Below are 45,847 nucleotides of genomic sequence, written 5' to 3'. Positions count from 1 at the left end.
CATGACGTGGCGCTGGCGCGCGGCGCGGCGGGCGCGCCCCTGGTGTTGTCCGCCAGCGATGCGCAGCCCCATGCCTTCGACCCGGCGGCCCTGCGCGCCGCCGCGGCGCGGCTGGTCCCCGGCGCCCGGCTCGCCCGTGTCGACACGCTGGATGCCTACGACTTCTATTACTACGCCCGCGACGAGCACGCGATGCTGGGCCACGTCGAAAAGCCGCTGCCCGCGTGGCGGCTGGTCTATGACGATCCGCAAGCGACCTGGGTCTATCTGGATCCGCGCACGGGACAGATCCTGAGCCGGCAGGATCGCGGCCCCCGCGCCAGCCGCTGGCTGTTCGCCTTCCTGCACAGCTGGGACTGGACCGGCCTGCTGTCGCGCCGCCCGCTGTGGGACGCCCTGCTCATCTTCCTGAGCCTGGGCGGCGCGGCGCTGAGCCTGACCGGCGCGGTGATCGGCTGGCGACGCCTGGGCAAAAAGCTGCGGGCCTGAAGCCCGCGGCCGGATGCACTATGCTCACTGCCTTGCATCGCGCCACACCGGAAAGAGGAGCCTCCATGTCCGACGTCACCATCTACCACAACCCCAAGTGCGGCACCTCCCGCAACACCCTGGCCATGATCCGCAACGCCGGCATCGAGCCCGAAGTGGTGCTGTACCTGGAGACGCCGCCCTCGCGCGCCACCCTGAAGGCCTTGTTCAAGAAGGCCGGCATCGGCGTGCGCGACGCGCTGCGCGAGAAAGGCACGCCCTATCAGGAACTGGGCCTGGATGACATCGCCCTGTCGGACGAGGCGCTGCTGGACGCCATCGAGCAGCACCCCATCCTCTTGAACCGCCCCTTTGTCTCGACGCCCCTGGGCGCGCGCCTGTGCCGCCCCTCGGAACTGGTGCTGGACATCCTGCCTGCCCCGCAGCAGGGCGCATTCACCAAGGAAGACGGCGAGGCCGTGATCGACGCGCAAGGCAAACGCATCCAGAAGTAAAAGGGGCGGAATACTCCCCCTTTTGTAAGCGGACTGACGGGAAACCCCATTACCATCGCGGCAATACGTTCATTGCACTTCGATGACCAGTCATGGATTTCCTGGAAAACTTCAACCAGTCCCTTTTTCTTCTGATCAATGCCGACCCGGCCACCCCGGTATGGCGGATCCACGCCGCCATGCTGGTGGCCAACCAGCTGATACTGCTGGTACCAGCGGTCCTCGCCGGCCTCTGGCTATGGGGCGGCCAAGCCCAACGCGACCTGGCGCTGAAAGCGCTGGCCAGCATCGGCGTGGCGCTGTTCCTCAGCTATGTGTGCGGCGCGCTGTGGCCGCACGCGCGGCCCTTCGTCATGGGGCTGGGGCATGCCTATTTCCCGCACAAGGCCACGTCCTCGTTCCCCAGCAACCACACCATCATCATCGCCAGCTTCGCGTTCGCGCTGATCTTCGACCGGCGCTGGGCCGGCTGGGGCTGGCTGGCGCTGGCCGCGGGCGCCATCGTCGGCACCTCGCGCGTGTACCTGGGCGTGCACTTCCCGCTGGACATCCTGGGCGGCCTGGCGCTGGCGCCCATCGCCGCCGCCCTGACCGCGCCGGCGTGGCGCCGCTATGGCGAGCCGCTGACCCTGGGGCTCCAGGGCCTGTACCGCAAGGCGCTGGCCCTGCCAATCGCGCGCGGCTGGATCCGCGCCTGAAATGAAAAACAGCGCCCGCAAAAGGGCGCTGTTTCGTTGGAGGCGCCGGGCGCGCCATCGGCGCCCGCCGCGATCAGCAGCGGCCCAGGTTCAGGCTGGAAATCATGTTGTTGAAATCCTGCCGCAGGCTGTTGCCGTCGGTCTCGATCGTGGGGCGCATCATCTTGAACGCACCGGTGCGCGCCGCGTCTTCCTTGTAGCGGCCGTTGTCCGTGTTCTCCAGGATCTTGCGGCCGCTGGCCAGGAAGCTGTTGACGTTCATCATCAGGCTGCTGCAACCCTTGGGATCCGCTTCGCGGGTCTTCTTGTCGAAGCCCAGCGCCATCTCATTCATCTTGTCCAGTTCCTGCTTGAACGCGCCCTGCTCGGCGCCCAGGCCCTTGCCTTCGAACACGCCCGACGCCAGGTTCATCGTGGACTTGCCGTAATAGACCAGGCCCGCGCGGTAATACGCGACCGAGTCCTTCTCGGCCTTCTCGAAGGCTTGCTTGGTATTGGCCGTATCCTTGATGGAAATGCCGCGATAGAAGCCGTTTTCCGCCTTCACGACCTCGGTCAGCGCGGCAACGTAGGCCGGGCTCTTCTCGCGCGCCAGCGCGCCCTGGTCCGACAGGAAGGTCTTGGCCGCCGAATAGTTCTGCAGTTCATTGCTCAGCGGCGCCAGCTTGCCCAGCGCGTCCGAGAATTCCTTGGCGGGCGCGTCGATCTCGGCGATGGGCGTCTGCATCGCCAGCGCCTTGTCGAGCTTGTCCTTGGTGCGCAGGATGGTGGAATCGTTGCTGATGACGAAATCCTTGAGCGGCTTGCCGTCCTTCAGCGCCGGCACGGCGTGGGTCTCGTAGCGGTCCAGCGCCTCGCCGAAGGTGGTGCTGATGCTGTTGGCGGTGTCGACGTACTGGTTGTACTTGATGATTTCAGCCTGAGCGGTGGTCGGCTCGGAGGCTTTCGCTTCCTTCTTGGCGCTATCGTCGCCGCACGCGGCAAGCGCCAGCGTGACGGCCAAAACTGCGGACATGCGCAAGGGGCGCGGCATAAACATCTTTGATTCCTGTTGCGGGTTGCTCTGAAGGGCACGGATGATATGCCTCTCAGATGCTGAACACGCTACAAAATCATTCTGTGCTGTCACAAGAGTTTTCAAGCCAGCGTTTTTCGTGATCGAGCAGCCAGCGCTTGCGGTGCAATCCGCCGCCATAGCCCGTGAGTGACGCATCGGCCCCCACCACGCGATGGCAAGGCACGACGATGCCTATCGGGTTGGCGCCGTTGGCCAGTCCCACCGCGCGCACCGCCGCGGGCCGCGCGATGCGCTGCGCCAAGCCGCCGTAGGTGAGCTGCTGGCCGCCGCCTATGTTGCGCAGCGCCTGCCAGACCTCGCGCTGGAAGTCGGTGCCGCCCGTGGCCACGGCCACCGCGTCGATGGCGCGCACGTCGCCGTCGAAGTAATCCAGCAAGGCGCGCCGCGCGGGCGAGGCCGCCGTTGCATCGCGCAGGTCGACGGCCTGGTTGCGATACTGCCTGCGCAGCAGCAGATGCATGCGAGACTCGTAGTCTTCCCAGTCGACCGCGCGCAGGCGCTGCTGCTCGTCGCTCAGGACCAGCATCAGGCCGATGGGCGTGGGAACGCGTTCAAGCCAGAACGTCTGGGTACGGGTGGACATGGGGCAGGCTCCTGCGGCTGTGGGCTACGTCCGCAATATAGGCCGGGCGCGAGTCCGGCGCTGGCGGTTTTCGGACAGGAATGCCGCATCCACAACACTGTCCGAAAAGCGCTAGATCCGATGCCCGCCGCGGCGTTAGCATCGTCGCATGGACCTGAACCACGACTCCTGCTACAGCGCCATCCAGGTGCGCGACGCCCGCTACGACGGCCGCTTCTTCACGGCCGTGAAGACCACGCGCATCTACTGCCGTCCGGTCTGCCCGGCGCGCACGCCGCTCTCGAAGAACGTGACGTTCTACGCCACCGCCGCCGCGGCGCAGGAGGCCGGCTACCACCCCTGCCTGCGCTGCCGCCCCGAAACCGCGCCGGAGCTGGGTCCGGGACACGAACTGCCCGAAGGCCTGGCCCGCGCGCTGCAGCTGATCGAGCTGGGCGCGCTGGACGAAGACGGCGTGGACGGGCTGGCGCAACGCCTGGGGCTGGGCGAACGGCAGCTGCGGCGCCAGTTCCGCCAGCACCTGGGCGCCTCGCCCGTGGCCGTCGCCCAGACGCGCCGCGTGCTGCTGGCCAAGCAGCTGATCCACGAAACCCGCATGCCGATGGCGGAGATCGCCTTCGCCTCGGGCTTTGGCAGCATCCGCCGCTTCAACGAGATATTCCACGACCTGTTCGCGCGCGCGCCCGGAGAATTGCGGCGTTCCGGCAAGCCGGAGGTATCGGCGGCGCAGGAAGGCGAGATCAAGCTGCTGCTGCGCTACCGGCCGCCCTATGACTGGACCGCCATGCTGGACTTCCTGCGGCTGCGCGCGATCCCGGGCATCGAACAGGTCACGGGCGACAGCTATGCGCGCACCGTTCTGCTGGATGGGCATCAGGGCACGGTGACCGTGCGTCCCGGCAAGGGCAATGCGCTGGAGGCGACGCTGCGGTTTCCGCGGCTGCAGGCGCTGCCGGCCATCATCGCGCGCCTGCGCCGCGTCTTCGACCTGGCCAGCGATCCGGTCGCGATCGCCGCGCAATTCGCCCGCGATCCCGTCATGACGGACCTGATCCAGGCTCGCCCCGGCCTGCGCGTGCCGGGCGCCTGGGACGGCTTCGAGCTGGCCATGCGCGCCGTGCTGGGACAGCAGATCACGGTGGCCGCTGCAATCCGCTTGGCCGGCAAGCTGGTGGCCGCGCACGGCGCGCCCATGGCGCGCCCCGAAGGCGCCCTGACTCATGTGTTTCCGCTACCCGAGGCCGTGGCGGCCGCGGAGCTGGCGCCATTGGGCATGCCGCGCAGCCGCGCGGCGACCTTGTCGGCGGTGGCCGCGGCGGCGGTGGCGGACAGGCATCTGTTCGACGCCGCCGGCGGCCTGGAGGACGCGGTGCGCCGCCTGCGCCAGATACGCGGCGTGGGGGAATGGACGGCGCAATACATCGCGTTGCGCCAGTTGCGCGAGCCGGACGCGTTTCCGTCGGCCGACATCGGCTTGATACGCGCGCTGGAACGGCTGGAATCGCGGGCCTATACGCCGGCGCAATTGCTGGCCCGCGCCGAAACGTGGCGGCCCTGGCGCGCCTATGCGGCGCAGCACCTGTGGACCGCCTGAACCCGGTCAGTCGCGGAAGTTCTCGAACTGCAGGGGCAGGTCGACGTCGGTCTTCTTCAGCAGCGCGATGGCGGTCTGCAGGTCATCGCGCTTCTTGCCGCTGATGCGCAGCTTGTCGCCGTTGATCTGCGATTCGACCTTGAGCTTGGCGTTCTTGATGGCGGCGATGAGCTTCTTGGCCACCGGCTGCTCGATGCCTTGCTTGATGGTGACCTTCTGGCGCGCGCCGCCCAGGTTTTCAAGAGGATCGGCCACGTCCAGGCAGCGCACGTCGATGCCGCGGGCCGACAAGCGGCCGCGCAGGATGTCCAGCATCTGCTTGAGCTGGAACGCGCTGGAGGCGACCTGGGTCACGACAAATTCGTCCAGTTCGAATTTGGCATCGCTGCCCTTGAAATCGAAGCGGGTGGCCAGTTCGCGGTTGGCCTGGTCGACGGCATTGGAGAGTTCGTGTTTGTCGACTTCGGAGACGACGTCAAAAGTAGGCATGACACGGGGTCCTGTACGGTAATGTTGAAAATGGCGGATACAAACTATCCGCCTATTCTACCGGCCCGGCCGCCCGCGTCATGCCGTCAGCACCAGCAGGCGCCCGGCTTGCAGGGGATGCGGGATCACCTGCGCGTCGATGCCATAGGCCAAGTACAGATTGGCTGGCGTCAGGACCTCCGCCGGCGTCCCCTGCGCGATGGCGCGCCCGCCGCTCAACAGCAGCAGGCGGTCGCACCAGCGCGCCGCCAGGTTCATATCGTGCAGGATCACCAGTACGCCCGTATTGCCGGCATGCGCCAAATCCCAGGCGCGCCGCAGCAGGTCGCCCTGATGCTTGGGGTCCAGGCTGGCGGTAGGCTCGTCCAGCAGCAGATAGCGCGCCTCGTCCTGCCCGCGGGCGGCCTGGCATTGCACCAGCACGCGGGCGAACTGCACGCGCTGCTGTTCGCCGCCTGACAGCTCGGGATAACGCCGGCCCGCAAGATGCGCGGCGTCGGCCTGTTCCAGCGCCTGCGCCGCCAGCGCATCCACCGCCCGCGGCGGCAGCTCCGGAAACGGGTAGGCGCCCATGGCGACCACCTCGCCCACGCTCAGGTCGAAGGTCAGGCCGGGCTTTTGCGGCAGCACGGCGCGGCGGCGCGCCTGCCGGCCTTGCGGCAGGCTGGCGAGCGCGGCATCGCTCAGGCTCAGTTGGCCCGAGTCAGGAAGCAGTTCCGAAGCCAACGCACTCAACAGCGTGGATTTGCCCGCGCCGTTGGCGCCCAGCAGGCCCACCACCTCTCCCGCGCGGATGTCGAGCGATACGTCGGTGAGGATGCGGGCGCTGCCGCGGTTCACGGTCAGGTTGCGTGCGCAGAGCGTCATCCGATTCTCCGTCCGCGCGCCAGCAGCCACAGGAAGAACGGGCCGCCCACCAGGCCGGTCACCAGGCCGATGGGCAGTTCCGCCGGCACCACCACCGTGCGCGCCAGCCAATCCGCGAGTATCAGCGCCAGGCCTCCGGCAAGAATGGTCGCGGGCAGCAGCCAGCGGTGATTGGCGCCCAGCGTCATGCGCACCAGATGCGGCACCACCAGCCCGACGAATACGATGGTGCCGGTGGCGGCGACCAGCGGGCCCACGATCAGCGCGCTGGCCAGCACCAGCCTGGCGCGCACGCGCTTTAGCGGGTAGCCCAGGTGCTGGGCCTCGCGCTCGCCCAGCAGCAAGGCGTTCATGACGCGCCATTGGCTCATCAGCCACAGGCTGACCAGCAGCACCCAGGGCCCCAGGAACGACAGCACTTTCCAGTTCGCGCCGCCCAGGCTGCCCATGTTCCAGAACGTCAGGTCGCGCAGCTGCGCGTCGGTGGCGACGAAGGTGAACAGGCCGATCAGGCTGAACGCCATGGCCGTGATGGCCACGCCCGCCAGCAGCAGGCCCGCCACGCCCGGCACCCGCCGCCCCACGGCATAGGCGCAGAGCGTGGCCAGCAGGCTGCCCGCGAAGGCCGCGGGCGCGGTGATCCAGAAGCCGCCCGAGGTCAGCACGATGGCGGCCACCGCGCCCAGCGCGCCGCCGGCCGAGATGCCGATCAGCCCCGGCTCGGCCAGGGGATTGCGGAACAGCGCCTGCATGGCGGCGCCGGCCACCGCCAGGCCGGCGCCCGTCACCAGGGCGAACAGCACCCGCGGCAGGCGGATGTCGATCAGCACATTGCGCCACAAGGCGTTTTCAGGCGTGGACGGCCCCCACAGCAGGGACGGCAGCTCGCGCAGGGGGATCGCCACCGCGCCGCTGGCCGTGGCCGCCAGCGCCGCCAGCGCCAGGGCCGCGGCCAACAGGCCCAATGCCAGCGGCGCGCTAACGCGCCATGACATGCGCGACCTCCTGCTTGAGCCGGGTCAGCGCCAGCGGCAGGCGCGGTCCCATGCCCAGGATGAGCAGGTCGTCCATCACGACGATCCGCCGTTTCGCGGCCGCCTCGGTGGACGCGATGCCCGGCATGCGCAGGAGCGCTTCCATGCCACCGCCCGCGTCCAGCGAGGCCTGCGTCACCACGATCAGGTCGGGCGCAAGCGCGCCCACCGCTTCAGCCGACAAGGGCTTGTAGCCCTGCTGGTCCTGCAGCACGTTCACCAGGCCCGCCAGGCGCATGACTTCGTTGGCCGCGGTGCCGCGGCCCGCGCCCTGCGGCGAGCCGGTGCGGTTGATCAGCAGCAGCGCGCGGGCCCGCGTCGCGGGCACCGCCTCGGCGCGCGCGAGTTCGCGCGTGACTTCCTCCACCATGCGCTCGCCGGCCGGCGCCGCGTCCAGCGCCTGGGCAACGCTGCGGATGCGCGACTTGAGCGAATCCACCGACGGTGCGTCCGACACCGTGACCACGCGCACGCCGACGTCGGCCATGCGCTTGAGCGCGTCGGGCGGCCCCGCCTGCTCCGAGGCCAGCACCAGATCCGGCTTGAGCGACAGCACCCCTTCGACCGGCACGGCCCGGTAGTAGCCGACGCGCGGCAGCTTCGTCGCCGCCTCGGGGTAGACGCTGGACAGATCGTCACCCACCAGCTTGTCGCCCTGCCCCAGCTGATACACGATTTCGGTCACGCTGCCGCCCAGCGTCACCACCCTTGCGGGCGGCGCCGCCTGCGCGGCGGCGGCCAGCGCCCATCCGACTGCCACTGCCAGCCATTTCTTCATCGCATCGTCCTCAGGCGGCCAGCGGCGCGCTGCACAGGCTGACCATCAGTTCGCGCCATTGCGGCAGCTCCGGCTTGCCGGGCTTGCGTTCGCCGAAGAACTGCGCGATCAGGTCGCCCGTGTCGGAATACAGCTCCAACGACGTGACCCAGCCGTCCGAGGTCGGCTTGTTCACCACCCAGGCCGAGGCGATGGCGGTGGTGTCCAGGTGCAGGTTGAACTTCGGGTCCAGCACGTTGTACCAGGGGCCGGTGCGGCGCAATTGCTGCACCGGGCCGGTATGGATCTGGATCATGCCGCGGTTGCCCACGAAGCACATGATGGACAGGCCGGACTGCGCGGCCGACTCCAGCATGCGTTCGACGGCGTCCGCCGGCACCGGCTGCGCCAGGTCTTCGCCAGCGGCGGCCAGCGCGGCCAGGCGCGATACCTTGAACTTGCGCAGCAGCGGGAAGAACTCGTGGGTGTCCTGCATGCCCAGCCAGGCCTGGCGCCATTGCGCGCTGTCCTCAATCTGGTCCGCGTCGGCGGCGGGGGCATAGGGCAGGGTCTCGGGCCATTGCGCCTCGCCCGCGAACTTCGCGACCAGCGCGTCGTAGGCGGCCGCGTCGGTGGCCTCGGTGCGATAGACCTTGTGCACCGCGACGCCGGCGCCGTCGAAGAACTGCAGGCTGTGGCGGCCGTCCTGCTCGACCGCCCAGGCCGATTTCCAGGCGGTGAAGAACACGCGCAGGTCGATGTCCGGCCCCAGCACCAGGCCTACCGGACCATCGGCCTGGATGTCTTCATACACGCCGTGGCGCTCGTGCACACACCAGTCGTTGCGCGTCAGCGCCATGACCGGGCCCAGCGTGCCCAGTTCGCGGAAGATCTCCTGCGGCGCGCCGTGCAGGGCGGTGGCCTTCAGCCCGCCGCATTCCGCCGCGACCCATTCGGCTTCGGACACTTCCAGCGCCTGGGCCAGGTTGCGGGCGCGCAGCTTGGGCTGCGACGCGGCCAGGGCGTCGTTGCGGGCGCGCAGTTCCTGGGCGCGGGTGGTGAAATCGGTATTGCTCATCGTAGGCCCTCCGGCCGTTGCCATGGTTTGCATAGACCGCCGCCGATCCGGCATAGCCCGGACGGGCGGCGGATCGAGATCAATACTGGTATGTCAGTGAGACGCGCAGGCTGCGTCCCGGTTCCGTGTACCAATCGACCGCGCGCGGAATCACGATGGCGCCCGCGGTCGGCACGTTGATGGCCTCCCAGTACTTCTTGTCGAACACGTTGAAAACGCCTGCCTGCACCTGCAGCCCCTTCACTGCGGCGGGACGCCAGTAGCCCATCAGGTCCAGCACGCCGTAGCCCGGCGCCTGGAAATCGGGACTGGGAGCCGTGGCCGTGGCCTCGGGGTACTCGACCTTGTCGCGCTTCAGGGCGGTGGTCAGCATCGCGTCCACGCCCCACACGTCGCGGCTGTAGCCCACGCCCAGCACCGCCTTCAGGGGCGCCACCGAGTTCAGGTACTGCCCGGTGCCTTCGTCCTTGCCCACGGCCCAGGCCAGCGAGCCCCAGGTGCGCCAGCCCGGCGAGAATTTCCAGTGGGCGCTGGCTTCGGCGCCATAGATGCGCACCTTGGCGCGGTTGACGTTGCCCGTCACGCCAAGCGGGTACTGGCCGGTCCAGCCCGGCTGCCACTGCGGCGACGATGCGTTCAGCGGCACGTCGCCGTCGATGAAGTTCTGATAGCGGTTGTCGAACAACGATAGCGCGCCGCCCAGGGAATCGGAACCGATCTTCGCGCCCAGTTCCCAGCCCTTGCTGGTCTCGGGCTTCAGATAGGGGTTGCCCACGCGTAGGTAGGTGCCCGGGCCGCCGTAGTTGGTGTAGAGCTGCGTGGGGCTGGGCGCCTTGAAGCCGTAGGCGTACTGCGCGTAGACGCTCAGCTCTTCCGCGGCCTTCCAGGTGGCCAGCAGCTTGGGCGAGAAGCGGCTGCCGCTGTTGGACGGCGGCAGCGCGCCCGCGTTCGGGTTGCTTTCGTAGCTGGGCGTGGACTGCGGCTTCTGCTCGTAGCGGTCGTAGCGCAGCGCCGGCATGATGGTGTAGCGGCCGTCGGCGAAACTGAATTCGTCCTGCACCCACAGGGCCCACTGATTGCCCTTGGACTGCGGCACGTCGGCCTGGTTGGTGTGCAGCATGTCGCAGGCGCGCGGGCCGAAGGGCGCGCGCAGGCCTGGCGGGATCGTCGGGCAATTGTCGTAGCCGCTGGAATATTGTTCGGTCTTGTTGCCGTACCACTCGCCGCCCACCGTCCACAGCTGCGACACCGTCGCGCCGGCCAGCCGCTTGGTCAGTTCGGCATTGGCCCCGAACATCGTCTGCCGGATGGAATTGCTGCGGCCGTAGGGACCGCTGGGGAAGCCATAGCGGTAGGGATCCCCGGGAATGATGTAGGCGCGGGAATCGACGCTGCGTATGCCGTTCAGCGAGCTGTCCAGTTGCAGGCGTTGCCAGTAGACGACGGCCGTGGCGGTGTCGATCAGGCTGCCGTCGCTGGGCACCTTGTACGAATAATCGAAGGACACGCGCTCGCGCTCGGTCTCCTTGCGCGTGCTGTTCTCGCCGTACAGATAGCTGGTGCCGGCGCCCTGCTCGAACATGCTGTCGATGTCGGCGTTGCGCTTGAAGTATTCGCCGGTCAGTCCGAAGCGGTGGCCGCCTTCGACGCGCTGCTGCAGCTTCAGCAGGAAGCTGCGCTGGTCGTAGTCCTCGGGGCTGGGCTCGCTGCGCTTTGCGCCGTAGCCGCCCACGTCGCCGCGGTTGTCCAGGGCATGGCCGTTGCGCACCCCGGCCTGCACCAGCCAAAACGTGTTGCTGTGGATCTGTCCCGCCAGCGCGGCGTTGGCGCCCCAGCTGCTGTCGGCGGTGTCGTAGTCGGTCTTGGCCAGCGCGCCGAAGGTCTTGCCGTCGGTCAGCAGATCTGACGGTTGCAGCGTGTGCAGGTCGGCGATGCCCGAGATCGCGCCGGAGCCGCCGCTGCTGGCATCAGCGCCGCGCACGATGTCCAGCCGCGACAGGCTGTTGAAGTCCACCGCCTCCAGCCCGCCCTTCAGGCCGCGCGCGCCGTCGTCCAGCCATGGCAGGCGGATGCCGTCCACGCGCGTCAGCACTCGGTCCTGGTCCAGCCCGCGGATGTTGATGCTGCTGTTCTGGCGGTTGAAGCTGACGCCGGGCTCGGCGCGCTTGCCGAGATCGCTCCAGTTCCTGATCTGCAGGTCGTCCAGGCGCTTGCGGTCGGTGCTGGTCTCCCAGGCCGGCGTGACCACCGCGCCCTCGCCTTCCACCTTGACCGGTTCCAGCTGCGCCACGTCGCCCGGCGTCTGCGCCAGCAGCACGTAGACCCGCGCGCCGCGCTCCTGCACGCCCAGGCCGCTGCCCGCCAGCAGGCGCGAGAAACCCTCACGCACGGAGTAGACCCCGTCGAGTCCCGCCGTGCGGCGCTGTCCCACCAGCGCGGCGTCGAACAGCACGGTCACGCCCGCGCTGTCGGCGAAGCGCGGCAGCGCGTCGGCCAGCGCGCCCGCAGGGATGCGGTAGCTGCGGGCCTGCGCCTGTTCCGCGGCCTGCGCCCGCGCGTTGCCGGCGGGCAGCATGGCGGCGGACAAGGCGGCCAGCGCCAGGGCGGCATGCATGGCGGCGGCCAGGCGGGTCATTCGGCATTGCAGGCCTCGGGCTGGTCGGGAGCCGCTAGCGCGGCCGGCGGGTAGATAAGCCATGGTCGTCCTTTCGATCCAACAGGTATCGGCAATCGTTTGCCTCTACAGACCATGACCCTCGTGAAATCGGAATCGGACAGCTTGCTCTCCGGTTTTTTGTAACAGCACGGATTCAGGCGTCGGCCGCCGCGCGCGGCGTGATCGTCACCCAGTACGGCGTGCGGTAGCGCACCTGCACCGGCAGGGTCGAAGGCAGCGCCGCCAGGACCGCATCGGTGTCTCGCAACTGGAACGCGCCCGAGATCCGCAGGTGCGCGGCCGCGGGGTCGCAGCGCAGGATGCCGGAGCGGTAGCGGCCCAGTTCCTGCGCGAATGCGTCCAGGCGCATGCCGCTGGCGTAAAGCACGCCGCGCTGCCAGTCGCCGGCATGCGGGTCGGCGGGCGACGGCGGCGACGCGCCCTCGTCCGTCAGGCTGCCCTGCTGGCCGGCCGGCAGATCGATCGCGCCGCCCTGGCGCGCGGCGCTGCTGACGCGCACCCTGCCTTCCTGCACGCTGACGCGGCACAGCCCGCCCTCCTGCCGCACGCAGAAGCGCGACGCCTGGGCCTCGATATCTCCCAGGCTGGTGCGCACCACGAAGGGCCGCGGCTGCGGCGCCGTGTCGGCCACCGCGTGCACCGCGATCTCGCCGGCGCGCAGGCGCAGCATGCGGGCCGTGGAGCTGAACATCACATCCACCGCGCTAGCCGTGTTCAGCAGCAGCGTGGAACCGTCGGCCAGCGCCACCTGGCGCTGCTCGCCCCGCGCGCTGCGATAGTCGGCGGTCCAGTCCTGGGGATCGGCGCGCCAGGCGGCCCAGCCGGCCGGCCCGGCCACCACCAGCGCGACCAGCGCCTTCAGCGCGGCGCGGCGGCTCTTGAGCTCGGGACGATTCAGCGTGGCCATGCCCAGCGCCGGCGGAATCAGGCCGAAGCGTTCGTTCACGCGCTGCGCTCGCTGCCAGGCATGCTCGTGTTCGGCCTTGCTGGCGCGCCATCGCTCACAGGCCTGCTGGTCGGCGTCCGTGGCCCGGCCCGAGCTCAGCCGCAGCAGCCAGCGCGCGGCCTCGCGCGCCACGCTGCGCTCGACGGCGGGCAATTCGGGCGCGGCCTCGGCCGCCGCGTTCAGATCGACGCCATGATGCATTGCTCGAACCCCTTGGCGATGTAGCGGTGCACGGTGCGCAGCGACACATTGAGCGCGGCGGCGATCTCGCCATGGCTCAGGCCTTCAAGCTGCGCCATCAGGAAAGCCTGGCGGGCCGGCAGGGACAGTCCCGCCAGCATCTCGTCGATTTCCTGCAGCGTTTCCAGGATGATCAGGCGCTGCTCGGCCGAAGGCGCCAGGGCCTCTGGCATCAGGGCCAGGGCTTCCAGGTAGGCCTGTTCCACCGAACGCCGCCGGTGGTGGTTGAGCAACAGGCGCTTGGCGATGGTGGTGAGATACGCGCGCGGTTCGCGCAGCGCATCGAGTTCATGGCGATGCCGCAGCACCCGCAAGAAGGTGTCCTGCGCCAGGTCGGCCGCGTCGAAGCTGTTGCCCAGCTTGGCGCGCAGCCAGCCATGCAGCCATCCATGATGAGCGCGGTACAACAGATGGACGTTGTCGCCGGCGGCGACCGCGGGATTCGGCACGGGTGGCTCCCTGAACTTTCAATCACAAATAGAAATCAATCTCATTCTAAATGGAAAACCATGATGCCGGTCAAGTCCGCGCGCCGCGCTTGACGGCGATATGATGGGGACAGACCCGGCCGCGCTTCCTGCGGCCCTACTCCCTACAGGCCTGCCCCCATGCTCTACAGCGCGCTCAAATTCATCCACGTGATGGCCGTGATCCTCTGGGTTGGAGGCATGCTGTTCGCCCACTGTTTCCTGCGGCCGGCGGCCGCGCAACTGGAACCGCCGCTGCGGCTGCGGCTGATGGCCTCGGTGCTGGGCCCGTTCCTGAACGCGGTGCTCGCGGCCATCGTGTTGATCCTGCTGTCCGGCGCGGTCATGATCAGCCAGGAAGCCAGCCAGGCCGCGCAGACGGGCGGCGCCTTCTTCATGCCGCGCAGCTGGACCTTCATGGTGTCCGGCGGCCTGGTGATGACGGCCATCTACGCCTACATCCGCTTCGTGCTCTATCCGCAGCTACGGGCGGCGGTCGCCGCATCCGATTGGCCCCAGGGCGGCAAGGCCATGGGCGCGATACGCCGCTGGGTCGGCATCAACCTGCTGCTGGGCATCGCCATCGTGGCCATCGTCTTCCTGGGCTAGGCGGATATCAGCCGGCCCCCGCCAGCTATCGGACATGCGGCGGCTGGTATCGGAATTCTTTTGCTTGGTGCAATACGCAGTACATCCGCGGCCACCACACTGCGGATGACCCTCGCGGGCCCACACAACAAAAGGAATCTCCATGATCAAGCGCGTCTTTCAACTGGCCGCCCTCGGCCTGTTCGCCTCCGCCTCGGCCGCGCACGCCGCGGCCCCCATCGACAACAGCTCCCTGGACAAGCCGGAATTCCGCGAGCACAAGGCCACCTACGGCGTGGTCTACCGCCTGCCCCAGGACGTCAACGCCGTGCTGGACGCCAAGATCAACGGCACGCTGAAGGCCGACCTGCTCAAGCTGGGCCTCAAGACCGAAGCCGAGACGCCCAACATGCCGCACGTGACGGTGGTGCACATCCATAGCGCCGACCCCGAAACGCCCGCCCGCATGCTGAAGGCCCTGCCCAAGCCGCCGGCCCCGCTGCAGATCACGCTGAAGAATTTCTATCCCACCGAAGCCGCCAAGGGCGCGGGCCATCCGTGGTGGCTGGACCTGGGCGTGGTCAAGAGCGGCCAGGGCTTCGAGGACATGATGCGCTACAACACCGTGGCCACCGCCGCCCTGGCGCCGCTGCGCGACGGCCCGCTGCCGCGCGTCACCGGCCCGGTCTACGCCAAGATGGGCGACGCTGGCAAGGACCTGGTCAAGACCATGGGCGTGAGCGGCGTGAACATCATGCAGGACGGCAAGGAAGTGCGCGCACACAACCCGCACACCACGCTGGTCTACAGCATGGCGCTGTACGACGCGCGCCTGCAGGACGCCATGAAGCAGGAGTCCGACAAGTTCAACGCCGTGCTGCCCGAAGGCATCAACACCACGTTCAAGGACGTGTCCATCGTCGAGATCGGCTTCGCCGGCAACGTGGTGCGCGAGATCTACCGCGTCAGCCTGGAAGACGGCTCGGCCATCGACGTGGCCAGCGGCAAGAAGGTCGGCTCCTAAGCCGCGCCGGCTGCGGGAGCGCCCACGCGGTCCCGCAGCACCTCGCGGATCTGCCCGCGCAGCCAGGCCTGCAATGGCGAGGTGTGCAGACGCCGCGGCCAGACCATCACCAGTTCGATCTTGCGCAGGCTGGCGGGCAGCTCCAGCGTGGCCAGCGGGAAATGCTGGCCATGCACCCGCGCCACGCTGGCCGGCATGGTGGTGGCGTAGTCGGTGTCCAGCAGCACATACGGCGTGATGCCGAATCCCGACAGATAGGCCGAGAACTCCAGCCGGCCGGCGTCCGGCTTCAGCGCGCGGTCGAAGTTGGTTTCGCGGCCGTACATGTGCGCGAAGGCGAACCACTTGATGGACGGCAGGTCCGCCAGTGACAGCGCGCCCTTCCCGGCCCAGGGATGCCGCGCCGACACCACGCACACGCGCCGGTCCTTAAGCAGCGTGTCGCGATGAAAGCGCGCCGGCACCTTGCCGAACAGGCCGATGGCCATGTCCAGGCGTTCCGCGTCCAGGTCGTCCGGCACGAAGTCCCCATGCACCGACTGGAAGCGCAGCGTGATGCCCGGCGCGGCGCGATGCAGCCGTTCGATCAGCGGCGCCGCCAGCAGGATCTCGCTGTGCGCGCCGGTGCCGATGTTGACCACGCCGCTGGCCTTGGCCGGATCGAAGGCCTCGGCCGGACGCAGCGCCGCTTCGATCTGCGCCAGCGCGTCATGCACCGCCGAATGCAGTTCCAGCGCGCGCTCCGTCGGAATGAAGCGGCCCTTCACCACTACCAGCAAGGGATCTTCCAGCCGGCGGCGCAGGCGCGCCAGGTCACGGCTGATGGCGGGCTGCGTTTTATGCAGCAGGGCTGAACTGGCGGTGGCGCTGCGCGTGCGCATCAGGACGTCGAAGGTCAGCAGCAGGTTCATGTCCAGCCGGCGCAGATAGGGCAAGGTTTGGGTGTCGCTCATGCCGCCCATACTATGCCTGAAAGACATGCATTGAGAACTCCATATCAATTCCGGCATATGCCTCTTGCGCCGCCGGCATTGGGCAATGCGCCCGGCCTTGGCTACAGTCCGCGGCAGATCGGGGCTTTCCGCACCCGACCCCGACTTTTCCGGAGACTGCCGCAATGTCCTCTTCAGGCCCCATCGCCGCGCGCTGGCGCGCCAACCCCCGCCGCTGGATGGCGGCCGCGCTGACCGGCGCGGCGCTGGTCCTGGGCGCCGCCCAGCCGGCCGCCGCGGCCGGCTTTCCCGAGCGTCCGGTGACGCTGGTGGTGCCCTTCCCCGCCGGCGGCACGCCCGATATCCTGGCCCGCATCCTCAGCGACAGCCTGGCCAAGCGCCTGGGCCAGCCCCTGATCGTGGAAAACCGCGCCGGCGCGGGCGGCAACATCGGCGCGCAGGCCGTGGCCCGCGCCGCGCCCGACGGCTACACGCTGCTGATGTGCGCCTTCGGCTGCACGGTCGCGCCCTCGCTCTACCAACCCGCGCCCTACGACATCGTCAAGGACTTCGCCCCCGTCGCCATGGTCGGCACGGTGCCCAGCGTGCTGGTGGTCAACCCCAAGGTGCCGGCCAAGACCGTGCCCGAACTGCTGGCCTACGCCCGCGCCAATCCGGGCAAGCTGAACTCGGCCTCGTCCGGCGTGGGCGGCTCGGCCCACCTGGCCACGGAGCTGCTCAAGCTGCGCACCGGCATCGACGTGGCGCACATCCCCTACAAGGGCGCGGGACAGGTCGCGGCCGACCTGCTGGGCGGCCAGGTCGACATGTACTTCGACAATCTGCCCGCGTCGCTGGCGAACATCCGCGCCGGCAAGCTGCGGGCGCTGGCCGTGGCCAGCGCGCAGCGCGCGCCGGCCATCCCGGACGTGCCCACCTTCGCGGAGGCCGGCGTGGCCGACTTCCTGATCACGCCCTGGTTCGGCATCATGGCGCCGGCGCGCACCCCGGACGCCACGCTAGCCACGCTGCACGACGCCTTCAACGAGGCGCTGCAGGCGCCCGAGGTCGCCGCCAAGATGCGCGAGCTGGGCGTGGAAACCGCCGCCGGCCCGCGCCAGGCGCTGGGCGATTTCGTGGCCGCCGAGACCGCGCGCTGGAAGGACGTGATCCAGGCCAACCACATCCGCGCCGAATGATGGCGGACGACAAAGAGCACGCGGCGTCCGATGCGCGCGCGCCGATCCAGCTGCGCGACATGGGCGCCTTCCACGTGGGCGGGCGCGAGGTCAGCCTGTCCGGGCTGCCGCGGCGCGAGGTGGTCATGGCCGAAGGCGGCCAGCCCGTCGCGCTGGACCCCAACGGCACCTACCGTGTCGAGCAGATGTACGCGCAGTACTTCCTGGCCGAACCCGCCAGCGGCCGCCCGCCGCTGGCCTTCTGGCACGGCGGCGGCATGACCGGCGCGGCCTGGGAGACCACGCCCGACGGCCGCCAGGGCTGGCTGCACGCCTTCCTGCGCCGCGGCTGGGACGCCTATCTGTGCGATGCCGTGGAACGCGGCCGTTCGGGCTTCGCGCCCACGCCCGAGGTCTGGCCCGAAGGCCCCATCGTGCAGGCGCAGGAAGACTGCTACACGCGCTTTCGCATCGGCCGTCCGGGCACCCGCCCCGGCCCCGGCAGCGCCTATGAAGGCACGCAATTCCCGGTGGCCGAGTTCGGCGAGCTGGCCGCCCAGATGGTGCCGCGCTGGGTGCACACCGATGCCGCCATCCTGCGCGGCTATCTGGCCCTGCTGGAGCGGGTCGGCCGCATGATCGTCATCTGCCATTCGCAGGCGGGCGTGTTCGGCATCCGCGCCGCCGCCGCCCGGCCGGATCTGGTGCGCGCCGTGGTGGCGCTGGAGCCGGCCAGCATTCCCGAGCTGGAGGCGGACGCCGGCTACCGCACGCCCACGCTGATCGTCATGGGCGACAACATGGACACGGACCCGCGCTGGCCCCGCATGCGCGAGCGTGTGCGGGAATTCGCGCAACGCCATGCCTGCGTCACCCTGCTGTCGCTGCCGGAGCTGGGCATCGGCGGCAATTCGCACATGCTGATGATGGACCGCAACAGCCTGGACCTGGCGGCCCGCGTGCACGACTGGCTGATGGCCTTGCCGCCCGCCTGAAATCGCCCGCGGGGCCGCTCCCCAATGCTGCCATTTCGTGGCAGCATTGGGGATTCGCCATCCGCCCGCCCCACCCCATGTCCCGCACCGAACGCCTCCTGGGCCTGATGCAGACCTTGCGCTGCCATCGCCGCCCCGTCAGCGGCCGCCAGCTGGCCGCCGACCTCGGCGTCAGCATCCGCACCCTGTACCGCGACATCGCCACCCTGCAGGCGCAGGGCGCCGAGATCGAGGGCGAGCCGGGCCTGGGCTACGTGCTGCGGCCGGGCTTCATGCTGCCGCCGCTGATGTTCAGCACCGAGGAGATCGAAGCGCTGGTACTGGGCACCCGCTGGGTGGCGGACCGCGCTGACCCGCGCCTGGCGCAGGCCGCGAGCAACGCGCTGGCCAAGATCGGCGCGGTGCTGCCCGCGGAACTGCGCGAGGGCCTGGACGCGATTCCGCTCCTGGTCGGCCCCAGCGCGATGCAGGTGGTGGACCGCGTGGACCTGTCGCTGATCCGCCAGGCCATACGCTGCGAGCAGAAGATCGACATCACCTACCGCGACGACAAGGGCGCCGATTCCGCCCGGGTGATCTGGCCGTTCGCGCTGGGGTTCTTCGACAGCGTGCGCATCGTCATGGCCTGGTGCGAGCTGCGCCAGGACTTCCGCCATTTCCGCACCGACCGCATCGCCACGCTGACGCCCGGCCCGCGCTATCCCAAGCGCCGCCATGCGCTGCTCAAGGAGTGGCGCGCGATCGATCGCTCGCCCAAGGATTGCGGCTAGAAATCCGGCCAGAAACGCGGCTGAAGGCGCAGCTGAAAACGCGGCTGCAAGCTACTGCCAAAAACTGACAGTGCCCCTGTCTAAGATGAGCGCGTCAATCACCTGGAGCACATCATGTCAGACACCAATTTCGTGATTTTCTACGTCGAAAAGCCCGCCGCCAGCGCCGCGTTCTACAGCGCGCTGCTGCAGCGCCCGCCCGTCGAAAGCTCCCCCACCTTCGCGCTGTTCAGGCTGGATTCCGGCCTGATGCTGGGACTGTGGTCGCGCTATACGGTGGAGCCTGCCGCCGCCGGCCGCGGCGGTGCGACCGAGCTCGCCTTCACCGTGCCGGACGCGCAAGCGCTGGACCGCCGCCACCTGGACTGGAGCCTGCGCGGCCTGCCCATCCTGCAAGCGCCCACCGACATGGATTTCGGACGCACCTTCGTGGCGCTGGATCCCGACGGCCACCGCCTGCGCGTGTTCGCGCCGGCGCCCGAGGAAGCGGCAGTTGCGGAACAGCCGGCGCCCGCCATGGCCAACGCTTGAAACATGGGCTGAAGCATGGGCCCGAGGTTCCTTCTTCGGGCCCTTGCCCATGCCGAACGCGGCAGCCTCAGGAACGCTGATCCCGCGGGGTCAGCGCCACGCTTTCGCCGCGCCGACGGAACAGCAGCTGGTACAACAGCGCCAGCACCAGCAGGAACGGCACGCCGAACACCAGCGTCATCTTGAACACGCTGGTGAAGTAGGTGGTGGCCAGGATGGCCAGCATCGCGCCCGCGCCCAACAGCGTCAGCAGCGGAAAGCCCGGCATCCTGAACGACAGCTGCCCGCCGCCTTCGCGCGCCCAGCGGCGGCGAAAGCAATAGTGGGTGACGAAGATCATCATCCACGTGAACAGCGCGCCGAACATCGAGATCGCCATCATCAGCGTGAACGAGGTCTCGGGGTACAGCACGTTCAGCACCGCCGCAATGGCGATGCCGCTGGTCGACAGCAGCAGCGCATTCAGCGGCGTGCCGCCGCGCGTCAGCCGCCCGAATGCGGACGGCGCATGGCCTGCGCGCGACAGGCTGAACATCATGCGGGTGGTGATGTACAGCTGGCTGTTCATGGCGGACAGCGCGGCCACCAGCACGATGAAATTGATGACGCCCGCCGCGCCCGGAATCTCCAGCGCCTGCATCACCTTCACGAAGGGGCTGCCGCCCTTGCCGGCCTCGTCCCAGGGCACGATGGCCAGGATCAGCGCCAAGGTCAGCAGGTAGAACACCACCAGCCGGACGATGGTGGCGCGGAACGCCTTCTTGACCGCGCGCTCCGGGTCCTCGGCCTCGCCCGCCGCCACCGCGATCATCTCGACGCTGAGGTAGCTGAAGATCGAGATCACCACCGCGATCCACATGCCCCAGACGCCGTTCGGGAAGAATCCGCCGTGCGAGGTGTACAGCGCCGCGCCGTATTGCGGATTGCCCCAGACCACGTAGGCGCCCAGGATGATGAAGGCCACGATGGCGGTGATCTTGATGGTGGAGAACCAGTATTCGACGGTGCCGAAAGTCTTGACGCTCATCGCGTTGATGAAGATCAGCGCCGCCGAGAACAGGCAGACCCACTGCCAGCCCGGCACGTCCGGGAACCAGAACTTCATGTATTCCGCCACGGCGGTGACTTCCGTGCCCACCGCCAGCACCACGCAGGACCAGTAGGCGTAGCGCACCAGAAAGCCCGCCAGCGGGCCGACATAGTGCTCGGCGTAGGCGCCGAAGGAACCCGAGGTGGAATGCGCCACCGTCATCTCCGCCAGGCAGCCCATCAGCAGCAGCGTGATCACGCCGCCGATGGCATAGCTGATGATCACGCTGGGCCCGGCAAAACCGATGGCGAACTTGCTGCCCAGGAACAGGCCCGTGCCGATGGCCCCTCCGATGGCGATCATGCTCATCTGTCCCGACGTCAGCCGCCGCTTCAGGCCCTGCTCGCGTTCGGCGATCTGGCCGAATCCTTTCTGTTGTTGCATTGTCTCCTCCAGTCCTGCGCTCTCTTTGTGGATGTAGGGCCGGCGAGGCCCGCGCAATACGGTTGCGTCGCGGCGCTCAGGTCACGGCGGCGCGATGCTTGAATTCCGGCTTGTCCCAGCCGCGCGTGTCCAGCACGTCCTTCAGGATGTCGACGGCGTCCCACACGTCGGCGTAGCCGAAGTACAGCGGCGTCAGGCCAAAGCGCAGCACTTCGGGCTCGCGGTAATCGCCGATCACGCCGCGCGCGATCAGCGCCTGCATCACCTCGAAGCCGTGGGGGTGGCGGAAGCTGACATGGCTGCCGCGGTCGGCATGCTTGCGCGGCGTGACCAGGGTCAGGGGGTGGCCGGCGCAGCGCTCTTCGACCAGCGCGATGAACAGGTCGCCCAGCGCCAGCGACTTCTTGCGCACCTCGGCCATGTCGGCGGCGTGCGCCGCGTCCAGGCCGCACTCGACCAGCGACAGCGACACGATGGGCTGGGTGCCGCACAGGTAGCGGCGCACGCCGCCGGCCGGTTCGTAGGCCACGGCCATGTCGAACGGCCGCGTGTGGCCCCACCAGCCGGACAGCGGCTGCCAGAAGTCCTTGGTGTGGCGCGGCGCCACCCAGATGAAGGCGGGCGAACCCGGGCCGCCGTTCAGGTACTTATAGGTGCAACCCACGGCGAAATCGGCATTGGCGCCGTTCAGGTCCACCGGCACCGCGCCCGCGGCGTGCGCCAGGTCCCAGATGGCCAGCGCGCCGCGCTCGTGCGCCAGCGCCGTCACGGCGGCCATGTCGTGCATCTGGCCGCTGCGGTAGTTCACGTGCGACAGCAGCATCACCGCCACGGACTCGTCCAGCGCCTTTTCCAGCGGCAGCTCGTCGTCGATCAGGCGCATTTCGTAGCCCTGCTGCAGCAGGTCGATCATGCCCTGAATCATGTAGAGATCGGTCGGGAAGTTGTCGCGGTCGGACAGGATGACGCGACGCTTCGGGTGCTGGTGCTGCTGGATGCGCAAAGCCGCGGCCAGCGCCTTGAAGATGTTCAGCGAGGTCGTGTCGGTGACCACCAGTTCGCCTTCGCGCGCGCCCAGCAGGCGGCCCAGCTTGTCGCCCAGGCGGGCGGGCAATTCGAACCAGCCCGCGGTGTTCCAGCTGCGGATCAGGCCCGTGCCCCATTCCTGGCCGATCACGGCGGCGGCGCGGGCGGCGGCGTCCTTGGGCATCACGCCCAGGGAATTGCCGTCCATGTAGAGGACGCCGGGCGGCAGGTCGAAACGGTCTTTGAGGGGCGCCAGGGGATCCTGGCGATCGGCGTTCACGCAGGCTTCGCGGGTGTTCATTTTCGGCTCCATGAGGCAATATTCTGGATACATACTATCAGCGCGATCGGGCTGATAAATTGCAAATTCAGGCGCGGATTACCCTAGATTTCCGCATTGGATTGCACGTAATCCGATTTTTTGGAATTTGATTGCATCATGCAGATAGACGCGATAGACCAGCGCATTCTTTACCGGCTGCAGGAAGACGGCCACCTCAGCAACCAGGACCTGGCCGAGCAGGTGGCCCTCTCCCCGTCGGCCTGCCTGAGACGCGTGCGGGCGCTGGAGGAAAGCGGGCTGATCCGCAGCTACCGCGCCGTGCTGGACGCCGAGAAACTGGGCTTCGAGCTGGAAGCCATCGTCCACGTGTCGCTGGACCAGTCGCGCCCGGACTGGCACGAGGAGTTCCTGGCCGGCATCGCGCTGCATGACGAAATCACCGAGGCCAGCATCGTGACCGGCGCGTCCAACTACATCCTGACGGTGCGCACGCGCAATCTGAAGGCGTTCTCGCGGTTCGTCGAGGACAAGCTCAGCAAGATCCCGGGCGTGCGGAACCTGTCCTCGCATATCGTCATGCGCAAAGTGAAGGACCGGGGCGGCATGCTGCCGCTGGCAAACTGGCGCTAGGGCCGGCCGGCGCCGCCTGGCGCAGGCCGGAGCGCATCGTCCCCGCGCCGGGGCTGGCGATCCCTGGAAGCGGCCCCGCTCAGGCCGGACTCAACCTGAGGAAGCCGAACACCGTCACAAAGTGGCAGGCCGTGCCGCCCATGACGAACAGATGCCAGATGCCGTGCGCGTGCGGCCAGCGCTTGTCATTGACGTAGAACAGCGTGCCGGCCGTGTAGACGGCGGCGCCCGCCAGCAGCCAGGCCAGCCCGGTCGAGGACAGCGCGCCCGCGATCGGCGCGGCGAACATCACGCCCAGCCAGCCCATGGCCAGATACAGCGGCAGGGCCGGCGCCGCGCCGCGCGCCCACCACAGCTCGCGGCCGACGCCGAAGGCCGCCAGCAGCCAGATCGCCACGCCCATGGCCGCGCCCCAGCCGTGCTCCACCGGCCCGAAGGCCAGCGGCGTATAGGTTCCCGCGATCAGCAGGTAGATCGCGCAGTGGTCGGCCTTGGCCCACAGCGCCTTGCGGCGGCCGCGGGAACAATGGAACAGGACCGACGAGGCGTAGACGGCGATCATCGACGCCGCGAACACGGCGCAGGCGATGACCTGGCGGGTGTCGGCCTTCAATTCGGCGGCGCGGGCGATCAGGGCGCCCGACGCGGCCACGGCCAGCGCCAGGCCGGCCAGGTGCGTCGCGCCGTTGAATCGTTCGCCCTTGTACATGCACGCCCTCCGCCAGCCGGCCACGCGCCGGCGCCACCCATGATGGCGCCGTTGTGTGACAGCCCGAGGTCAGGGCGCGTGGTCGTCAGGCGACGAAGTCCACCGCCGCGGGATAGCCTTCCAGCGCGCGCGCCGACAGGATGGCGCGCTGCACCGCGATCGCCATGGCCTCGGCCGCCATGACGCCCAGCAGCATCACGTTGCCCGGCTTGCCGGAGGTTCCCGTGCCCAGCGCGAAGATGGTATCGCCGTCCAGCATGGTGTGAATGGGATTGATCGTGCGGGCCAGGCCGTCGTGCGCCATGCCGGCGATCTTCTGCGCCTGCGCCTTGGTCAGCTTGGCGTCGGTGGCGACCACTCCGATGGTGGTGGCGGTGCCTGCGCGCATCGACTTGGGCAGGTCGCCGGCCAGGATGGCGGCGCGGGTGTCCAGCAGCATCTTGCCGTCGGCGGTGCGCGCGCCGGCCAGGATGCGGCCGGTGGCCGGGTCCACCACGTCGCCCACCGCGTTGACCGCGACGATGGCGCCCACCGTCACGCCCGCCACCGTCAGCGAGGCGCTGCCGAGGCCGCCCTTCATCGCGCGCTTGGGTCCGTACAGCTTGCCCACCGTCGCGCCCGCTCCCGCGCCCACGTTGCCCTCTTGCGGCGCGGCGTCCGTGGCCGACTTGCAGGCCTGGTAGCCCGCGGCCGCGTCCGGCCGGATCGACGCGTCGCCCACCCCCAGGTCGAACAGGATGGCCGAGGGCACGATAGGCACGTGCGCCACGCCCACGTCGAAGCCGATCTTCTTTTCTTCCAGATAGCGCATGACGCCCGAGGCGACGTCCAGGCCGAAGGCGCTGCCGCCGGACAGCACGATGGCATGCACTTTTTCCACCATGTTGACGGGGTTGAGCAGGTCCGTCTCGCGCGTGCCCGGCGCCGCGCCGCGCACGTCGACCCCGGCGGTCGCGCCAGCTTCAGCGATGATGACGGTACAGCCCGTCGGGCGGCGAGTATCGGTGTAATGCCCCACCCGCAGGCCCTCCACCTGGGTGATGCTGCCGCCGCCCGGCATCAGCCGCGGGCCGTCCGCGGCCTGGGCCGGCATCGCGCCCGCCGCCGCCGCGCCCGCGGCCGCCATCATGAAAGCCCGCCTGTTCCATTGCTGTTCCACACCGATCTCCATCAAAGTCCCGCCTGGATGAACCCCGGCGGCATCGCGCCGGGGCATGGGTATCGCCATATGACTTGCCGCTATATTTTTACTATTCCTTATGCTTTGTGGAAAAATAGACCCGTTGTTAGAGTGCGGCTACGCCGGAGGGCATTGCAGGCACGGATGCTCTCCACAGTGATACCTGCCATCCCTGGAGCACCGCCATGAAACTCTTCCGTACGCTGTTCGTCGCCGGCCTCGTCCAGGTCGCCGCATTGTCCGCCGCCCACGCCCAGTCGGGCCTGGACCAGATCAAGTCCGCCGGCGTGTTCAAGATCGGCACCGAAGGCACCTACGCCCCCTTCACTTTCCACGACGCATCCGGCCAGCTTACCGGGTTTGACGTGGACATCGGCCGCGCCATCGCCGAACGCCTGGGCGTCAAGGCGCAATTCGTCGAAGGCAAATGGGACGGGCTGATCGCCGGCCTCGACGCCAAGCGCTACGACGCCGTGATCAACCAGGTCGGCATCACCGACGCGCGCCGCGCCAAGTACGACTTCTCCGATCCCTACATCTCGTCGGCCGCCGTGCTGATCGTGCGCGACGACAACACCAGCATCAAGTCCTTCGACGACCTGAAGGGCAAGAAGTCCGCCAACACGCTCACCAGCAACTTCGGCAAGCTAGCGCAGAGCCATGGCGCGGAAGTGGTCGCGGTGCAAGGCTTCAACGAAGCCATCGACCTGCTGACCTCGGGCCGCGTGGAAGCCACGGTCAACGACAACCTGTCGTTCCTGGACTTCAAGAAGCAGAAGCCCAATGCCAAGGTGAAGATCGCCGCCACCGACAAGACCGCCGAGTTCAGCAATTCGGGCGTGCTGATCCGCAAGGGCAACCCCGAGCTGCAGGCCGCCATCAACAAGGCGCTGGCCGACATCAAGGCGGACGGCACCTACAAGACCATCTCGGTCAAGTATTTCGGCACGGACCTGTCGGCGCAATAAGCGAGCGGAGCGCACATGACGCTACCCCCCTGGCTGCAATCCGTCCTGCCCGACTGGCTGCTGGCGCAAATAGGCAACTGGGCGGTGCCGGCCTGGGTGCAGCTGATGGCGGACTCGTTCTGGCCGCTGCTGCACGCGGGGCTGATGTTCACGGTTCCGCTCACGCTGATGTCCTTCGCGCTAGGGCTGGCGCTGGCCTTCGTGGTGGCGCTGATCCGGCTGTTCGGCCCGGCGCCGCTGGTGGCCGTGGTGCGCTTCTACGTCTGGCTGATCCGCGGCACGCCGCTGCTGGTGCAGCTGTTCGTGATCTTCTACGGGCTGCCCAGCGCCGGCATCGTGCTGGACCCGCTGCCCGCCGCGCTGATCGGCTTCACCCTCAACGTCGGCGCCTACAACTCCGAAGTGATACGCGGCGCCATCGAGTCCATCACCAAGGGCCAGTGGGAAGCCGCCTATTCGCTCAGCATGACGCGCGCACAGGCGCTGCGCCGTACCATCCTGCCGCAGGCGGCGCGGGTGGCGGTGCCACCGCTGTCCAATTCCTTCATCGCGCTGGTCAAGGACACCTCGCTGGCGGCGGTGCTGACCGTGCCCGAGATCTTCCAGGCGGCGCAGCGCATCGCCGCCGTCACCTATGAACCGCTGATCCTGTACACCGAGGCCGCGCTGATCTACCTGGTATTCAGCTCCGTCCTGTCCGCCGCGCAGGTGCGCCTGGAACGGCGCTTCGGCCAGCACGCGGTCTTTAACGAGAAGAACCGATGATCCGCCTGGAAAAGATAGAAAAGGCGTTCGGCGGCAATCCCGTGCTCAAGCAGGTCGACGTGAGCATCGCCGAAGGCAGCGTCACCGCCCTGATCGGCCCGTCCGGCAGCGGCAAGAGCACCCTGCTGCGCTGCGTGAACCTGCTGGAAGTGCCCGATCGGGGCACGCTGGAGATCGGCCCGGAAACGGTGCATTTCGAACCCGGCCGCAAGCTCTCGCGCGACCAGGTCCAGCGCGTGCGCAAGCAGACCGGCATGGTGTTCCAGAACTTTCAGCTGTTCCCGCACCAGACCGTCATCGGCAATGTCATGGAAGGCCTGCTGACCGTGCAGAAATGGCCCCTGGACCGCGCCCGCGCGCGCGCCGAGGAACTGCTGCGCAAGGTCGGCATGCTGGAAAAGGCCGACGCCTGGCCCGCCAACCTGTCAGGCGGCCAGCAACAGCGCGTGGCCATCGCCCGCGCGCTGGCGCCCGCGCCGCGCGTGCTGCTATGCGACGAGCCGACCTCGGCGCTGGACCCCGGCCTGGCGGCGGAAGTGGTGGACGTGCTGCGCCAGCTTGCGGCGGAAGGCATGACCATGCTGATGGCCACTCACGACCTGCGCCTGGCGGCCAGCGTATCGCGCGAAGTGGTGTTCCTGCTGGATGGGACCGTGGTCGAATCCGGCGATTCGCGGACCCTGTTCAGCCAACCCAGGGATCCGCGCACGGCGGCGTTCATTTCCACCTTGACGCAGGAAGCGGCGCTGTAGCGTCCATGCCGGCAGCGCCGTTGCGGCAATCGCCTACCTGGGCGGCAAGGATCCCGCCGGGTCCACCGCCTGCCCGTCGTAGCGCAGCTCGAAGTACAAGCCGACCTGCTTGCTGTCGCTGTTGCCCATTTCGGCGATCTTCTGCCCCTGGCTGACGCGCTGCCCTTCCTTGACCAGCAGCTTGCTGTTGTGCGCGTAGATGCTGAGGAAGCTGGCGTTGTGCTTGACGATGACCAGGTGGCCGTAGCCGCGCAGGCCGCTGCCCGAATAGGCCACCGTGCCTTGCGCCGCCGCGACGACCGGCGTGCCGGACGAATTGCTGATGACGATGCCGTTGGAGCCCGATCCGTCGTAGCCGCGGGTGACCTTGCCCTGGGCGGGCCACACCAGCGAGATCGCGCCCGGCGGGGCGGTGCGCCGCTTGGCGGTGGACGTGGATGACTTCGGCGCGGGCGCCGGCTTGCCGCGCGCCTTGCTGGGCGCGGACGACGTGCGCGCCTGTCCGGCGGGCGGCTCGACCCGCAGCATCTGCCCGACCTCGATGGAATTGGAATTCGACAGATTGTTCCAGCGCACCAGGTCGTTCACGCTGGTGCCCTGCTTGCGCGCGATCTGGGTCAGGGTGTCGCCCGACTGCACCCGGTAATAGCCGGGCTGGACCTTGGTGGTGCCGCAGGCGGTCAACAGCGCCAGCAGCGACACCGCCAGGACGCACAGCCAGCGGCGGACGATCGGACTGGTCTGGCTTATGACAGGCGGAACGGAAACGGGCGAGGCCGTGGCGGACAAGGAAAGCACTGAAACCTGGGGCACTGAGTGAGGTGGCGGGATTTGCGTGCGTTCAAGGGTACCAAGATTTTGACGCCCAGGTGTGGCGCGGGAGCTTCGCATGCACGCCCCGGGCGTGTATAACGCGCAGATTGCGGCGCAAGTCTTGCGCCCGGCCATCATGCCCCTGCAAGGACCCCCATGGGAATGAAAGACACATCCGGAAGAAATCCGCTCTGCCTGCTGTGGGCCATCCCGTATCTGCTTTGCGGCTGGTTCTCGCATCTGCTCAACGACCCGGTGAGCCAGGCGTCGTTCGTGTGGCTGCCGCCGGGCGTGGCGGTGGGCGCCTACCTGCTGTCGCGACGCCGCAACTGGCCGCTGCTGCTGGCCGGTTTCTTCTGCGCCCAGCTGGTGCTGACCCTGGCCTGGCGCGGCCAGCCGGCGACGGCGATCGTGTTCGCGGTCGCCGGCAGCCTGTCTTCCATGCTGGCCGCCTGGACCGTGCAGCGGCTGTCGCCGCGCGCGCACGGGCCGGGCTTCGTGGCCGCGCTGCTGGCGGGCGCGGTGGCCGGCGCGGCCGCCAGCGCGCTGCTGGGCGGAGGCTGGCTGTGGCTGACGCACGAGGCCGGCGCCCTGCTTCGGCTGCGCACCTGGGTGGTGGCCTACCTGGCCGGCGTGCTGATCCTGGCGCCGGCGCTGACGGGGTGGGCGCAGTTCCGCCCGCGCCGCTCGGGCGGCCCGCGCACGCGCGATTTCATGCTGGGCGCCGCGGCCTACGCGCTGATGATCGTGTCGACCTTCATGACCTTCGATGGCGACATGATCCGCAATCTGCCCTATGTCGTGTCGTTCGAGCTGACCTACCTGCCCCTGGTGTTCGCCGTGCTGATCGCGCTGGTCTGGGGGCCGCAGGGCGGCACGCTGGCGATGGTCACCCTGATGACGATGGCGCTGTACCAGAGCGCCCAGGGCGAAGGCCCCTTCGTCGAAGTGAACGATCCCGGGCACGTGCTGCTGGCCACCCAGGTCTATCTGGTAGTCACCGCGCTGCTGCTCCTGCTGGTCAACACCCTGCGCAGCGCCCGCGCGCAGGCGCAGGCGGATGCCGAACAATGGCGCAGCCGCTTCGACCTGGCGCTGGCTGGCAGCCATCAGCTCATGTACCGCTACGACCCGCATGACGGCGCGCTGGAACTGGCCGGCGACCTGCAGGAAGCGTTCGGCCTGCCCGCCGGCGCCATCCAGAACCTGGACGCGCTGCTGGCGCTGGCGCACCCGGACGACCGCGCCCGCCTGTCGATGCACTGGGCGGCGCGGCGCGCGGGCGCGCAGGACCGCACGCCGCTGCCGTTCCGGCTGGCACACGCGGACGGCGGCTGGCGCGTCGTCAGCGACCGCGGCTCGCCGCTGGCCGACTTCGACGGCAGCGTCGCGGTCGTGGCGGGCATGTGGCGTCTCGGAGAAATCGAGCGCGAGCCGGCAGATGTCCGTTAGTACACATAGTCCCGCCACGGGCGCCCTGCTGATCCACGGCCTGGGCGGGACCCAGTACGACCTGGGATCCATGCACAAGGTGCTCAAGCGCGTCGGCATCGAAACGCACAGTCTGACCCTGCCCGGGCACGGCACCACGCCGGAAGACCTGGTGCCCGTGCGCGCGGAAGCCTGGCTGGAAGCCGTGACCGCCAAGTACCACGAGATCGCCGGCCGCTACGACACGCTGCACGTGGTCGGCATGTGCCTGGGCGCGCTGCTGGCGGTCGAGCTCTGCAAGCGGGTGGACCACAGGAAGGGCAGCCTGGTGTCGCTTGCCGCGCCGGTGTTCATCGACGGCTGGAGCACGCCGTGGTATCGCGGCCTGCGCAAGCTGGTCTATCGCATTCCCGGCCTGGCCGCGCGCATGCGCGTCGAAGAGGAAGAGCCCTACGGCATCAAGAACGAACTGGTCAGGTCCATCGTCAAGGCCAAGTTCGAGCGTGGCGAGAACTTCCATTACCGCTGGGTGCCGCTGGCCTGCGTGCGCGAAGTCGACCGGCTGCGCGGCTTCGTGCGGCGGGGGCTGGACCGCATCGCCTGCCCCACCCTGATCGTGCACGCCCACGAAGACGAGCTCACCTCGGTGCGCTCGGCGCATCTGCTGCACGAACAGATCGCGGGCAGCCGGATGGTGCTGCTGGACAACAGCTATCACATGATCTGCGTGGACAATGACCGCGACCGGGTCGCCGCCAACGTGCTCGAATTCATGGGCCGCGATCCCGCCGCCGCGCAATCCGCGCGCGCCGCCGGACGCCCCGCCCCCATGGGCGCCGAGGACGTCGAGCGCATCCTGGAGACGTACCGCAGTTCGCTGCAGGCCGGAAAGTTCGAGCTGCTGTTCCCGCTGTTCGCCGAAGACGTGGTCTGGAACGAAGCCGGCGACAACCCCGTCAGCGGCGTCTACCAAGGCCGGGGCGCGCTGATCGACCTGTTCTCGCGCCTGATGGATTATTCGCGCAACACCTTCGCCATCAGCGGCGTGGGCCAGCCCGCCGCGGCGGGCCGCGCCGTCACCCTGCCGCTGAGCTACCAGGTGCAGGACGGCGCGCAGCTGCACCAGGGCACGGCCACGCACACGCTGCGCCTGCGCAACAACGCCATCGCCAAGGTCGACGCCCGCGCCGACGACCCCGGACGCGAGGACGCGCTGTGGCGCAGACTGGCCGCCGCCAGCGGCCGGGAACCCGTGGGCGACAGCATCGACGCGGACACCCTGGCCCTTTCCGCCGGCGAACTGGCCGATGCCTTCGAAGCCGCGCTCATCGAGCGGCGGGCCCTGGCCCAGCAGCCTTCGGCCGCCGTCGCCATCCGGCTGCACGCCTACGAGCAGCAGGCGCGCCACGGCGATGCGCCGGTCGCACCCGAGCCTGGCGCGGCGCCGCTGGACCTGGTGCGGCACGCGGCCTGGCGCCTGCTGGCGGGCCTGCCCGCCGACCAGGCGCAGCGCCGTTACATCGCGCTGGTGCGGCGCTTGGACGCAGCCTGAGCCCGTGTCCGCGCACTAAAATGCCGCCATGTTCCGCCTGACCCGCCTCCAGCACCCCGGCAGCGCCGCGCGCGTCCGGGCCGTGCTGTGGCTGGCGCTCGTGGCCCTGGCGCTGCGCGCGCTGGTGCCCGCGGGCTACATGCCCGACACCCGGGCGCTGCATGACGGCCGCCTGGAAGTCACCTTCTGCTCCGCCTCCGGCGATCTGTCGGCGCTGACGCTGGCGCTGTCGCCCGGCGACCAGGGCAAGTCCGGGCACGACACGGCCGACTCCGGCGCGCTCTGCCCCTTCGGCCTGCTGGCGCATCTGGCGCCCGCGCCCGCCCCTGCGATCTCCCCCTTGCTGCTGGCCGCCGGCCGGCACGCGCAGCCCGCGCCCTTGCGCGAAACCCTGCCCGCGCAAGCCGCGGCCGGGCCGCCGCTGGGCTCCCGCGCCCCGCCATTCCTCGCCTGACTCCGCCTGACCGCGCGGCCCCGCCGCGCCCTTGGACGATACGTCAACCAACGAGGTTTTCATGCACTTCCCCATTCTGCGCGCGCCCGCTGGCGCCGCGCGCTCCCACGCGCCCGATCCGCGGCGCCGCCTGCTGCTGTCCTCCCTCGCCCTGCTGGCCCTGACGGGCTGCGGGCCCGACGCCCCGAAACTGCACGGCATGGATCTTTCCAGCATGCCCGCGGGCGACTTCCAGCTGCAGGACACCGACGGCCGCGTACGCCGGCTGGCCGACTACGCGGGCCAGCCGGTCATGCTGTTCTTCGGCTTCACGCAATGCCCGGACATCTGCCCCACGGCATTGACCCGCGCCGTTGAAATCAAGAGCCTGCTGGGCGCGGACGCGGGCAAGCTGCGCGTCCTGTTCATTACCGTCGACCCCGAGCGCGATACGCCCGAGATCCTGCGCGCCTACACCCAGGCCTTCGATCCGGACTTCGTGGGCCTGCGCGGCAACGCCGAGCAGACGCGCGCCGCCGCCCAGTCGTTCAAGGTCTTCTACCAGAAGGTCGCGACCGGCTCGTCCTACACCATGGATCACACCGCGCTGACCTACGTCATCGACGCCCAGGGCAAGCTGCGCATCGCCCTGCGCCACCAGCAGAGCGCGCAGGAATGCGTGGACGACCTGCGCACCGTGCTCTGAACCGAACCATCGAAGAGGAAACCGACATGAAGAAAACCACGATCAAATCCCTGGCGGCCGCCGCCTTCGCCTTCTGCGCCCTGGCCGGCGCCAGCCCCGCCGCGCTGGCCCAGGACGCCGGCCTGAAGGTCGACGAGGCCTGGGTGCGTTCGACCGTGCCCAACCAGCACGCCACCGGCGTTTTCATGCGCCTGACCTCCGCCGCCGCGGGCCGCCTGGTCGGTGTGGAATCGCAGGCCGCCAAGCACGTGGAAATCCACGAGATGGCCATGCAGGACAACGTCATGAAGATGCGCCAGGTGCCGGGCATCGCCCTGCCCGCCGGCCAGGCGGTGGAACTCAAGCCCGGCGGTTACCACGTCATGCTGATCGACCTGGCCCGCCAGATCGCCCCGGGCGACCACGTGGCCCTGACGCTGATCGTCGAGGACGCCGCGCAGCAGCAGCGCCGGGTCGCGGTCGAGGCGGTGGCGCGTCCGCTGAACGCGGGCGCGGCTCCCGCCGCCGGCCACGGCCACTGAAGCGGGGGCTGGAACCGGCCCCTGAGGCTGGAACTAGCCCCTGATGCTGGAACCGCCCCCCGACAGCGGACTGACAGCTGTGCTGCACCGCTGAAACAGCTTCCTTGCAACAAGCGCGTTTCGGATGCAACGCCGCGCCGCGCGCCGGGTCGAATTGAAAAGACCTGGTGCGCCCTCGCGGCGCGCCTGGTCAGGCATTGCCGCATCCAGGAATCGTCCGCAGGCAGCAGCGCGAACGAAGGCGCGGCCCGCAACGGCCGCAAGCTTTGATTGCCAGGAGCGTTTCATGAAGACCCTTAGCAGGACCTTATTGCTATGCGCCGGCTTGGCCGCCGCCGGGGCCGTCCAGGCCCAAACCACGCAGTACTCGCGCGATCTCTACGGTGATTGGCAGGTCTCCCGCACCGCCCCCGCCGCCAAGACTTCGGCCCAGGTCAGTTCCGAGCTGGCTCAGTCCAAGGCCGACGGCCAGTACTCGTTCGGCCAGGAAGACTATCCTCCCCCCATCGTGTCCCACCAGAGCGAAACGCGCGCCCAGGTGCAGCAGGAGCTGCAGCAGGCGGAGATCCAGGGGCAGATGGCGTCCGACCAGGAAGACTATCCTCCTCCCGCGATGGCCCATAGCGGCACCTCCGATATCCATTGATACAGAGGCCCGGGCGGCGTCAGGCCGAGCCTGCTGGCGAATTTATCAGGGACACATAAAGCGCCGCCCATCCGGCGCGTGCTCCTGATTCGCCATACAATGCCAGCACATCCACCGCCAGCCCCCCTCGGGCGTGGCGGCAGCCGGCCCCCGCCGCCGCGCCCCGGATGCCAGCGTTCCGCGCAGCCGGGCGCCCGTAGCCGCCGGCAGCCTGCCGGCACCTCTGTATCTGGATATGCCCGGTAGTTCCGCCTTTTCATTCCTGCGTACCCTCTGCAGCCTGCGCTGGCTCGCCATCGCGGGCCAGGCCGCCACCATCCTGCTGGCCAGCAGCGTCCTGGGCCTGGCCCTGCCGCTCGAGCCGCTGTGGATCGGCGTCGGCGCGCTGATCGGCTTCAACGTCTACGCCAGCCTGCGCCTGCGCCACCGGCGCGACCTGTCCCACGCCACGGCCTTCGGCCATCTGTTCGTGGACATGGCGGTGCTGGCCTGGATGGTGGGCTGGAGCGGCGGCATCAGCAATCCGTTCGGGATGATGTTCCTGATCCTGACCGCGCTGGCGGCGCTGGCGCTGCCGCGCAACTGGGCGCTGGCCGCGGCCGTGGCGGGCATCTCGGGCTACGCGGCGGCCGCGATCTTCGGCCAGCCCCTGCGCGGCAACGTCGACACCCACACCCTGCTGCTGTGGGGCATGGGCGCCAACTTCCTCATTTCCGTGGTGGTGGTGCTGGTGTTTTCCACCCGCCTGGCCTCGGACCTGCGCGACCGCGAGCGCGAACTGGCGCGGCTGCGCGAACGCTTCACCCGCAACGAAGGCATCGTGGCCCTGGCCACCCACGCGGCGGCGATGGCGCACGAACTGAATACCCCGCTGGCCACCATGACCCTGCTGGCCGACGAGATCGCCGCCGAGGTCAAGGACGAGGACCTGCGCGCCGACGTCTCCACGCTGAGCCAATTGCTGGCCCTGTGCCGGGAACGCATCCGCAATCTGGCTGTCCCAACCGCGGTGGACCTGGTCCGCGTGGTGGGGCAATGGCGACTGATCCGGCCGACCATCGATCTGCAGCGTTCGGGCGCCCTGCCCAGCAGCCTGCGGGTCGATCCGGCCATCGCCCACCTGCTGCAGGCCCTGCTGAACAATGCGGCGGACGCCGGCGAAGCCGCCGACGCGCCCCGCGTGGACCTGCATCTGGAGTACGGTTATGGCGCCTTGCGTGGCGAAGTCAGGGATTACGGACGGGGCTTCGACCCCGACCAGACCCTGCTGCCCGCGACCAGCCTGTTCAATAGCGGCAAGCCCGGAGGGCTGGGCGTGGGCCTGGCGCTGTCCCATGCCACGGTGGAACAGATGGGCGGTGAAATGACCATGACCGCCGCCGAAGAGGGCGGCACGCGCATCCGCTTTTACTTGCCGCTAGGCAACCCCGGAACTTGAGTGCAATGAACCCAACCGATCTTGGCCTGCTGATCGACGACGACGAACTGTATGTGCGCACCCTGCAGCGCAGCCTGTCGCGCCGCGGCCTGGAAACCCGTACCGCCACCGGCATCGCCGAGGCGCTGCGCGTGGCCGAGGAAATCCGCCCCGCCTTCGCCCTGGTGGACCTGCGCCTGGGCGAGGACTCCGGCCTGACCCTGATCCGTCCCCTGCGCGCCCTGCGCGCCGACATGCGCATCCTGCTGGTCACCGGCTACGCCAGCGTGGCCACCGCCGTCGAGGCCATCAAGCGCGGCGCCGACGACTACCTCCCCAAGCCCGCCACCGCGCCGATGATCCTGCGCACCCTGGGGCTGGTGAAGCCGGAAAACGTTACGATCGAAACCACCATGACACCGTTGCACCGCCTAGAATGGGAGCACATTCACCAGGCCCTGCACGAAACCGGCGGCAACGTTTCGGCGGCGGCCCGCCTCCTGGGCATGCACCGGCGCTCCCTGCAGCGCAAACTGGCCAAGAAACCGGGGCCGGAACGCGAAGTGCTCATCGACTGATTTGTGCGGATGCGACAAATCGTCGCAGGGTCCCCGTGTGCGGGTGCGACATATCGTCGCACCCAGGAACCTTGCAGCAAGCCCCTGCTCCCCTAGGAAAACCCTGAATCTGCCCTCCTTGGGGCAGAATCCTCCCAGGCAATGCGACCATTCGTCGCATGCTTGACCCATATCAAGCCGATAGGATGGACGTTGCTGCCTAGCAGCATTCCAGTCTGCTGCTATGCAGCATTTTCCACCTTCCATCCAAGGCTGTACGTGAAACACCCCCTCCTTGCGACCCTTACGCGCATTATTGGCGTCGGCGCGGTCATGCTGCTTGGCGGCTGCAACATGGAAATCCTCTCCCCCAAGGGAGATATTGGCGCCCAGGAAAAGACTTTGCTGTTCACGGCGACCGGGCTGATGCTCATCGTCGTGATTCCGGTCATTGTCATGATCCTGGCTTTCGCCTGGAAATACCGCGCATCCAACACCAAGGCTGACTACCAGCCCAAGTGGGCCCACTCCACCGCGATCGAAGTCGTGGTCTGGACCGTCCCTTGTATCATCGTGGCGATTCTCGCCGTGATCACCTGGCGCTCGACGCACGCGCTGGATCCCTACAAGCCGCTCGTATCCGAACACAAGCCGGTCACCATCGAGGTGGTTTCGCTGGATTGGAAGTGGCTGTTCATCTACCCCGAGTACGACATCGCCACGGTCAACGAGATCGCCTTCCCCGTCGATGTTCCGGTCAACTTCCGGATCACCTCGGCCACGGTCATGAACTCGTTCTTCATCCCCCAGCTGGGTAGCCAGATCTACTCGATGGCCGGCATGGAGACCAAGCTGCACCTGAATGCGACCGAAGCCGGCACCTACGCGGGCATCTCGGCCAACTACAGCGGCGCCGGCTTCTCCGGCATGCGCTTCAAGGCCATCGCCATGTCGCAGGAAGGTTTCGACAACTGGGTCAAGGAAGCCAAGGCTGCCCCCGTGGCGCTGACCCCCGAGGTCTACGCGGAGCTGAGCAAGCGCAGCGAGCGCAACCCGGTCGTCAAGTACTCCTCGGCGCCCCCCGCCATGTTTGATTTCATTCTTGGCAGCACCATGACCAAGATGGCCGGCGTGGACTCCGCCACGTGCACCCCCACGTCGAACAATCTGATCGCAGGAATTAACTAACAATGCTCGGGAAACTCACCCTCGAGGCCATTCCGTACCATGAACCCATCGTCATGGTTACGCTGGCCGCCGTGTGCCTGGGAGGCCTAGCGGTCTTCGGCGCCATCACCTACTTCCAGAAGTGGAAGTACCTCTGGACGGAGTGGCTGACCACGGTCGACCACAAGCGTATCGGCGTGATGTACATCATCGTCGCCCTGATCATGCTGCTGCGCGGCTTCGCCGACGCCATCATGATGCGTACCCAGCTGGCGGTCGCTTCCGCCGACTCGGCCGGCTTCCTGCCGCCGCACCACTACGACCAGATCTTCACCGCCCACGGCGTCATCATGATTTTCTTCATGGCGATGCCCTTCATCACCGGGCTGATGAACCTCGTGGTGCCGCTGCAGATCGGCGCCCGCGACGTGGCCTACCCGTTCCTGAACTCGCTGAGCTTCTGGCTGTTCGGCGCCGGCGTCGCGCTGATGATGATCTCGCTGTTCGTGGGCGAATTCGCCGCGACCGGCTGGCTCGCCTATCCGCCGCTGTCCGGACTGGACTACAGCCCGAGCGTAGGGGTGGACTACTACATCTGGGCGCTGCAGATATCCGGGCTGGGCACCACGCTTAGCGGCATCAACTTCATCGTGACCATCCTGCGCATGCGCGCGCCGGGCATGAGCCTGATGAAGATGCCGATCTTCACCTGGACCTCGCTGGTCACCAACGTCCTGATCGTCGCCGCCTTCCCCGTGCTGGCCGCAACGCTCGCGCTGCTGACGATGGACCGCTACCTGGGCACGCACTTCTTCACGAACGACATGGGCGGCAACGTCATGATGTACGTGAACCTGATCTGGATCTGGGGCCACCCCGAGGTCTACATCCTGGTGCTGCCGGCGTTCGGCGTGTATTCGGAAATCGTCGCCACCTTCGCCCGCAAGACCCTGTTCGGCTACAAGTCCATGGTCTACGCCACGGCCGCCATCGGCGTGCTGTCGTTCCTGGTCTGGCTGCACCACTTCTTCACCATGGGCGCGGGAGCCAACGTCAATGCCTTCTTCGGCATAGCGACAATGATCATCTCGATCCCGACGGGCGCGAAGATCTTCAACTGGCTGTTCACCATCTACCGCGGCCGCCTGCGCATCACGACGCCGGTGCTGTGGACGCTGGGCTTCATGATCGTGTTCGTCATCGGCGGCATGACCGGCGTGATGCTGGCCATCCCCGGCGTGTCCTTCGTGCTGCACAACAGCCTGTTCCTGATCGCCCACTTCCACAACACCATCATCGGTGGCGTGGTGTTCGGCTGCATCGCCGGCATGACCTACTGGTTCCCCAAGGCGTTCGGCTTCACGCTGAACGAGCGCCTGGGCCGCTACTCGTTCTACTGCTGGTTCGTCGGCTTCTTCCTGGCCTTCATGCCCCTGTACATCCTGGGCTTCAAGGGCATGACGCGCCGCCTGAACCACTACGACAACCCCGAATGGCAGCCCTACCTGCTGGTCGCCCTGGCCGGCGCCGCGCTGATCATGCTGGGCATCTGGTTCCTGCTGCAGCAAGTGTTCGTCTCGGTCCGCCAGCGCAAGCAGAACCAGGACGTCACCGGCGATCCCTGGGATGGCCGCACCCTGGAATGGTCGATCTCTTCGCCCGCTCCTTTCTACAACTTCGCCCACGTGCCGAAGGTTGACGAGCTGGACCAGTTCTGGGAAGACAAGCAGAACGGCAAGGCCTACAAGCGCCCGGCCAAGTACGAAGACATCCACATGCCGAAGAACACCGCCGCCGGCGTATTCATCGGCGCCTTTGGCCTGGTCATGTGCTTTGCGCTGATCTGGCACATCTGGTGGCTGTCCATCGTCGGTTTCGTCGGCATGATCGGTTCGTTCATCGTCCGCGCCTATGACCGCGACGTCGACTACTGGGTCCCGGCCGCGGAAGTCGAACGCATCGAAAACGCTCACTTTGACAAAATGCAGAAGGCCGCCTGAGCCATGATTCAAGCCGTAGCCACTCACCCCCACGCGGGTCACGACGATCACGCGCATCACGACGATGGATCCAAGACCGTTTTCGGTTTCTGGGTCTATCTGATGAGCGACTTGCTGATCTTCTCGGTGCTGTTCGCCACGTTCGCGGTGTTGTCCAACGCCACCGCGGGCGGCCCGACGGGCAAGGAACTGTTCGATCTGAAGTTCGTGCTGGTCGAAACGCTGTTGCTGCTGTTCTCCAGCTTCACCTTCGGCATGGCCAACCTGAACGTGCACGCCAACAACAAGAGCCGCGCCATGGGCTGGTTGATGGTGACGTTCCTGTTCGGCGCGGGCTTCATCGCGATGGAAGTCTATGAATTCCATCACCTGATCGCGGAAGGCGCCGGCCCGGGCCGCAGCGCGTACCTGTCGGCGTTCTTCACGCTGATCGGCACGCACGGCCTGCACGTCACGTTCGGCCTGATCTGGATCATCGTCCTGCTGGACATGATCCGCCGCCATGGCCTGGACTCGATCAACAAGCGTCGCCTGGCGTGCCTGAGCCTGTTCTGGCACTTCCTGGACATCGTCTGGATCTGCGTCTTCACCTTCGTCTATCTCATGGGAGCCATCTGATGTCGCACTCCGCTGCGGCCGCACACGGCCACGACGATCACGCCGCCGACCACGGCAGCCTGAAGTCCTACATCATCGGTTTCGTGCTTTCGCTGCTTCTCACCTTCGGCTCCTTCGGCCTGGTGATGAACGGCGGACTGTCCCACGCCATCACCATCGCCGGCGTGGTTGCGCTGTGCGTGCTCCAGCTGCTGGTGCAGCTGGTGTACTTCCTGCACATGGGCGCATCGAAGTCGGCCCGCGACAACCTTGCCACGTTTGTCTTCACCGTGATGATCATCGCCATCATCGTCGGCGGTTCGGCATGGGTGCTGTACAACATGAACGTCAACATGGGCCACGCCATGTAATGGCAGCCCGCCGTTGAAGCAGAAAACAGGCGTCCCCCGGGGCGCCTGTTTTTTTTGGCTAACAACCCCGTCCGTCACATCATCTGGAGTCGCCTCATGCAAACCGTTGTCGCCGCCCTCACCTGCGCCGTGTTCGCCATCCTGTCCTTGTGGCATGCCTATTGGGCCTGCGGCGGCCAGCTGGCACACGGGGCCGCCCTGCCTCGCAAGGACGGCAAGCCGCTGTTCCAGCCTTCGGCCGCCGGCACGCTGGCGGTGGCGCTGATCCTGATGGCCTTCGCCGCGCTGGCGGCCGCCAATGGCGGCCTGCTGGGCCTGGACGCATCGCCCGCCTGGCTGCGCTGGGCCGGCAGCGCCGTGGCGCTGGCGCTGCTGGGCCGCGCCATTGGCGACTTCCGCTACGTGGGATTCTTCAAGCGCCTGGGCGAAGACCCGTTCGCGCGCCTGGACACGCGGGTGTATTCGCCGTTGTGCCTGCTGCTGGCGGCCGGCATGCTGACCGCGGCCTGGGGCGGCTGACGCGGCCATGCGTTCGGGCAAGGACCCGCCGCGGCTTTCGTTATATATTCAGCGTTATAACGATTTCCTTAACACTTTAATCATTCTGCCAGCGCCGCCCCCAGACCATGCACGCCGCCACGATCGCCCCTGCTGCCACCCCGGCCGACGACGCCGAATCCGCCCAGCGGTTTGCCGGCGCCTTGTTGCGCCATGCGCCCCCGGGACATCCCGACGCGGGCTTCTTCGCCACGGTCATCGGCAAGAGCCTGGCCTGCGGCGACCTGGGCCGCTGCGGCCTGTCGTCCCGGGAACTGGAAGAACTGGCCGCGCGCCTGTTCCCCGGCGCGCTGACCGGCCATGCCCCCGCGCTGGCGCCGCTGCGCGCGCAGGCCGCCATCTACCCGGTACGCGGCCCGGACGCGGCGCAAGCGGAGTTCATGCGCCTGCTGCGCGCGCTGCTGGACGCCTGGCGCGCCCCGGGCACGAGCACTACTCCCTGGGTCAGCAGCGTGCTGGCGCACGCCTGCCTGCGGCCCGACCATCTGTGGCGCGACCTGGGCCTGTCCGGGCGCGAAGACGTGACCTTCCTGCTGGCGCGCCACTATCCCGGCCTGGTGGTGCGCAATGTGCGCAACCTGCGGTGGAAGCAATTCCTGGCCTACTCCGCCTGTGAGCAGGCGGGCCTGCCGCCCGCCGCCGCGCCCGGCTGTCCGGCCTGCGAGGACTACGGCTTCTGCTATCCGGACATGCCGGACTGAGGCCACTGCTCAGAACCGGTAGGTCGCCCCGACGCCCAGCCCCACGCTGCGCCCCGCCGCCGGTTCGTAATAGCGTCCGTTGGTTTCGTTGACGATCACCGAACCCGCGTAGCGGCGGTCGAACAGGTTGTCCACACGCCCATAGGCGTTCAACTCCCAGGCCCCCGTCCTGAGCACATAGCCCGCGCTCAGCGCCGCCACGAAATAGGCGGGCGCGTCGCCGTCGTTGGCGTCGTTGACGTAGACCTTGCCGAGGTAGCGCCCTTCAAGCGTGACCTGCCAGCCTTCCGGCGGCGCCCAGGCCAGCGAGGCATAGGCCGCCTGGCGCGCGATGCCCGGGATCTTGTTGCCCGCGCGGATATCGCCCGGCCCGTCGTCCGCGTAGCGCGCGTTCAGCCAGGTATAGGCCAGCTGCGCGCGCCCATGCCGCGCGAAGTCGCCGGACCAGCCCAGCTCCACGCCGTCGCGCCGCGTGCGGCCGGCATTCTGGTAGGAGGTCCGTCCGCCCGAACTGCCCGCAGCCACGATCTCGTCATCGGTGCGGGTATGGAACACGGCGGCGGTCAGCAGGCCGCCCGCCACCCGCGCTTTCACGCCGGCCTCCAGATTGGCGCTGAGCGCGGGCGCCAGCCCGAAATTCAGGCCGGGCTGGCCACCGGGGCGGTAGGAAATCTCGTTGAGCGTCGGCGTCTCGAAGCCCCGGCCATACGACGCGTAGAGACTCAGGCCAGGATCCGGGGCGTAGCGGACCGCCGCCACCGGCAAGGCCTTGCGGTAGCGCGCCGCGCCGCTGTCGTCGCCATTGCCGGGCGCGATGTAATGGTCGTCGGAATCGAAGCTGACCGTGCTGTAGTGCAGGCCGGCATCCAGCGTCCAGCGCTCCGATACCTTCCAGGAAGCCTGCAGATAAGGGTCGGCGTTGTAGACGGTGTTGGTTTCGTCGCGTCGCAGCGCGCCCTGCACGCCCAGTTGGCGCCCGGCCCCCTCGCCGGTGTAGTTCTGGTAGCCCTTGCGGTCCTCGCGCATGGAATCGTAGGAAAAGCCGCCGATCAGGGTCAGCGGCCTGCCCGCCATCGCCAGCTCGGACGTCCAGCGCAGGTCCGCGCCGCCGTACTGGCGCTTCAAGTCGATGACGCCGCCGGCCTGGGTCGGGGCCATCTGCGCCGCCGGCGGAATCGCCTGGTATTGCGTGGTGTCGCGCTGGCCGTAATAGACCATCACCCGCAAGGTGTTGCGGCTGTCCACCATGCGCTCGTAAACCGCGCCGCCCTGGGTCTGCCTGACCCTCTTGCGGGTGTCGTACTGATCCGCCAGCGGCGCCGCGCGCGGATCATCCTGGAACTGTTGATAGGTCAGGCCCAGCGGATCCTGCGCCTTGAGGTCCACGCTGTTGGCCACGATGGTCAGGTGGCTGGCGTCATCCAGCTGCAGGCCCAGCTTGGCATTGCCGAGATTCTTGCGGGCGGCGCTGTGGTCGCGATAGCCATTGGTGGTGAAACGAGTCAGGTCCAGCACATAGTCCACGCCGCCCCCGGCGCTGGCGCCGTTGGCACGCAAGCCATAGCGCCAGGTGCCGTAGCTGCCGTTCCAGCCGCTGGCCGATAGCGAAGGCGGCGCCGTCCCGTCCTCGGTGTAGGCCTGGATCACGCCGCCCGAGGAATTGCCGTACAGCGCCGAAAACGGCCCGCGCAGCACCTCGACCCGGCCGAGCGAGCCTATATCGATGTTCGAGGTCTGCCCCTGCCCGTCCGGCATGGTGGCCGGTATTCCGTCCACGTACAGGCGCACCCCGCGCACGCCGAAGGTGGAACGCGCGCCGAAGCCGCGGCTGGATATCTGCAGGTCCTGGGCGTAGTTCTGGCGGTTCTGAATCTGCAGGCCAGGCACGCCGGCCAGGCCTTCGGAAAGATTGATGCCCGGCTGCCCCTGGCGCATGGCCGCGCCTTCCACCACGTCCACCGAGGCCGGCGTATCCAGCACCGAGGCGCCCAGCCGCGTGCCCGTCACCACCACCGCCGGCAGCAGTTCGCCGGACGGCTGCGCCCAGGCCGCGATCGCCGGAAACGAGGCCAGCAAGCCGTGCATGGCCCAGCGCCGCAAGCGCGAAAACCACCCATCCTGTTGCGCCAAGCGCGCCTCCTGTAGGGACCGGGGCGGGAATCGGTTCTAATACCCGCCATGGATAAATCGCAAGACATCGAACGCCGCCTGCTGGACCTGGAGGTCAAGGCCAGCTTCGCGGACGATCTGCTGGAACAGCTCAATCAGATCATCGTGCGCCAGCAACAGCAGATAGACCGGCTGATGCGCGAGGTCGCCGACCTGCGCCAGCAGGCGCCCGAGGGCGCCGCCCCCTTCCGCAGCCTGCGCGACGAACTGCCGCCGCACTACTGACCCCGGGCCGCGTCTGGCGCGCCCTCTCCCCCGATTACGCCCAGGAACGGCCTTTGCGCCGGCCGGCGCTCGCCTGCGCGTCGCCTTTGAATTCCATGAGTGGAAATATATCCAAAGAATTTACCTATCTTTCCACTGATGGGAATATCTTTTACCGATATACGGGTTTATCCCTAGTCCGATTCAGCGCAATATTGAGTCATCGGGAAACAGCAACGAACCAGACGGATAGGCCGCCGATTCGCTCCCAAGGCTCTTGAAATCGGAGATTTACCATGAAGACCCTCGCTACCGCATTGATCATGTCCCTGGCTGCGCTGAGCGCCGGCGCCTATGCCGCCTCGCCCAACATCGAACCCAACAACGTTCCGTTCCAGGGCGTCTACGGCACCCCTTATGAAGGCCCGACCCGCGCCCAGGTGCAAGCCGAACTGGCCGCCGCCAAGGCCGCCGGCCAGATGGCGGAAGTGGAACCGAACAACGTGCCCTTCCAAGGCGTCTATGGCACCCCGCACACGGGCAAGACCCGCGCTGAAGTGCGCGCCGAACTGGCCGCCGCCCGCGCCGCCGGCCAGATGGCCGACGTGGAACCCAACAACGTGCCGTTCCAAGGCGTCTACCACGGCAACTGAGCGCACGCGGATTTACCCCTCCCCTTGTTGTACCTTGGCCGCCAGACTCTGGCGGCTTTTTTTCGCCCATGAGGAAGGTAGCTGCCGCACTGCATGAAGCGGCGCTTTCTTCATTGCGATGTGGCCTCAAGGAAAAAACGGCCAGTTTCGGCGCGCCGCGCAAAGCATTGTTCCATCCGTTCGCGTACTATCGCCCCAAGATCAGGCATAACACTACGACTCAACAGGGAGCCCATCTTGAAACACACCCGCGTTCTCGCCTCTTTGCTTGTGGCTTGCGGCATGTCCGCGCCGGCCTTCGCCGCGCCTCCGGTGATGCTGAACAATGCCATCATCACGCAGATCCCCAAGGCCGATCAGCCCTCGTTCCACGAAGCCGTGGCGCAATCGCTGAACAGCTCCGCCGACGGCCAGCGCACCGAATGGACCAGCACCCACCAGCCCAAGCGGGCCGCGCCTATCACCGTGCAACTGACGCCCACGCAAACCAGCAAGATCAAGGACGATCGCGTCTGCCGCTTCCTGGTCGGCGATTTCGCCCGCGGCGCCACCACTGAAAAGTGGCAGTTCTGGTTCTGCAAGCAGCCGGACGGCACCTGGAAGGCCAGCCGCAACTAAGGCCGCGATGCGCCGGAATCCGGCGCATGCAAAAGCGCGCCGCCCATCCAAGGATGGAGCGGCGCGCTTTTTTTGTGCCCGGTCCGCGCGCGCCGCAAGGGCGCGCGCAATGAACGGAATCAGGCCGAGGCTTCGACCCGGTTGGCGTCCAGCACCGTCATTGCGGTCATGTTGATGATGCGGCGCACGGTGGAGCTGGAGGTCAGGATGTGCACGGGTGCATTGGCGCCCAGCAGGAACGGGCCCACCGCCACGTTGCCGCCCGCGGCCGTCTTCAACAGGTTGTAGGCGATGTTGCCCGAGTCCACGTTCGGGCACACCAGCAGGTTGGCCTCGCCCTTGAGCGAAGACGAAGGCAGGATGCGCATGCGCAGCGCCTCGTCCAGCGCGCAGTCGCCATGCATCTCGCCATCGATCTCCAGATCCGGCGCGGCCTCTCGCACCAGTTCCAGCGCGCGGCGCATCTTGGCGCCGGACGCCGAGCTGCCCGAACCGAAGTTCGAACGCGACAGCAGCGCAACCTTGGGCGCCAGGTTCATGCGAGCCATTTCCTGCGCCGCCATCACCGTGAACTCGGCGATCTGCTCGGCCGAGGGCTCGTCGTTGACGTGGGTATCCACCAGCACCACCGTGCGCTCGTTGAGCAGCAGGATGTTCATGGCCGCGTACACGTTGTGGCCCGGACGGCGGCCGATGACCTCGTCCACGAAGCGCAGGTGATCGTGGTACGCGCCAACGGTGCCGCAGACCATGCCGTCGGCATCGCCCAGGTGCACCATCATCGCGCCGATCAGGGTCAGGCGGCGGCGCATTTCGACGCGCGCCATTTCCTTGGTGATGCCGCGGCGGCACATCAGTTCCCAGTACGTGGTCCAGTACTGATGGAAGCGCTCGTCGTATTCCGGGTTGGTGACTTCGACGTCCTCTCCCAGGCGCAGGCGCAGGCCGAATTTCTCGATGCGCGACAGCAGGACCGCGGGACGCCCCACCAGGATGGGACGGGCCAGGCCTTCGTCGACAATCACTTGCACCGCGCGCAGCACGCGCTCGTCCTCGCCTTCCGTGAACACGATGCGGGCCTTGCCGCCTTCGCGCACGATGCGCTTGGCCGCCGAGAACAGCGGCTTCATGAAGGCGCCCGAGTGGTACACGAACTGCTGCAGCTGCTCTTCGTAGGCTTCCAGGTCGGCCAGCGGACGCGTCGCCACGCCGCCTTCCATCGCCGCCTTTGCCACCGCCGGCGCAATGCGCACGATCAGGCGCGGGTCGAAGGGCTTGGGAATCAGATATTCAGGGCCGAACGAGATGTCGTAGGTGCCATAGGCCGCCGCCACGACTTCGTTCTGTTCTTCCTCGGCCAGCTCGGCGATGGCGTACACCGCCGCCTTTTCCATCTCGCGGGTGATGGTGGTGGCGCCCACGTCCAGCGCGCCGCGG

Annotated in this window: 48 protein-coding genes and 1 pseudogene; 31 read left to right on the top strand and 18 right to left on the bottom strand. The window is 68.0% G+C overall.

Going from position 1 to position 45,847, the window contains the following annotated elements:
* The 3 genes and pseudogenes from HWY37_RS33775 to HWY37_RS33765 form a co-directional block, all read left to right on the top strand.
* Nucleotides 1–489: pseudogene (locus HWY37_RS33775) on the top strand (PepSY domain-containing protein); the annotation flags it as partial.
* 65 nt (nucleotides 490–554) lie between these two features.
* Nucleotides 555–983: an arsenate reductase (glutaredoxin) gene (arsC, locus tag HWY37_RS33770; RefSeq protein ID WP_175211537.1), complete on the top strand. Its 429-nt coding sequence runs from the start codon at nucleotides 555–557 to the stop codon at nucleotides 981–983.
* 92 nt (nucleotides 984–1,075) lie between these two features.
* Nucleotides 1,076–1,681 (top strand): phosphatase PAP2 family protein, encoded by a 606-nt coding sequence (locus HWY37_RS33765; RefSeq protein WP_176090854.1) that lies wholly within the window; start codon nucleotides 1,076–1,078, stop codon nucleotides 1,679–1,681.
* Between the two features lie 73 nt (nucleotides 1,682–1,754).
* Here the strand turns inward: HWY37_RS33765 and HWY37_RS33760 are convergent, their stop codons facing one another.
* Nucleotides 1,755–2,720: a DUF3829 domain-containing protein gene (locus HWY37_RS33760; protein WP_175211541.1), complete on the bottom strand. Its 966-nt coding sequence runs from the start codon at nucleotides 2,718–2,720 to the stop codon at nucleotides 1,755–1,757.
* 73 nt (nucleotides 2,721–2,793) lie between these two features.
* Nucleotides 2,794–3,342, bottom strand: a complete 549-nt coding sequence (ogt, locus tag HWY37_RS33755; RefSeq protein WP_175211542.1) for a methylated-DNA--[protein]-cysteine S-methyltransferase — start codon at nucleotides 3,340–3,342, stop codon at nucleotides 2,794–2,796.
* Between the two features lie 148 nt (nucleotides 3,343–3,490).
* Here ogt and HWY37_RS33750 point away from each other — a divergent pair, with 148 nt between their 5' ends.
* Nucleotides 3,491–4,936 (top strand): AlkA N-terminal domain-containing protein, encoded by a 1,446-nt coding sequence (locus HWY37_RS33750; protein WP_176090853.1) that lies wholly within the window; start codon nucleotides 3,491–3,493, stop codon nucleotides 4,934–4,936.
* A 6-nt stretch (nucleotides 4,937–4,942) separates the two neighbouring features.
* Here the strand turns inward: HWY37_RS33750 and HWY37_RS33745 are convergent, their stop codons facing one another.
* The 8 genes from HWY37_RS33745 to HWY37_RS33710 all read right to left on the bottom strand — a co-directional run bounded on the left by HWY37_RS33745 (nucleotide 4,943) and on the right by HWY37_RS33710 (nucleotide 13,473).
* Nucleotides 4,943–5,425, bottom strand: a complete 483-nt coding sequence (locus tag HWY37_RS33745; RefSeq protein ID WP_059377757.1) for a YajQ family cyclic di-GMP-binding protein — start codon at nucleotides 5,423–5,425, stop codon at nucleotides 4,943–4,945.
* A gap of 78 nt (nucleotides 5,426–5,503) precedes the next feature.
* Nucleotides 5,504–6,292 carry a heme ABC transporter ATP-binding protein gene (locus HWY37_RS33740; RefSeq protein WP_176090852.1) on the bottom strand — a complete coding sequence of 263 codons (789 nt, stop codon included), beginning with the start codon at nucleotides 6,290–6,292 and terminating at the stop codon, nucleotides 5,504–5,506.
* The gene (locus HWY37_RS33735) at nucleotides 6,289–7,287 is read right to left on the bottom strand and encodes a FecCD family ABC transporter permease (RefSeq protein ID WP_176090851.1); all 999 of its coding nucleotides are present in this window, start codon (nucleotides 7,285–7,287) and stop codon (nucleotides 6,289–6,291) included. Before HWY37_RS33735 ends, HWY37_RS33740 begins: the two co-directional genes overlap by 4 nt.
* On the bottom strand, nucleotides 7,271–8,104 hold the full coding sequence (locus HWY37_RS33730) for a heme/hemin ABC transporter substrate-binding protein (RefSeq protein WP_176090850.1): 834 nt from the start codon (nucleotides 8,102–8,104) through the stop codon (nucleotides 7,271–7,273). Before HWY37_RS33730 ends, HWY37_RS33735 begins: the two co-directional genes overlap by 17 nt.
* 10 nt (nucleotides 8,105–8,114) lie before the next feature.
* A complete protein-coding gene (locus HWY37_RS33725; RefSeq protein ID WP_176090849.1) occupies nucleotides 8,115–9,161 on the bottom strand; it encodes a hemin-degrading factor in 1,047 nt (348 codons plus the stop codon).
* Nucleotides 9,162–9,240: 79 nt separating this feature from the next.
* On the bottom strand, nucleotides 9,241–11,796 hold the full coding sequence (locus HWY37_RS33720; RefSeq protein WP_176090848.1) for a TonB-dependent receptor: 2,556 nt from the start codon (nucleotides 11,794–11,796) through the stop codon (nucleotides 9,241–9,243).
* Nucleotides 11,797–11,971: 175 nt separating this feature from the next.
* Nucleotides 11,972–12,985, bottom strand: coding sequence for a FecR domain-containing protein (locus HWY37_RS33715; protein ID WP_176090847.1), 1,014 nt, complete (start codon nucleotides 12,983–12,985; stop codon nucleotides 11,972–11,974).
* Nucleotides 12,964–13,473 carry a sigma-70 family RNA polymerase sigma factor gene (locus HWY37_RS33710; protein ID WP_176090846.1) on the bottom strand — a complete coding sequence of 170 codons (510 nt, stop codon included), beginning with the start codon at nucleotides 13,471–13,473 and terminating at the stop codon, nucleotides 12,964–12,966. The genes HWY37_RS33715 and HWY37_RS33710 overlap by 22 nt, the downstream gene beginning before the upstream one ends.
* 159 nt (nucleotides 13,474–13,632) lie before the next feature.
* Here HWY37_RS33710 and HWY37_RS33705 point away from each other — a divergent pair, with 159 nt between their 5' ends.
* On the top strand, nucleotides 13,633–14,100 hold the full coding sequence (locus HWY37_RS33705; protein ID WP_176090845.1) for a CopD family protein: 468 nt from the start codon (nucleotides 13,633–13,635) through the stop codon (nucleotides 14,098–14,100).
* Between the two features lie 142 nt (nucleotides 14,101–14,242).
* Nucleotides 14,243–15,103 carry a hypothetical protein gene (locus tag HWY37_RS33700; RefSeq protein WP_175211800.1) on the top strand — a complete coding sequence of 287 codons (861 nt, stop codon included), beginning with the start codon at nucleotides 14,243–14,245 and terminating at the stop codon, nucleotides 15,101–15,103.
* Here the strand turns inward: HWY37_RS33700 and HWY37_RS33695 are convergent.
* Nucleotides 15,100–16,056 carry a LysR family transcriptional regulator gene (locus HWY37_RS33695; protein ID WP_176090844.1) on the bottom strand — a complete coding sequence of 319 codons (957 nt, stop codon included), beginning with the start codon at nucleotides 16,054–16,056 and terminating at the stop codon, nucleotides 15,100–15,102. The genes HWY37_RS33700 and HWY37_RS33695 overlap by 4 nt on opposite strands.
* Before the next feature lie 164 nt (nucleotides 16,057–16,220).
* Between HWY37_RS33695 and HWY37_RS33690 the strand changes: the two genes are divergently transcribed.
* The 4 genes from HWY37_RS33690 (at nucleotide 16,221) to HWY37_RS33675 (ending at nucleotide 19,509) form a co-directional block, all read left to right on the top strand.
* Nucleotides 16,221–17,234, top strand: coding sequence for a tripartite tricarboxylate transporter substrate binding protein (locus HWY37_RS33690; protein ID WP_246302479.1), 1,014 nt, complete (start codon nucleotides 16,221–16,223; stop codon nucleotides 17,232–17,234).
* Nucleotides 17,231–18,208, top strand: coding sequence for an alpha/beta hydrolase (locus tag HWY37_RS33685; RefSeq protein ID WP_176090843.1), 978 nt, complete (start codon nucleotides 17,231–17,233; stop codon nucleotides 18,206–18,208). The genes HWY37_RS33690 and HWY37_RS33685 overlap by 4 nt, the downstream gene beginning before the upstream one ends.
* A gap of 77 nt (nucleotides 18,209–18,285) precedes the next feature.
* A complete protein-coding gene (locus tag HWY37_RS33680) occupies nucleotides 18,286–18,978 on the top strand; it encodes a helix-turn-helix transcriptional regulator (RefSeq protein WP_176090842.1) in 693 nt (230 codons plus the stop codon).
* 114 nt (nucleotides 18,979–19,092) lie between these two features.
* Complete coding sequence (locus tag HWY37_RS33675; RefSeq protein ID WP_175211503.1) at nucleotides 19,093–19,509, top strand: VOC family protein; 417 nt, start codon at nucleotides 19,093–19,095, stop codon at nucleotides 19,507–19,509.
* A 67-nt stretch (nucleotides 19,510–19,576) separates the two neighbouring features.
* Here the strand turns inward: HWY37_RS33675 and HWY37_RS33670 are convergent, their stop codons facing one another.
* Complete coding sequence (locus tag HWY37_RS33670) at nucleotides 19,577–20,983, bottom strand: amino acid permease (RefSeq protein WP_176090841.1); 1,407 nt, start codon at nucleotides 20,981–20,983, stop codon at nucleotides 19,577–19,579.
* Between the two features lie 76 nt (nucleotides 20,984–21,059).
* A complete protein-coding gene (gene kynU, locus HWY37_RS33665; protein WP_176090840.1) occupies nucleotides 21,060–22,310 on the bottom strand; it encodes a kynureninase in 1,251 nt (416 codons plus the stop codon).
* A 138-nt stretch (nucleotides 22,311–22,448) separates the two neighbouring features.
* On the opposite strand from kynU, the gene HWY37_RS33660 reads away from it, so the two are divergent.
* Nucleotides 22,449–22,922 (top strand): Lrp/AsnC family transcriptional regulator, encoded by a 474-nt coding sequence (locus HWY37_RS33660; RefSeq protein WP_175211506.1) that lies wholly within the window; start codon nucleotides 22,449–22,451, stop codon nucleotides 22,920–22,922.
* A gap of 79 nt (nucleotides 22,923–23,001) precedes the next feature.
* Here HWY37_RS33660 and trhA read toward each other — a convergent pair whose 3' ends face one another.
* Together trhA and HWY37_RS33650 are read right to left on the bottom strand one after the other, a co-directional pair.
* Entirely contained in the window at nucleotides 23,002–23,631 is a 630-nt protein-coding gene (trhA, locus tag HWY37_RS33655; RefSeq protein ID WP_175211507.1) for a PAQR family membrane homeostasis protein TrhA, read from the bottom strand.
* 85 nt (nucleotides 23,632–23,716) lie between these two features.
* Nucleotides 23,717–24,802, bottom strand: coding sequence for a P1 family peptidase (locus HWY37_RS33650; RefSeq protein WP_217706417.1), 1,086 nt, complete (start codon nucleotides 24,800–24,802; stop codon nucleotides 23,717–23,719).
* A 194-nt stretch (nucleotides 24,803–24,996) separates the two neighbouring features.
* Between HWY37_RS33650 and HWY37_RS33645 the strand changes: the two genes are divergently transcribed.
* From HWY37_RS33645 to HWY37_RS33635, 3 genes are all read left to right on the top strand, one after another.
* On the top strand, nucleotides 24,997–25,779 hold the full coding sequence (locus HWY37_RS33645) for an amino acid ABC transporter substrate-binding protein (RefSeq protein ID WP_175211509.1): 783 nt from the start codon (nucleotides 24,997–24,999) through the stop codon (nucleotides 25,777–25,779).
* A gap of 84 nt (nucleotides 25,780–25,863) precedes the next feature.
* Nucleotides 25,864–26,544 carry an amino acid ABC transporter permease gene (locus tag HWY37_RS33640; RefSeq protein WP_175211512.1) on the top strand — a complete coding sequence of 227 codons (681 nt, stop codon included), beginning with the start codon at nucleotides 25,864–25,866 and terminating at the stop codon, nucleotides 26,542–26,544.
* On the top strand, nucleotides 26,541–27,296 hold the full coding sequence (locus HWY37_RS33635; protein ID WP_175211510.1) for an amino acid ABC transporter ATP-binding protein: 756 nt from the start codon (nucleotides 26,541–26,543) through the stop codon (nucleotides 27,294–27,296). The genes HWY37_RS33640 and HWY37_RS33635 overlap by 4 nt, the downstream gene beginning before the upstream one ends.
* Before the next feature lie 33 nt (nucleotides 27,297–27,329).
* Here HWY37_RS33635 and HWY37_RS33630 read toward each other — a convergent pair whose 3' ends face one another.
* Nucleotides 27,330–28,028 carry a peptidoglycan DD-metalloendopeptidase family protein gene (locus HWY37_RS33630; protein ID WP_175211513.1) on the bottom strand — a complete coding sequence of 233 codons (699 nt, stop codon included), beginning with the start codon at nucleotides 28,026–28,028 and terminating at the stop codon, nucleotides 27,330–27,332.
* A 243-nt stretch (nucleotides 28,029–28,271) separates the two neighbouring features.
* Here HWY37_RS33630 and HWY37_RS33625 point away from each other — a divergent pair, with 243 nt between their 5' ends.
* The 14 genes from HWY37_RS33625 to HWY37_RS33560 all read left to right on the top strand — a co-directional run bounded on the left by HWY37_RS33625 (nucleotide 28,272) and on the right by HWY37_RS33560 (nucleotide 40,766).
* Complete coding sequence (locus HWY37_RS33625; RefSeq protein ID WP_176090839.1) at nucleotides 28,272–29,561, top strand: MASE1 domain-containing protein; 1,290 nt, start codon at nucleotides 28,272–28,274, stop codon at nucleotides 29,559–29,561.
* The gene (locus HWY37_RS33620) at nucleotides 29,551–31,092 is read left to right on the top strand and encodes an acyl-CoA-binding protein (protein ID WP_176090838.1); all 1,542 of its coding nucleotides are present in this window, start codon (nucleotides 29,551–29,553) and stop codon (nucleotides 31,090–31,092) included. The genes HWY37_RS33625 and HWY37_RS33620 overlap by 11 nt, the downstream gene beginning before the upstream one ends.
* A 28-nt stretch (nucleotides 31,093–31,120) precedes the next feature.
* Nucleotides 31,121–31,546, top strand: coding sequence for a DUF2946 family protein (locus HWY37_RS33615; RefSeq protein WP_176090837.1), 426 nt, complete (start codon nucleotides 31,121–31,123; stop codon nucleotides 31,544–31,546).
* Between the two features lie 61 nt (nucleotides 31,547–31,607).
* Nucleotides 31,608–32,231, top strand: a complete 624-nt coding sequence (locus HWY37_RS33610) for an SCO family protein (protein ID WP_176090836.1) — start codon at nucleotides 31,608–31,610, stop codon at nucleotides 32,229–32,231.
* 26 nt (nucleotides 32,232–32,257) lie between these two features.
* The gene (locus tag HWY37_RS33605) at nucleotides 32,258–32,752 is read left to right on the top strand and encodes a copper chaperone PCu(A)C (protein WP_176090835.1); all 495 of its coding nucleotides are present in this window, start codon (nucleotides 32,258–32,260) and stop codon (nucleotides 32,750–32,752) included.
* A gap of 286 nt (nucleotides 32,753–33,038) precedes the next feature.
* On the top strand, nucleotides 33,039–33,398 hold the full coding sequence (locus HWY37_RS33600; RefSeq protein WP_175211430.1) for a DUF4148 domain-containing protein: 360 nt from the start codon (nucleotides 33,039–33,041) through the stop codon (nucleotides 33,396–33,398).
* Nucleotides 33,399–33,633: 235 nt separating this feature from the next.
* Entirely contained in the window at nucleotides 33,634–34,836 is a 1,203-nt protein-coding gene (locus HWY37_RS33595) for a HAMP domain-containing histidine kinase (protein WP_175211428.1), read from the top strand.
* Nucleotides 34,837–34,841: 5 nt separating this feature from the next.
* The gene (locus tag HWY37_RS33590; RefSeq protein WP_042794894.1) at nucleotides 34,842–35,393 is read left to right on the top strand and encodes a response regulator transcription factor; all 552 of its coding nucleotides are present in this window, start codon (nucleotides 34,842–34,844) and stop codon (nucleotides 35,391–35,393) included.
* Nucleotides 35,394–35,651: 258 nt separating this feature from the next.
* The gene (gene cyoA, locus HWY37_RS33585) at nucleotides 35,652–36,560 is read left to right on the top strand and encodes a ubiquinol oxidase subunit II (RefSeq protein WP_176090834.1); all 909 of its coding nucleotides are present in this window, start codon (nucleotides 35,652–35,654) and stop codon (nucleotides 36,558–36,560) included.
* 2 nt (nucleotides 36,561–36,562) lie between these two features.
* Nucleotides 36,563–38,539: a cytochrome o ubiquinol oxidase subunit I gene (cyoB, locus tag HWY37_RS33580; protein ID WP_176090833.1), complete on the top strand. Its 1,977-nt coding sequence runs from the start codon at nucleotides 36,563–36,565 to the stop codon at nucleotides 38,537–38,539.
* A 3-nt stretch (nucleotides 38,540–38,542) separates the two neighbouring features.
* Nucleotides 38,543–39,157 (top strand): cytochrome o ubiquinol oxidase subunit III, encoded by a 615-nt coding sequence (cyoC, locus tag HWY37_RS33575; protein WP_176090832.1) that lies wholly within the window; start codon nucleotides 38,543–38,545, stop codon nucleotides 39,155–39,157.
* Nucleotides 39,157–39,507: a cytochrome o ubiquinol oxidase subunit IV gene (gene cyoD, locus HWY37_RS33570; RefSeq protein WP_054451659.1), complete on the top strand. Its 351-nt coding sequence runs from the start codon at nucleotides 39,157–39,159 to the stop codon at nucleotides 39,505–39,507. The genes cyoC and cyoD overlap by 1 nt, the downstream gene beginning before the upstream one ends.
* A 96-nt stretch (nucleotides 39,508–39,603) precedes the next feature.
* Nucleotides 39,604–40,026 (top strand): DUF3995 domain-containing protein, encoded by a 423-nt coding sequence (locus HWY37_RS33565; protein WP_176090831.1) that lies wholly within the window; start codon nucleotides 39,604–39,606, stop codon nucleotides 40,024–40,026.
* A 107-nt stretch (nucleotides 40,027–40,133) separates the two neighbouring features.
* A complete protein-coding gene (locus tag HWY37_RS33560; protein ID WP_176090830.1) occupies nucleotides 40,134–40,766 on the top strand; it encodes a nitrogen fixation protein NifQ in 633 nt (210 codons plus the stop codon).
* Between the two features lie 9 nt (nucleotides 40,767–40,775).
* Here HWY37_RS33560 and HWY37_RS33555 read toward each other — a convergent pair whose 3' ends face one another.
* Nucleotides 40,776–42,851 carry a TonB-dependent receptor gene (locus tag HWY37_RS33555; RefSeq protein ID WP_176090855.1) on the bottom strand — a complete coding sequence of 692 codons (2,076 nt, stop codon included), beginning with the start codon at nucleotides 42,849–42,851 and terminating at the stop codon, nucleotides 40,776–40,778.
* Nucleotides 42,852–42,944: 93 nt separating this feature from the next.
* Here HWY37_RS33555 and HWY37_RS33550 point away from each other — a divergent pair, with 93 nt between their 5' ends.
* From HWY37_RS33550 to HWY37_RS33540, 3 genes are all read left to right on the top strand, one after another.
* Nucleotides 42,945–43,160, top strand: coding sequence for a SlyX family protein (locus HWY37_RS33550; RefSeq protein ID WP_008167310.1), 216 nt, complete (start codon nucleotides 42,945–42,947; stop codon nucleotides 43,158–43,160).
* A 275-nt stretch (nucleotides 43,161–43,435) separates the two neighbouring features.
* Nucleotides 43,436–43,792 carry a DUF4148 domain-containing protein gene (locus tag HWY37_RS33545; protein WP_175211413.1) on the top strand — a complete coding sequence of 119 codons (357 nt, stop codon included), beginning with the start codon at nucleotides 43,436–43,438 and terminating at the stop codon, nucleotides 43,790–43,792.
* Nucleotides 43,793–44,074: 282 nt separating this feature from the next.
* Complete coding sequence (locus tag HWY37_RS33540; RefSeq protein WP_373418184.1) at nucleotides 44,075–44,410, top strand: hypothetical protein; 336 nt, start codon at nucleotides 44,075–44,077, stop codon at nucleotides 44,408–44,410.
* A gap of 119 nt (nucleotides 44,411–44,529) precedes the next feature.
* On the opposite strand, the gene HWY37_RS33535 is transcribed toward HWY37_RS33540, so the two are convergent.
* The coding region (locus tag HWY37_RS33535) for a phosphate acyltransferase (protein WP_254595970.1) at nucleotides 44,530–45,847 on the bottom strand (1,318 nt) is incomplete at its 5' end.

It is taken from the genome of Achromobacter anxifer (assembly GCF_903652925.1).
GTDB lineage: Bacteria > Pseudomonadota > Gammaproteobacteria > Burkholderiales > Burkholderiaceae_B > Achromobacter > Achromobacter anxifer.
The sequence above is the reverse complement of the archived record's forward strand: the minus strand, read 5'-3'. Positions and strand labels throughout refer to the sequence as shown.

What these genes read in the sequence shown, in the direction of transcription:
- arsC (WP_175211537.1), top strand. Translation starts at nt 555, where the DNA reads ATGTCCGACGTCACCATCTACCACAACCCCAAGTGCGGCACCTCCCGC.
- HWY37_RS33765 (WP_176090854.1), top strand. Translation starts at nt 1,076, where the DNA reads ATGGATTTCCTGGAAAACTTCAACCAGTCCCTTTTTCTTCTGATCAAT.
- HWY37_RS33760 (WP_175211541.1), bottom strand. Translation starts at nt 2,720, where the DNA reads ATGTTTATGCCGCGCCCCTTGCGCATGTCCGCAGTTTTGGCCGTCACG.
- ogt (WP_175211542.1), bottom strand. Translation starts at nt 3,342, where the DNA reads ATGTCCACCCGTACCCAGACGTTCTGGCTTGAACGCGTTCCCACGCCC.
- HWY37_RS33750 (WP_176090853.1), top strand. Translation starts at nt 3,491, where the DNA reads ATGGACCTGAACCACGACTCCTGCTACAGCGCCATCCAGGTGCGCGAC.
- HWY37_RS33745 (WP_059377757.1), bottom strand. Translation starts at nt 5,425, where the DNA reads ATGCCTACTTTTGACGTCGTCTCCGAAGTCGACAAACACGAACTCTCC.
- HWY37_RS33740 (WP_176090852.1), bottom strand. Translation starts at nt 6,292, where the DNA reads ATGACGCTCTGCGCACGCAACCTGACCGTGAACCGCGGCAGCGCCCGC.
- HWY37_RS33735 (WP_176090851.1), bottom strand. Translation starts at nt 7,287, where the DNA reads ATGTCATGGCGCGTTAGCGCGCCGCTGGCATTGGGCCTGTTGGCCGCG.
- HWY37_RS33730 (WP_176090850.1), bottom strand. Translation starts at nt 8,104, where the DNA reads ATGAAGAAATGGCTGGCAGTGGCAGTCGGATGGGCGCTGGCCGCCGCC.
- HWY37_RS33725 (WP_176090849.1), bottom strand. Translation starts at nt 9,161, where the DNA reads ATGAGCAATACCGATTTCACCACCCGCGCCCAGGAACTGCGCGCCCGC.
- HWY37_RS33720 (WP_176090848.1), bottom strand. Translation starts at nt 11,796, where the DNA reads ATGACCCGCCTGGCCGCCGCCATGCATGCCGCCCTGGCGCTGGCCGCC.
- HWY37_RS33715 (WP_176090847.1), bottom strand. Translation starts at nt 12,985, where the DNA reads ATGCATCATGGCGTCGATCTGAACGCGGCGGCCGAGGCCGCGCCCGAA.
- HWY37_RS33705 (WP_176090845.1), top strand. Translation starts at nt 13,633, where the DNA reads ATGCTCTACAGCGCGCTCAAATTCATCCACGTGATGGCCGTGATCCTC.
- HWY37_RS33700 (WP_175211800.1), top strand. Translation starts at nt 14,243, where the DNA reads ATGATCAAGCGCGTCTTTCAACTGGCCGCCCTCGGCCTGTTCGCCTCC.
- HWY37_RS33695 (WP_176090844.1), bottom strand. Translation starts at nt 16,056, where the DNA reads ATGAGCGACACCCAAACCTTGCCCTATCTGCGCCGGCTGGACATGAAC.
- HWY37_RS33690 (WP_246302479.1), top strand. Translation starts at nt 16,221, where the DNA reads ATGTCCTCTTCAGGCCCCATCGCCGCGCGCTGGCGCGCCAACCCCCGC.
- HWY37_RS33685 (WP_176090843.1), top strand. Translation starts at nt 17,231, where the DNA reads ATGATGGCGGACGACAAAGAGCACGCGGCGTCCGATGCGCGCGCGCCG.
- HWY37_RS33680 (WP_176090842.1), top strand. Translation starts at nt 18,286, where the DNA reads ATGTCCCGCACCGAACGCCTCCTGGGCCTGATGCAGACCTTGCGCTGC.
- HWY37_RS33675 (WP_175211503.1), top strand. Translation starts at nt 19,093, where the DNA reads ATGTCAGACACCAATTTCGTGATTTTCTACGTCGAAAAGCCCGCCGCC.
- HWY37_RS33670 (WP_176090841.1), bottom strand. Translation starts at nt 20,983, where the DNA reads ATGCAACAACAGAAAGGATTCGGCCAGATCGCCGAACGCGAGCAGGGC.
- kynU (WP_176090840.1), bottom strand. Translation starts at nt 22,310, where the DNA reads ATGAACACCCGCGAAGCCTGCGTGAACGCCGATCGCCAGGATCCCCTG.
- HWY37_RS33660 (WP_175211506.1), top strand. Translation starts at nt 22,449, where the DNA reads ATGCAGATAGACGCGATAGACCAGCGCATTCTTTACCGGCTGCAGGAA.
- trhA (WP_175211507.1), bottom strand. Translation starts at nt 23,631, where the DNA reads ATGTACAAGGGCGAACGATTCAACGGCGCGACGCACCTGGCCGGCCTG.
- HWY37_RS33650 (WP_217706417.1), bottom strand. Translation starts at nt 24,802, where the DNA reads ATGGAGATCGGTGTGGAACAGCAATGGAACAGGCGGGCTTTCATGATG.
- HWY37_RS33645 (WP_175211509.1), top strand. Translation starts at nt 24,997, where the DNA reads ATGAAACTCTTCCGTACGCTGTTCGTCGCCGGCCTCGTCCAGGTCGCC.
- HWY37_RS33635 (WP_175211510.1), top strand. Translation starts at nt 26,541, where the DNA reads ATGATCCGCCTGGAAAAGATAGAAAAGGCGTTCGGCGGCAATCCCGTG.
- HWY37_RS33625 (WP_176090839.1), top strand. Translation starts at nt 28,272, where the DNA reads ATGAAAGACACATCCGGAAGAAATCCGCTCTGCCTGCTGTGGGCCATC.
- HWY37_RS33620 (WP_176090838.1), top strand. Translation starts at nt 29,551, where the DNA reads ATGTCCGTTAGTACACATAGTCCCGCCACGGGCGCCCTGCTGATCCAC.
- HWY37_RS33615 (WP_176090837.1), top strand. Translation starts at nt 31,121, where the DNA reads ATGTTCCGCCTGACCCGCCTCCAGCACCCCGGCAGCGCCGCGCGCGTC.
- HWY37_RS33610 (WP_176090836.1), top strand. Translation starts at nt 31,608, where the DNA reads ATGCACTTCCCCATTCTGCGCGCGCCCGCTGGCGCCGCGCGCTCCCAC.
- HWY37_RS33605 (WP_176090835.1), top strand. Translation starts at nt 32,258, where the DNA reads ATGAAGAAAACCACGATCAAATCCCTGGCGGCCGCCGCCTTCGCCTTC.
- HWY37_RS33600 (WP_175211430.1), top strand. Translation starts at nt 33,039, where the DNA reads ATGAAGACCCTTAGCAGGACCTTATTGCTATGCGCCGGCTTGGCCGCC.
- HWY37_RS33595 (WP_175211428.1), top strand. Translation starts at nt 33,634, where the DNA reads ATGCCCGGTAGTTCCGCCTTTTCATTCCTGCGTACCCTCTGCAGCCTG.
- HWY37_RS33590 (WP_042794894.1), top strand. Translation starts at nt 34,842, where the DNA reads ATGAACCCAACCGATCTTGGCCTGCTGATCGACGACGACGAACTGTAT.
- cyoB (WP_176090833.1), top strand. Translation starts at nt 36,563, where the DNA reads ATGCTCGGGAAACTCACCCTCGAGGCCATTCCGTACCATGAACCCATC.
- cyoC (WP_176090832.1), top strand. Translation starts at nt 38,543, where the DNA reads ATGATTCAAGCCGTAGCCACTCACCCCCACGCGGGTCACGACGATCAC.
- cyoD (WP_054451659.1), top strand. Translation starts at nt 39,157, where the DNA reads ATGTCGCACTCCGCTGCGGCCGCACACGGCCACGACGATCACGCCGCC.
- HWY37_RS33565 (WP_176090831.1), top strand. Translation starts at nt 39,604, where the DNA reads ATGCAAACCGTTGTCGCCGCCCTCACCTGCGCCGTGTTCGCCATCCTG.
- HWY37_RS33560 (WP_176090830.1), top strand. Translation starts at nt 40,134, where the DNA reads ATGCACGCCGCCACGATCGCCCCTGCTGCCACCCCGGCCGACGACGCC.
- HWY37_RS33555 (WP_176090855.1), bottom strand. Translation starts at nt 42,851, where the DNA reads ATGCACGGCTTGCTGGCCTCGTTTCCGGCGATCGCGGCCTGGGCGCAG.
- HWY37_RS33550 (WP_008167310.1), top strand. Translation starts at nt 42,945, where the DNA reads ATGGATAAATCGCAAGACATCGAACGCCGCCTGCTGGACCTGGAGGTC.
- HWY37_RS33545 (WP_175211413.1), top strand. Translation starts at nt 43,436, where the DNA reads ATGAAGACCCTCGCTACCGCATTGATCATGTCCCTGGCTGCGCTGAGC.
- HWY37_RS33540 (WP_373418184.1), top strand. Translation starts at nt 44,075, where the DNA reads ATGTCCGCGCCGGCCTTCGCCGCGCCTCCGGTGATGCTGAACAATGCC.